This is a genomic window from Longimicrobium sp. (assembly GCF_036399255.1).
In the GTDB taxonomy this organism is placed as follows: Bacteria; Gemmatimonadota; Gemmatimonadetes; order Longimicrobiales; family Longimicrobiaceae; genus Longimicrobium.
On sequence record NZ_DASWNM010000105.1, the window covers coordinates 1 to 57,671 of the forward strand.

The following is a 57,671-nucleotide window of genomic DNA, read 5'->3' on the forward strand; positions in this document are numbered from 1 at the left end:
CGAGCGTCCGCTGCAGAACGGGCAGGGATCGCTGCTTTCGATTCGCGTTCGAGCCAACTCCACCTCCAGGCAGGAGAGCACCCAATTGCGCCTACCCGAAAGATAATTCGCCAGCGTCACTGAGCAAGGGAGCTGCTACCCACAGAGGCCACAGAGGAGAAAAATCCCCGTGTCCCCCGTGCCCTCGGTGTCATGCCTTTTTCCGGTCGTGAACAGGCGCCTCTCCATCGCTCCTCTTGACAGCGAGGGGAAGGAGACGCATTCTTCCTCTCGACGGCTACAGTAGACAGCTACAGAAGCTCTCTTTCCGGATTCATCGGTGACCGCACGCAATCAGACGGACGCCCTGCGGGGCTCGCTGGACCTGCTGGTGCTGAAGACGCTCTCGCTGGAATCCATGCACGGCTGGGGGATCAGCCAGCGCATTCAGCAGATCTCGGAGGGCGCGCTGGAGGTGAACCAGGGGTCGCTGTACCCCGCCCTGCAGCGGCTGGAAAAGGAGGGGCTGATCACCAGCGACTGGGGGATCAGCGAGAACAACCGCCGTGCGCGCTACTACGCGCTGGCCCCCACCGGCCGCCGCGCCCTGGGCACCGAGGTGGAAAGCTGGCGCCGCTTCGTCGCCGCCATGGACCTGGTCCTCCTGGCTCCCTGACACGGCGGCGCTCCGCGCACCATGCTGGATGAAAACAGGGTTGTCATTCCGAGGCCCGGCCACACCGCACTCGGACGATCACGCCGCGGGTTGCAGGGCCGAGGAATCTACCGTCCGCTCGCGCGAGGCCGGACGCGGCAGCCCGCGCCATCGCTGAGGCGGCGCAAGAGCCAGACGGGGCCAGTTTGGGGCGTCAGTAAGCGCCGCTGAGTGCTTTCCTTTCGCCCGCGAGCGCGGCGCCGGCCGAAGAATCTCTATCTGGGCGGCAGGGTCTTGCGGCCACGCGGGGTTCCCGGGCGATGCCCGGGTAGAGGGCTCCGCGCGAGGGGAGGGAGATTCTTCGGTCGCGCCAACCGGCTCCACGGCTTTCCCGAAAGCCCGGGGTGGGCGCTCCGCTCAGAATGACAGGTGTTTTCCAGGATTTTGTTTAAACCAGGCCTGACCAAACCTGTCATTCTGAGGGAGGCGCCGCGCAGTGCTCTGCCCTTACCCAGGAGCATGGCGCCGACCGAAGAATCTTTATCCGAAGCGGCAGGATCTTTCGGCCACGCGGGTTTCCCGGGCGATGCCCGGGAGAGGGCTCCGCGCGAGGGGAGGGAGATTCTTCGGTCGCGCCAACGGGCTTCGCGGCTCTCCCGAGAGCCCGGGGTGGGCGCTCTCTCAGAATGACAGGTTTTTCCTCGGATTCAGTACAACGGCTCTCCTTCTCCGGATCGGCTGCCCGTTCACCCGTTCACCCGTTCACCCGTTCACCCGTTCACCTTCATGATGCACGCAATACGCGCCCGCCTGCGCCTCCTCTCCCGCGGCGACGCCGAAGCGCGGATGGACGAGGAGCTTCGCTTCCATCTGGAGATGGAGACGGAGAAGAACCTGCGCGCGGGGATGAACCCCGCCGAGGCACGGCGCCAGGCGGTGCTCGCGTTCGGCGGCGTGGAGGGGCACAAGGAAGCGTTGCGCGACGGGCGGACGCTGGCGTGGGCCGGCGGGCTGTCGCTGGACCTCAAGCTGGGCTTTCGCATGCTGCGAAAGTACCCGGGGCTCACGCTGGTGGGCGGGCTGGCCATCGCGTTCGCCATCTGCGTGGGCGCGGGGACGTTCGAGTTCGTGAGCCAGGTGGTGCATCCCACCCTGCCCCTCCCTGACGGCGGGCGCATCGTGGGCATCCGCCACTGGGACGCCCAAGCCGCCGAGCCCGCGCGCCCCTCGCCGCGGGACCTGGACGCGTGGCGCGACGGGGTGCGGACGATCGAGGACGTGGGCGCGTTCCGCGGCTTTCCGCGCAACCTGAGCGCCCCCGGCGTGCAGATGGAGCCCGTGGTGCTGGCGGAGATGAGCGCGTCGGGGTTCCGGGTGGCGCGCGTGCCGCCGCTGCTGGGCCGTACGCTGGTGGACGAGGACGAGCGGCCCGGCGCCACGCCCGTCGTCGTGCTGGGCCACGACCTGTGGCGGCGGCGCTTCGGGGGCGATCCGCGGATCGTGGGGCGCGAGGTGCGCCTGGGTTCCACGGTGCACACGGTGGTGGGCGTGATGCCGCGCGACTTCGGGTTTCCCATCGCGCACGAGATCTGGGCGCCGCTGCCACGGAGCGCGCTGGCGTCCGAATCGGCGGAGGGACCCGGCCTGCGCGTCTTCGGCCGGCTGGCGCCCGGGGCCACGATGGACGAGGCGCAGGCGGAGCTGGCCGCGCTGGGGCGGCGCGCGGCGGCGGACCTGCCGCGGACGCACGCGAACCTGCAGCCCCAGGTGCTGCCGTACGCCACCTCCATCATCGACATGTCGTCGGGCGGGGAAGCGGCGGGGCTGCGGGCCATGAACCTGTTCCTGGTGGCGCTGCTGGTGCTGGTGTGCGGCAACGTGGCGCTGCTGATGTTTGCGCGGGCCGTGTCGCGCGAAGGGGAGATCGTGGTGCGCAACACGCTGGGCGCCAGCCGCGGGCGCATCATCGCGCAATTGTTCGTGGAGGCGCTGGTGCTGGCGGGCGTGGCCGCGGCCGCGGGGCTCGCGGCCACGGACCTGGGGCTGCGCTGGGCGCTCCCCGGCATCGAGGCGGGCGTGACGGAGCTTCCCGGGCTGCCGTTCTGGATCGGCGACCGCGTATCCCCCGCGACGGTGGTGTACGCCGGCGTGCTGACGGTGCTGGCGGCACTGGTGGCGGGCGTGCTTCCCGCGCTGAAGGTGACCCGCGCGCTGGGGACGCGGCTGCGGCGGGCCAGCGCGGGCGGCGGCGGATACCGCTTCGGCGGGGTGTGGACGGCGGTCATCATCGCCCAGGTCGCCGTCACCGTTGTCTTTCCCGCGGCCGCGTTCGTGGCGCAGCGTGAGGCGGAGCGCGGCCAGTCCGCCGACGTGGGCTTCGCCACGGCGCGGTACCTGACCGTGCGGCTGGAGGCGGACCCCGCGCAGGCCGCGGCCGATTCGTCGGGCGCGGCGGCGCGCGCGCGGGCGACGGCGGCGGAGCTGGAGCGGCGGGTGGAGGCCGAGCCCGCCGTGGTGGGCGCCACCTTCGCCGGACACCTGCCGCGGATGGACCATCCGTACCGCGTGATCGAGCTGGACGAAGGCGCCGCGGCGCCGGTGGATCCCGCGCTCGGCGCGCGCTACGCCAGCTACACCTCCGTCGCGCCCGACTACTTCTCCGTCGTGGGCGTGCCGGTGCTGCGGGGCCGCGGCTTCGAGGCCGGCGACCTGGCGCCGGGGGCGCGGACGGTGGTGGTGAACCAGTCGTTCGTGCGGCGCGTGCTGGGCGGTGGCGATCCCATCGGCCGGCGGGTGCGCTACGTCCCCCGCGCGCGGCGGGGCGAGGCCGCGCCCGCCGAGCCGGAGCCATGGCACCAGATCGTGGGCGTGGTGCCGGACCTGGGGATGGACGTGGACCCCGAGGGGTTGTACCACCCCGTGGCGCCCGGCGGCGAGTCGCCGCTGTACATGGCGGTGCACGTGCGGGGCGCGCCGGAGTCGTTCGCCCCCCGCCTGCGCGCCCTGGCCGCCGAGGTCGATCCCACCCTGCAGCTGCACCAGCTGGTGCCCCTGGACCGGGTGGGCGAGGACCGCTTCATGGAGCTGTGGTTCTGGCTCATCGTGCTGGTGAGCTCGGTGGCGCTGCTCCTTTCGCTGGCCGGCATCTACGCGGTCATGGCGTTCACCGTCTCTCTGCGCACGCGGGAGATCGGCATTCGCGTGGCGCTGGGGGCGGATGCGCGGCGGCTGGTGGTGGCCATCTTCCGCCGCCCGCTGGCGCAGGTGGGCTTCGGCATCGCCGCCGGCACCGCCGTCGTCGCCGCCATGCCCTGGATCATGGGGATGGCGCCGCTCTCCGCCCGCGGCATTGTGCTGGTCGCCGGCTACGCGGCGCTGATGACCGCCGTCTGCCTGCTCGCGTGCATCGTCCCTACCCGCCGCGCGTTGCGCGTGGAGCCGATGGAGGCGCTGCGGGCGGAGTGAGGTGCGTGAGTGCGTGAGTGCGTGAGTGCGTGAGTGCGTGAGTGCGTGAGTGCGGGAGTGCGGGAGTGCGGGAGTGCGGGAGTGCGGGAGTGCGGGAGTGCGGGAGTGCGGGAGTGCGGGAGTGCGGGAGTGCGGGAGTGCGGGAGTGCGGGAGTGCGGGAGTGCGAGAGTGCCCGTCGGCGCTGATCGTCCCGGCTCCAGCGGAGTTCGCACGTTGGATAGAAACGCCTGTCATTCCGAGGCCCGGCCACGCTGCGCCTGGACGAGTGCCCCGCAGGTTGCAGGGCTGAGGAATCTACTGTCGGCCCACTGGAGGCCTGACGCGGCAGCCCGCTCCGTCGCCGCGGTGGCGAAACAGCCAGTCAGGGCCGGTCCGGGGCGTTGCGGCAGGCCACGAGGAAACGGAAAGTAGATTCCTCGGTCGCGCGCCAGCACCAGAGATGGCGGAAAGACCGGGGCGGCGCTCCCTCGGAATGACAGATGGGGTGTGCACTGGGTCCAGCGGCTCTCCGCGCACCCTGTTCGATGACAACAGGGACTGTCATTCCGAGGCCCGGCCGCACTGTGCCCGGACGCTCGCGCAGCAGGCTGCAGGGCCGAGGAATCTACTGTCGGCCCACTGGAGGCCTGACGCGGCAGCCCGCACCATCGCCGCGGTGGCGAAACAGCCAGTCAGGGCCGGTCCGGGGCGCCGCGGCAAGCCACGAGGAAACGGAAAGTAGATTCCTCGGTCGCGCGCCAGCACCAGAGGCAGCGGAGAAACCGGGGCGGCGCTCCCTCGGAATGACAGATTGGGGTGTGCGCAGTGTGGCGCTCCCTCAGTCTCAGGAAGACAGATCCAGCACAAAGGTGCAGTACCACCATTACATACGATCCACCGGAGGCCCGCCGCATTGCGCGGTACGCCCCGCATCCCTTCGAATCCCATCCACTCCCTTACAGGAAACATCAATGAATAGAATGCGATCGGCCCTGCTGGGCACCGCGGCCGCGCTGGTGATAGGTGCCTGCGCCACGCCCGCCGGGTCCGGGCCTGTCCCCAGCACCTCGCCCGCGCCACTCGGCACACCTGACGCGAGCGTGCGCGTGGTGGACTCGCTGATGGCGGCGTACGACCGGCCGGGATCGCCGGGCGCCGCGGTACTGGTGTTTCGCGGAGACCGGCAGCTCTTTTCGCGTGGATACGGACGCGCCAACCTGGAGTACGATGCGCCCATCACCCCGCGCACCGTCTTTCACGTGGCGTCCGTCTCCAAGCAGTTCACCGCCTTCGCCATCGCCACGCTGGCCGCGCAGGGAAAGCTTTCGCTGGATGACGACGTTCGCCAGCACCTTCCCGAGCTTCCGGACCTTGGCCAGCGCATCACCCTTCGCAACCTGCTCAGCCACACCAGCGGGATGCGCGACCAGTGGTCGCTGTGGGTGCTGGCCGGCGGGCTGACCGACGACGTGATCCGGCAGGACGACCTGATGCGCCTCATCACCCGCCAGCGCGAGCTGAACTTTGCCCCGGGCGCGGAGTGGGCGTACAGCAACACCGGCTTCACCCTGCTGGCCGAGGTGGTAAAGCGCGTGACGGGCGAGGACTTTGGCCGGTGGATGAAGGCCAACGTCTTCGATCCGCTGGGGATGAACGACACCCAGGTGTACGACGACCACGAGCGCATCGTCCCCGGGCGCGCCTACTCGTACCGCCCCGCGGGGAACGGCTTCGACAAGGCGGTGCTCAGCTACGCCAACGCCGGCGCCACCAGCCTCTTTACCACCACGGAAGACCTGGTGAAGTGGCTGCGAAACCTGGGCAGCGGCCGCGTGGGCGGCGCGGAGGTCGCCCGGATGATGCGCACGCGCGCCCTGCTGAGCCGCGGCGACACCACGGACTACGGCCTGGGCCTGTTCGTCGCCAGGCACCGCGGCCTGGACGTCATCTATCACGGCGGGGCCGATGCCGGATTCCGCTCCATGGTCAGCTACTATCCGGCGCTGGACGCGGGCGTGGTGGTGCTGGGCAACGTGTCGTCGCTGGATGCGGAGGAGACCGCCGACCGCATCGCGGAATCCTTCTTTGCCGCGGACATGCGTCCCGCGCCGGTGCCGGCGCAGGCGGCGGCGCCGGCCGGGCCGTCGGTGTCGGTGGACTCGGCGGTGCTGGACCGGTACACGGGTGACTGGGAGGCGGAGAACGGGGTGGCGATGCGCTTCGAGCGGGCGGGAGACCGCCTGGTCCTGGTCCAGGCGCGCCGCAGGGAGATGCGGGCCCTTTCCGACTCCACGTTCCACCTGGGCGAGCTGGACGCGGGCGTCACCTTTCACCGCGAGAGCGATGGCAGCGTGCGCCGGGCGACGCTGGTGCAGCGGGGCCGGAGCATGTCCGCGCGCCGGGCGGTTCCGTACGTGCCTTCCGCCGCCGAGATGCAGGCGTACACGGGCCGCTACTACAGCCCGGAGCTGGAGACGTTCTACACCGTCGTCCTGCACGACGGGCGGCTCCTGGCCCGGCACCGCCGCCACGGCGACGTGCCGCTCACGCCCAAGCGCGCCAACGTCTTCAAAGGCGGCGAGAGCTGGATCGACACCGTGGAGTTCCACCGCGCCGCCGACGGCACCGTGACCGCCCTGCGCGTCTCCAACGCCAACGGCCGCCTGCGGAACGTCCGCTTCGACAAGCTGGAGTGACCGACAACAGATTGGCTTCACACAGAGTCAGCAGAGTCAACAGAGGGACTCGCACTCTGACGACTCTGCTGACTCTGTGTGAGGCCATTTCTTTTCCAGAATCCGGCACGGGCTTGGTCCTGCATCCGCCTCCAGCGCCGATTGCGCCAGGTATGAACTCGCGCCGCTCACGGTTTCTGGCTGTTTTCTGGTCATGGGCCGGGTTCCAGACTACCAGTTGCCGCTAGGGGCGGGATCGCACTAGTTTACATATGGCCCAACGAGCGGCGGAAGAATCCCCCGGTTTCCGAGTCGCGGCGCAAGACAGTTCCGCAAAGCCTCACCCCTCCTGGTTTCCTGAAAGCCCCGGTTACGCGTTTCCATGTTCGAACAGACCTTCAGAAACATCGACGACGTCCTGTGGAAGGAAGCGGGATGCTCGTCCGAGCTGGACTATACTGAGCAGACGTCCTGGATGCTCTTTCTCAAGTACCTGGACGACCTGGAACGTGCGCGGGCGATGGAGGCCGAGTTGGTCGGCCGGTCGTACGAGTACATCATCGACGAGCCGCACCGGTGGTCGGCGTGGGCAGCGCCCCGTACGGCGGCCGGCGCTTTCGATCAAGACCGAGCGCTGACGGGTGACGATCTGATCGCCTTTGTGAACAACGACCTGTTTCCGTACCTAGAGGGCTTCTGGCGCCGGGCAACGGGGCCCGACACCATCGAGTACAAGATCGGCGAGATCTTTGGCGAGATCCGGAACAAGTTCCGCAGCGGCTACAGTCTGCGCGACGCGCTAGATCTGGTGGATACTCTCCGCTTCGGCTCGCAGAAGGAAAAGCACGAGCTTTCGCAGCTGTACGAGAGCAAGATCGCGCGAATGGGTAACGCCGGGCGCAACGGCGGCGAGTACTACACACCACGGCCGCTCATCCGCGCCATGATCCAGGTGGTGAAGCCGGTCATCGGCGAGCGTGTGTACGACGGCGCGGTGGGCTCGGCGGGGTTCCTGTGCGAGGCGTACGACTATCTGCGCAAGGGCAATCTGACGACGGGGCAGTTGCACACGCTGCAGAATCGCACGTTCTACGGCCGGGAAAAGAAGTCGCTGGCGTACGTCATCGCGATCATGAACATGATCCTGCATGGCATCGAGACGCCCAACATCGTGCACACCAACACGCTCGCGGAGAACCTTTCCGACATCCAGGAGAAGGATCGCTACGACGTGATCCTGGCCAATCCGCCATTCGGCGGAAAAGAGCGGCCGGAGATCCAGAAGAACTTTCCCATCAGGACCGGCGAGACGGCGTTTCTCTTTCTCCAGCACTTCATCAAGTCGCTCAAGGCTGGCGGGCGCGCAGCCATCGTTATCAAGAACACCTTTCTCTCCAACTCCGACAACGCCTCGCGCGCTCTCCGTGAGGAGCTGCTGACAAGTTGTAATCTGCACACGATCCTTGACTGCCCCAGCGGCACGTTCCAAGGCGCAGGCGTAAAGACGGCCGTGCTGTTCTTTGAGAAGGGCGCGCCCACACGAAAGATCTGGTACTACCAGCTCAATCCGGGCCGGAACATGGGCAAGACAAACGCGCTGAACGACAACGACCTGAAGGAATTCGTTAATTTTCAGGCCTCATACCTAGTGTCTGAGCGATCGTGGACGGTCAGGATGGATGATGTAGATCGGGGGACGTTCGATCTCTCGGTTCGTAATCCAACCATGCCCGAGGAAGCGCCTCTTCGCGATCCACAGGACATTCTCGACGAAATCGCGGCGCTGGATGCGGAGAGCGCCAAGATTCTCGCTGGCATTCGAGAGATGGTATGACAATGACTTGGCCGATGAAGAGAATCGCGGATGTGGTCCAGCCAACTGAATCCATCGATCCTGGGCAAACGCCGAACAAGGAATTCGATTACATCGATGTGTCGAGTACGTCGAACAAGACATACCAAGTTGTTTCAACTCAACGCCTGAAAGGACAAGATGCACCAAGCCGGGCGCGTCGCTTAGTTCGGAGTGACGATGTAATTTTTGCAACCATTCGCCCGACACTCCAGCGTCTGGCATTGATCTCGTCTGATCTGGATCAATCTGTTTGCAGTACTGGATATGTTGTGCTACGCCCAGGCCCTTGCGTGAAACCAAAATACCTTTTTTATGCGTTGCTCCGCAATGAATTCAGACATCAAATGGAGCAGCTACAGAAGGGAGCCAGTTATCCAGCCGTTTTGGACAGTGAGGTGAAATCTCATCTATTTCCTGTGCCGCCAATCCCCGAGCAGAAGCGGATCGTCGCGATCCTTGATGAGGCGTTCGCGGGAATCAACGCGGCGATCATGAACGCCGAAATGAACCTCGACAATGGGCGCGTGCTGTTCGAGAGCTATCGAGATTCGGTGTTTGCTCAGAAAGACGAAGGGTGGACAGAGAAGCAATTTGCCGCGATCGCTTCAATAAAGCACGGATACCCTTTCCAGAGTAGATATTTCGTGGAGGATGGGAAGTATGTGCTGCTGACACCTGGGAATTTTTACGAAACAGGTGGTTACCGGGACCGAGGGAACAAGCAAAAATTTTACAACGGCCCCGTACCTGAAGGTTACGTGCTTCAGAAAGGCGACATGCTCTTAGCAATGACGGAGCAAGCGGCCGGCCTTCTCGGAAGCCCGGCAATTGTGCCTGAAGATCAACTCTTTCTACACAATCAACGGCTCGGGCTTGTCGTACCGCATGAAGAGACGCCGTGGTGCAATAGGTTCTTCTTTCATGCATTCAATACGGCTGCATTCCGGCGAAAGGTCCACGATGATGCTTCGGGAGTCAAGGTCCGACACACGTCCCCGAAGAAACTGGGCGATGTGAAGCTAGCGTTTCCACAGAGCCTCGCCCAACAGATAGCCGTTGCGAACAGGCTCGACGAGTGTGCACGTCAGACCTCCGCGTTGGAAGTACTTGGTCAACATAAGCTTTCCGCTCTCGCTGAGTTGAAACAGTCCATCCTTCAGAAGGCCTTTGCGGGCGAACTGACCGCGAACGAGGTGGAGAGGGAGTTGGCTGCGGCATGAACGAAGCCGAGACGCGCGCCGAACTGATCGACCCCGCCCTCCGCGCCGCCGGCTGGGGTGTCGTGGACGCGAGCCGCATTCGGCGCGAGGTCATCACCGCCGGACGGTTGCTAGGTGGGGGACAGCGTGGCAAGAAGGACATCGCGGACTACGTGCTGATGTACCGCGACCACAAGCTGGCCGTCATCGAGGCCAAGAAGCACGACGCACCCGACACCGAGGGCTTGGGACAGGCCAAGCGGTACGCCGAGATGTTGGGCGCGCGCTTCGCCTTCTCCACCAACGGCGTGGGTATCTACCGCGTCGACATGCACACCGGCGCCGAGGGGTACGTGGATGCCTACCCCACGCCGCAGGAGCTCTGGAACGCCACCTTCATCGAGCAGAACGTCTGGCGCGATCGCTTTGCCGATGTGGCTTTCGAGGACCGCGGCGGCGCGTGGGAGGGGCGCTACTACCAGCACAACGCCATCGATGCCGTGCTGGAGGCCATCGCAGGCGGCGATGAGCGCATTCTGCTCACCATGGCCACGGGCACGGGCAAAACGTTCGTCGCCTTTCAACTCGCCTGGAAGCTCTTCCACAGCCGCTGGAACCTGAGCCGGCAGCCCACGCGCCGCCCGCGCATCCTTTTCCTCGCCGACCGCAACATCCTGGCGGACCAGGCCTACAACGCCTTTTCCGCGTTTCCGGAAGATGCACTGGCGCGCATTACCCCGGGCGAGATCAAGAAGAAGGGCAAGGTGCCGAAGAACGCCAGCGTGTTCTTCACCATCTTCCAGACCTTCATGTCGGGCACCGACGCCGCAGGGAACCCCGCCCCCAGCTTTGGCGAGTACCCGCCCGACTTTTTCGACTTCATCGTCATCGACGAGTGCCACCGGGGCGGCGCCAACGACGAGAGCGAATGGCGCGGCATTCTGGACTACTTTGCGCCCGCCGTGCAGCTGGGCCTTACCGCCACGCCTCGGCGCACCGGCAACGCCGACACCTACGCATACTTCGGCGAGCCCGTCTACATGTACTCGCTCAAGGAAGGCATCAACGACGGCTTCCTGACCCCATTCAAGGTCCGGCAGATCTCCACCACTCTGGACGAATACGTCTACACCTCTGACGACCACCTGGTGGACGGCGAGCTGGAGGAAGGGCGGAGGTACGTGGAGAAGGACTTCAACCGCACTATCGAAATCCGGGAGCGGGAGCGGTACCGCGTTGGCCTGTTCATGAGCGCGATTGACCAGCGGCAGAAGACGCTCGTCTTCTGCGCCACGCAGGAGCACGCGCTGCTCGTGCGCGACTTCGTCAACCAGATGAAGACGAGCACCGACCCCAACTACTGCGTGCGCGTCACGGCCAAGGACGCCGAAGAAGGCGAGCGGCAGCTGCGCATCTTCCAGGACAACGAAAAGACCATCCCCACCATCCTTACCACCTCGAAAAAACTCTCCACCGGGGTAGACGCGCGCAACGTGCGCAACATCGTGCTCATGCGGCCAATCAAGTCCATCATGGAGTTCAAGCAGATCATCGGCCGCGGAACCCGGCTGTTCGAGGGCAAGGACCACTTCACCATCTACGACTTCGTAAGGGCGTACCAGCACTTCAACGATCCCGAGTGGGACGGCGAGCCCGCCGAGCCGCCCGAACCCGGCCCCGTTAGGCCCGAACCGCAGGACCCGGACGTGCCACCGGACGGCCCCCCGGATGACGAGCAGAAGAGGCCAAAGCCAAAGCGTGTCCGCATTCGGCTCGCGGACGGCAAGGAGCGCACGATTCAGCACATGGTTTCGACCTCCTTCTGGGGCCCGGACGGCAAGCCGGTTTCCGCCGCCCAGTTCATCGAGCGGCTGTACGGCGACCTTCCCGACCTGTTCCGCGATGAAGAAGAGCTGCGTCGCATCTGGGGCCGTCCCGATACGCGCCGTGCGCTGATGGATGGCCTGGCCGAGAAGGGATACCGCGAAGAGGAGCTGAGGAACGTCGCCGCCATCATCGACGCGGAGGACAGCGATCTGTACGACGTGCTTGCCTACGTCCGCTTTGCCTCCGTGCCCATCACCCGCAGCGAGCGGGTGGCCACGCACCGGGCGCTGATCTTTTCGCGGTACACGGAGCGGCAGCGCGCCTTTCTGGACTTCGTGCTCGACCAGTACGTCCGCGAAGGCGTGGGAGAGCTCGACAAGACCAAGCTTCCCCAGCTGCTCGTGTTGAGATACCACGGTGTGAACGACGCCGTGGCCGAGTTGGGCCCGATCCCCCAGATCTCGGCGCTCTTCACGGAATTCCAGCCGCACCTCTACGAACCCGCCGTCGCCGCGTAAGAGCGCGAGTGTGGTGCTGCTGGATGCAAGCAGGCTCCGAGGTGACCCTCTGGAGCCTGCTCGTTCTCACGCTCCGCCACCGAGCGTGTGACCGCCGCCGCGCTGCGTGGTGTCGCCCTGCGTTGTCGTGGTGCCGGGGGTGCCTCCGCCGCCTCCCAGCGTGTGCCCGCCTCCGTCGTAAGAGGGACCGGCGGGGGAAAGCGGGGTGGGAGCGTCCCCGCTGCACGCGGCGGCGCCTACAACCAGCGCCAAGCCAGCAACGATTCGCTTTACTTTCACGATTGCCTCCGGAATGAGAGTGGGTTTCAGGTAAGGCCCCAATCTACCCGGCGTTTGTGACATGTCACAACTCGACTGTACGTTCAGCTTGCACCGCGCGCCCGCAGAGCATCGGCGATCCGGCGGCGGAACTCTTCACGCCGGTGCTTGCCTTCGTCCGGCGACACACCGAGCAAGCGCCACGCGCGCTCCGCACAGCTATCGGATACCAGCGAGAGAAGATCGAGCACGTCGCCGTCGTAGCTTCGCGGTCCGCTCACCCCCGCGGCTGCGATCTCCTCCGCCGTCGCATCCTCGAACCCCTTCAGGTCGGGGAGCGAATTCCACGCGAGCCCCTCCGCGCGTGCCTGGTCCGGTGGGAGAACGAGCGCGAACGCGGCAATCCATTCTTCATCCGTGAACGTCTTCTCATCGCGCAAAGGCATCGGAAGAACTCCAGAACGCGTGCGGAAACCGGGCGATGGAGCAGTGCAGGCAGTTGCACATTACGCCGCTCCACCTGCTGCCGCTACGGCCATCACATACTCCGAAGGGAGGAACCCCTATGCGCAGGCTACCGAGGTGTCTGTCCCTGTCAGTTGCCTTCGGTGCGGTAGCCGCCTGTTCGGACGAGATACCCGGTCCGGTTACCACCGAACGCCCACATGGCGCTCTCGCCAGGCATATCGCGGCGTTTGCCTCACACAGAGTCATCAGAGTCAGCAGAGGAGCCTGTACTCTGTTGACTCTGCTGACGCTGTGTGAGGCCAATCTTTTTCAGGGTTTCGCAGACCGCGCCACCTCCGCGAGGTTGTCGCCGGCGTCGTCGTCGATCAGCAGGAGGCGGGGGTCGAGGCCGGCGCGGGCGGGCTCGCGCGGCACGGTGACGACGATGCGCTGCGGGCCGGAGCGGATGCGGTGCATGCGCAGGTACAGCGGCGCGCCGCGCCGGGCATCCGCCCCGGCCGCATAGACACCGATCTCTACGAGGTCGTTCATGGGGACCTCCGTCTCCACGCCCGCGGTGTCGACCACCACCTTGCGCGCCTTTACGTCCAGCGTCACCCGCCAGGTGCCGTCCGCGGCCCGCTCCGCCGACGCCCGCTCCGTCTCCAGCTCCCAGTAGGTGTTCCGCTCGAACAGGTCCGCCAGCAGGTACCGCAGCGAATCCGGCGTGACCACCTGGAACTCGCGGTACAGGTCCAGGCTGGTGGCCAGCGGCGGCGCGCCCGACGCGTGCTTGTGCAGCAGGGCGCGCAGGGCGGCGTTCACCCGTGCCTCGCCCACGTACTCGCGCAGCGCGTACATGGCGAAGGGGCCCTTGCGATAGGCCAGGAACCAGTTGTCCGCCCGCAGCAGCGGGACGTCGGCGCGGGCGCGGGGGGCCAGGTACATCTCGCGCATCATCCCCAGGAACCGCCGCAGGTGCGCGTCGCCGTGCGTCCGCTGCACCACGCCCATGGCGCTGTACCACGCCAGGCTCTCGCTGAGCAGCGCGGCGCCCTCCACGTTGGCGGGGATGAGCTGGTTGCCCCACCACTGGTGCGCCACCTCGTGCCCCACCACGGCAAAGGGAAAGTCGATGTCGCGCGGATCGGCATCGGGATTGAAGAGGGCGAACCCCTCCTGGTACCACATGTTGACGGCCGAGCCGTGCAGGCTGTTCCCCTGCCCCGGACGCTCCACCAGCCGGATCTGCCCGTGCGGATACGGCCCGAACTCCCGCGTAAAGTAGTCCAGCGAGGCGCGTACGCTCCGCACCATCCGCTCCGCGTTCCAGGCGTGGCCGGGATGATGAAAAACCTGGATCTCCACCGGCCGCCCCGCGCCCGCCGGCGGCGTCCACCGGCCCGTGTGCACGGCGTAGGCGGCGGAGTAGACGTTGAACTCGGTGCGGATGGGCGCGTCGGTCACGTAGTGGAAGTAGCGGCGGCCGCCTTCCGTCCAGGTGCGGCGCAGCCGGCCCGGCGCCAGCGCCACCTGCCCCGCGTCCGTGCCCACGACCGCTTCGAAGCGGATCCGCTCCGCGCCGCGCAGGTCGTGGCGCGCCGCCACGTCGTACAGCGAGCGGGCGGCGGGGCGCGGGGGCAGGCCGTGCATCCGCCGCTCTCCCGCGTCGCTCAGCTCGCGCTCCGGCTGGTAGCCGATGGCCGGGAGCCACTTCGCCGTCGTGACGTAGGTGCCGTTCGGCGCCACCGACACGTCCACCCCGCCGTTGCTGAAGCCGTGCGGCGCCGACCGCACCGTAAAGCCCAGCCGCAGCGAGTCCCCCGGCTGCAGCGGCGTGGCCAGCGCGTAGATCCGCACGCCCAGCGCCTCGTCCGCCAGCACGCGCGTGGCCGGGCGATCAAAGTCGAGTGCCTCGGTCCGTACGTCCGCGTCGCTGGAAAGGTGGATGGAACCGATCGCCGCCGCGCCGCGGTTCACCAGGACGTAGGTGCCGCGGATCTCCGCCGACCGGCGCGCGGGATGGAGCTCCACGTTCAGGCGGGCGCCGGCGAGCACCGGCTGCGGCATCTCTGCGTACCGCCCGTAGCGCCGCTCGTAGTCCGCGTCGCGCCGCGCCCAGCCGGCGGCGGTGCGGTACTCGTTCCGCACGTTGGTGTTGTAGAAGACGAAGCCGCCCAGCGTCAGGATCAGCCCCATCGCCGCCGCGGCGGCGCCGAGGGCGGGACGGGTCAGGCGGCGGCGCGCCGTCCGCAGGCGCAGCCGCGCGCCCCCTTCCCTGCCCCGCACCCACAGCAGCCGGGCGGCCACCGCCAGCAGCAGCGCCCACGCCGCCCAGTACAGCTTGAACCACACCCACGGCGCCAGCGCCGGCCCAAAGCCGCGCATGTCCGAGTACGCCAGCCCGGGATCGGAGGCGTAGACCAGCAGGTTGTGCTCGATGCCCAGCGACGGCGCGAACGACTTGAACATGCAGACGGCGAGCACGACCCCGTGCGCCACGTACTTCTGGTTCACCACCACGTGCACCGCCACGGCCAGCAGCGCGACGAGCAGGTAGTCCACCAGCTGCGTCCCGAAGAGGATGCGGGCGTAGACGCCGAGCTCGAAGCGGTAGTAGCCCACGCGCGCCTGCACGACCATCGCCGCCGCCATCATCATCCCCTGCAGCGCCACCAGCACCAGGCAGAGTCCCGTCAGCCGGCCGGCGAGCGAGACCCACTCCGGCACCGGCGCCGCGTCGGCGATCTCGCTCAATCCCGCCTCTCGCTCGCGCCACACCAGCTCGCCCGCGTAGAAGACGGTGAGCAGCGTGGCGATCATCCACAGCAGGTCGCCGGGCGTGCCCAGGTAGCCGCTGATGTGCTCGGTGGTGGGACGCAGCGGCACGCCCAGGTGCTCCATCATCTCCGGCCCGGTGACCACCACCATCAGCACCAGCGCCGCGAACACCAGCCCGCCCCAGCTGGTCACCACCGACCGGAACGATTCCCCCGCCACCGCCAGCACCTGCCGCGCCCGCGTCCCCGCGCCGAACACCCGGGGCATCCGCGACATCCGGGGCACCCGCGGCACCGCGATCGGCGTCCGCCGCGCGGATGCCGCCATCACCCCGGCACCGGGGATGGCTTCGACCGCGTCCGCCCGCGGCGCGCGCTTCCACCAGGCACGCGCCGCGTGGTGCGCAAAGCGGAAGCGCACCCAGGTCAGCGCCAGCGCGGCCAGGGCGATCCCCATCCACAGCAGGCGGTTGGTCAGCAGCGAGCCCTCCAGCCCCACCAGCAGCGCGTTCTTCTCCGCGGGCGTGCGGGACTTCGACATCTCCGCCATCACGGTAAAGGCAAAGGGGTCCAGCAGCTTGGCCAGCTCCCACCGCCCCAGCTTGACCGCCAGGAACATCCAGTCGAACAGCATCCCCGCGAACAGCAGCACGGCGCCCACGTAGCTGGCCATGGCCCGCCGGCTGAGCGCCGCCACCGAGAACAGCAGCGCCGTGGTGATGAAGGCGTTCCCCAGCGCCAGGATGGCGTAGGCGCCCAGGTAGGCGGCGGGCCGGAACGGGCCCATCAGCACCGCCTCCGGGCCGGGGACGTACGCGGCGATCAGCAGGGCGATCGGCACGGCCAGCAGGAGCAGCGCGTTCAGCGCGAGCGCGGCCAGGAACCGCCCGCCCAGGTACGCGGACTTGTCGACCGGCGCCGTGTAGACCAGCGGGTGCATCCGCGTCTGCACGTCGCGCGCGGCCGCGTCGCCGGCCAGGGCGGCGGTCACCAGCAGCCCGAACATGCCGCCGAACAGGGTGAGGACGGTGATGACGAACGGCGCGTTGAAGAAGTAGCCGCCCGTGCGTGCGTTGTCGGCGTACCCTTCCGTCGCCAGCCGCCAGGTGATCCCCAGCAGCGCGGCGAAGTACAGCCAGGTGGATGCGCGGCGCAGCTGGCACCCCGCCTCCAGGCGAAAGATCTCCCAGAGCTTCATCGTGCCCTCCAGCGCGCCGACCGCTCCACGATCTCCACCCGAGCCACCTTGACGTCGCGTTCCTGCAGCGCCTCGCGGTGGCGCACGATCAGCTGGTGATACGGGTCGATGCCGGCGCGCGCGGGCCTGCCGGGCACGGTGACGGTGATGGTCTGCTGCCCCGAGCGGACGCGGTGGTGCGCCAGGTAGAGCGGCGCGCCCAGCGCATCGCCGTCCGCCGATTCGCCGAAGACGCCGACCTGCACCAGGTCGCTCATCGGCACCTCGGTGTCGTTGCCGACGCTGTCGGAGCGCAGCTTGGCGGCGTCCACGTCCAGCGTCACACGATACGCGCCGCCGCCGGCCGGCTCGGCGCGGGCGCCGGTGGCGCGCAGGTCCCACAGCGTGATGGTCGCCAGCAGATCGTGCAGCAGGGATTGCAGCGAGTCCGGCGTCACCGCCCGCAGCTCGCGGTACAGGTCCAGCGTGGTCGCGTAGGGCGGGCCCGCGTTGCCGTGCGCCTGCACCAGCCGCCGCAACGCGGTGTTGATGCGCGCCTCGCCCACGTACTCCTGCAGCGTGTACATGGCCACCGCGCCTTTGCCGTAGTGCAGGTAAGCATGATCCGTGGTCAGCAGCATGGGCACCTCGGGGGCGTCGTTGCGTCCGCGCCCGGAAAGGTAGCTCTCGTGCATGGCCAGCATCATCTCGCGTGCGGGGCCGGCGCCGCGGGTGCGCTTCATCACCATCGCGGCGCTGTACTGCGCCAGCGTCTCGGAGAGCATCTGCGAGCCCTGCACGTCGGCCCCCATCACCTGCTGGCCCCACCACAGGTGCCCCAGCTCGTGCGCGGCCAGCATCAGCGCGGGATCGTCGACCGCCTCCCCGTCGCCGGCCTCCGTCCGCGCCGCCGCCATGGGCGAGCTTTCGGAATAGACGATCATCCCCCCGTACGTGCGTGCGCCGCTGGAGTAGCGGGGGATCTCCACCAGCGCCACCTGGCGATGCGGATAGGGGCCGAACTGCGCCGTGAAGTAGTCCAGCGACGTCCGGGTGATGCGGATGATGCGGTCCACGTTCACCGCGTGGTCCGGGTGATGGAGGACGCGGATCTCCACCTCCCGCCCCGTCCGCGGATCCTTCCACGCCCCCTCCCGCACCGCGTACCGGGACGAGAGGACGCTGAAAAAGTCCAGGACCGGCGCCTCGGTGCGGTAGTGGAAGTAGCGCCGCCCGCCCTCCGTCCAGCTGCGCCGCAGCCTCCCCGGCGCCACGGCGGTCTGCTCCCCGCTGGTGCCGATGGTGGCGTCCAGGTGGATGCGGCCCATGCGGGGGATCCGCCTTGCCCGCGCGTCGTGGATGGACGGGCGGATGTCGGCCGGCGGGAGGCGGTGCTCGCGGCGCGCATCCGCGCTGGAAAGCTCGTCGCCGCGCTGGTAGCCGATGGAGGGCAGAATCCAGCTGCCCAGGTTGGTGAACTCGCCCACCATGACGGTGTTCCCCGAAGGCACCTCCCGGTTGCGGAAGCCGCGCGGCGCCACGGCCAGCTCGAAGTCCATCCGCAGCGAGTCGCCCGGCTGCAGCGGCCGCTCCAGCCTGTGGATGCGGTAGCCGTGCACGTCGTCCTCCACCACGCGGCGGGCCGGGCGGTCGAAGCGGATGCCACGCAGGGTGAGCTGCGGGTCCTGGACGACGGACAGGTGGATGGAGTCGATGGGCACGCCCGTCCGGTTCACCAGCCGGTAGGTGGCGCGCACGGTCGCCGTGTTCCGCTCGGGATACAGCTCCACGCGCATCCCGATCCCCGCCAGCGACGGCTGAGGCGCGTGCTCGAACCGCTTGTAGCGCCGCTCGTAGCCGGCGTTCACCGCGTCCCGCTCCCACGCGGTGCGGTACTCGTTGAGCACGTTGGTGTTGTAGAAGACAAACGCGCCCGTCCCCATCACCAGCAGCACCATCGCCGCGGCGCCGGCGGCCACGCGCCGGGTGACGCGGCGCCGCGCCTGCCGCAGTCGCGCGCCGATCCCGCCCTCCGTGCCGCGCACCCACGCCAGCAGCGCGACGATGCACAGCAGCAGCGCCCACGAGGCCCAGTACAGCTTGAAGCGGACGAACGGGGCCAGGAAGGGGCCAAAGCCGTTCAGGTCGGACCAGGGCAGGCCGGGATCGGAGCCGTAGACCAGCAGGTTGTGCTCGATCCCCAGGCTGCGCGCCTGCAGCGTGCCCACGTACAGCAGCACCGCCACCAGGTGCCCGGCGTACTTCTGGTTGACGACCACGTGCGCCAGCAGCGCCAGCACCGCGAACTGCAGCTGCTCCACCAGTTGCACCCCGAACAGCATCTTCAGGTACAGCCCGGGCTGAAACGCGTACCACCCCTGCATGGCCTGCCCCGTGATCCCCGACGCCATCAGCACCGCGTGCAGCACCACCAGCATCCCCGCCAGCGCGATGAGCTTGCCCGCGAGCGGCACCCAGTCCGGCACCGGCGCGGAGTCGCCCAGCTTCTCGATCCCCGCCTCCCGCTCGCGCCACACCAGCTCGCCCGCGTAGAACACGGTGAGCACGGCGACGATCGTCGGCAGGCCCTGGCTGGTAAGCCCGGTGACCATGGAGCGGGTCAGCGGCCAGAACAGCATCCCGCCAAAGATCCACACGTCGGCGATGCTGATGAGCGCAAAGACGAACAGCCCGACGCTGATCAGCAGAAAGTCGCGGCTCCCCACGACCTGCCGGAACCCGATGCGCGCCGTCTCCATCACCTGCACCCCATGCGTCCGCGCGCCGAACGCCCGCGGCACGCGCGGCACCGCCACGCTGGGTCCCCGGACGATGGCACCCCGCGAAGGCGCGGCCTCGGCCTCGGGCTGACGCGCGGCGCGGCGGCGGGCGGCGGGCGCGGCGTGCATCAGGCGGAAGCGGCGCAGGGCCAGGGCGAGCATCGCCGCCGCCACCGCGATCCAGAGCAGCCGGTTCCACAGCAGCAGCCCCTCCAGCCGCAGCATGGACGTGTTCAGCTCCACGCGCGTCCAGCCGCCCGTCTGCCGCTGCATCGCCACCGCGCCGGTGGGGTCCACCATCGCCCACACCGTCCCACCGCTCCGCTGCCCCACGATCATGGCGAACATGTACGCCACCGTCAGCGCCAGCGCGCCCAGGTAGCCGGGCAGGCTGCGCCGCGTCAGCAGCGCGATGCCAAAGAGCACCGCCCCGTTCACCAGCAGGTTGGGGAGCAGAAACACCAGGTACGGCATCACGTACGCATCCAGCCGCACCGTCCCCAGCTCCTCCGGCTTCATCCCCGCCATCCCCGCGCCCAGCACAAGGCCGACCGGGACCAGGAGGAGCAGGATCGCGTTCACCAGCAGCGAGCCGGCGAAGCGCCCGCCCAGGTACTCGCGCCCGCGCAGCGGCGTGGTGTAGAACAGCGGCTCCATCCGCCAGCGCGGGTCGCGCTGCGCCGCGTCCACGAACAGGCCGGCGGTAACCAGCGTGGCCATGATCCCCACGGCCAGCGTGGAGCCGGCGGCGTTGACGGGCGCGTGGTACCGCGTGATCCCCAGGTCCACGGCGTCGGCGCGCAGCAGCGCCAGCGCGAACACCAGCCCCAGGTAGAACCAGGTGGACGGCTGCCGCAGCCGGTGCCCGGCCTCGAAGCGAAAGATCTCGCGGAACCTCATCCCGCCACCGCCGGCTCGAGAGCCTCGGCCCGCCGCGCGTCCAGCCCCGCCATCGTGCAGAAGTACACGTCCTCCAGGTCCGCCTCCACCGCGTCGAACCCCGCGCCGGGATGTGTCTCGCTGTGCACGTGCACCACCGTGCGCCCCGCCAGAAGTTTGGTCGAGATCACCGCGTGCTCCCGCTCCACCCGCGGCAGCTCGTCGCGCGCGATCACCCGCCGCCAGATGCGCCCCTGCAGCGCGTCCACCGCCCGCAGCGGCTCCGCCTCCAGCAGGATGCGCCCCCGGTCGATGATGGCCATGCGCGTGCACAGCTCGCTCACGTCCTCCACGATGTGCGTGCTGAGGATGACGACGCTGTTCTCCCCCAGCTCGCTGAGCAGGTTGAGGAAGCGCACGCGCTCCGCCGGGTCCAGCCCCGCCGTGGGCTCGTCCACGATCAGCAGCCTGGGATCGCCCAGCAGCGCCACCGCCACGCCGAAGCGCTGGCGCATTCCGCCCGAGTAGCCGCCCAGCTTCTTCTTGCGCACGTCGTACAGGTTGGTCTGGTGCAGCAGCGCGTCCACCACCTCGCGGCGCGCGCGGCGGTCCGTGATCCCCTTGAGCACCGCGAAGTGCTCCAGCAGCCGCTCCGCGCTCACGTTGGGATACACGCCGAACTCCTGCGGCAGGTAGCCCAGCGTTTCGCGCACCCGGTCCTTCTGCCGCACCACGTCGATGTCGCCCAGGTGGATGGTGCCCGCGTCCGGCTCCTGCAGCGTGGCCAGGGTGCGCATCAGCGTGGACTTGCCGGCGCCGTTGGGCCCCAGCAGCCCGAACATCCCCTGGGGAATGGCGAGCGTGACGTCCGTCAGGGCGCGCACGCCGTTGGAATACGACTTGGAGAGACTGCGGATCTGGAGGTCCATGGGGATACCAAAGGGCAAGGGGGTCCATGGCGCCTTTCTGGTGAAAGACGCCCGGAAAACGTTCAGGATTGAAATGCGGATGCGCGTCAGGCGCGCCGGTCTTCACGGTGGCGCGAGGCCGCCGCCCACAGCGCGGCCAGCCCCAGCGCGGTCCACAGAAGCGTGGCCCGCGCCCACTGCCCGGGGTCGGGGAGGCCGCGCCACACCACCACCATCTCCCCGGTGGTGAGGGCGGTTTCGACCTTGAGGGTCTCGGTGCTGGCGATGAGGAACGCCTCCAGCCCGTAGCGCCCGCCCACCAGCATCCCCATCAGGTGCTCGGGCAGCTGCGCCAGCCCGTCCGCGTTGGCCGCGTCGCTGGCCGTGACCATCAGAAAAACGCCGAGCACCACGCCCCCCATCCACCGGAACGGGTGCCGCACTCCCAGGGCCAGCGCGCTGCTGAGCAGGTACGTTCCGGTCGCCGCGGTAAAGGGGACCAGCCACAGCACCGGTTCCGGCCTCCACACGGCGGTGCGGATGGTCCCCGGGTCCAGCCGCGGGCCGGGCTGGGGAAAGGCGGGGATCATCTTGAGCGTCTCCGCACCCAGTACGTTGCCGCCGGAAACCAGCGTCAGCGCCAGCAGCCAGAGGACGAAGATCCCCACACCCGCCATCAGCCACACCCATCCGGCGCCGACCTTGGCGAGCGCGTGCCGGCGGCGGTCCACCGGCAGCGTCCACAGGAAGGCGGCCCCGAAGTGCGCCTCCCCCCGCCACACCACGATCGGAAGCAGAAGGCCCACCAGTCCGGGGATGATCCAGCGCTCGGGGTGAAAGTCGATCACCGTGCGCTCGTGCCCCATCTTCGCGACGGCGAACAGCAACGCCAGCGCCAGCAGTGCCCCCATGGCGGCCGCCGGGCTCCGCAGCACCAGGCCCACGGCGCGGAACTGCTCCCGCAGCACGGCGCGCGGCGGCGCGGCCGGATGAAGCGCCCACTCCGTCATCACTGCACCTCCTCGGGAAGAAAGGCCAGGGCCGCGTCTTCCAGCCCCAGCGTCGTCACCTCGCGCACCTGCGCCCCGGCCGCGGCAAGCCGCTCCGCCACCTCTCGCTCCTCGCCGATCAGCGTCATCCGCACCTCGCGCCCGGCGCTGGAGCGGCGCAGGCCGGCGGCGTCCAGGCCGGGGGGCGGCTCCCATCCCGGCGCGACCTCGGCGTGGTAGCGGCGGACGGTGCGCTGCAGCTGGTCGCGCGCCATCTGCGCCACCAGGCGGCCCTCGCGCAGCACCCCCACGTGGTCCGCCAGGCTCTCCAGCTCGTTCACGTGGTGGGTGGAGACCAGGACCGTCGTCGGCGTGTCGGCCAGGTGCTCGGCCAGCAGGGCCAGCGCGCGCCTGCGCACCACCGGGTCCAGCCCATCGGTGGGCTCGTCCAGCAGCAGCAGGGGCGGACGGTGCGCCATGGCCAGCACCAGTTGCAGCCGCCGCGACTCGCCCTTGGACAGCGTCCCCGCCCCGCGGTCCGGCCGCAGCCCCAGCGCACGGCCCAGGTGCTCCGCGTAGGCGGGGTCCCACGCCGGGTAGTAGGCCGCCGCGTGCTGCAGCAGGCGGCCGCACGTCATCCACCCGTAGCCGTGGCCCTGGTGCTCGGGGACGTAGCCCACCTGCGCCCGGACCAGGGGGCCGGAGCGCGCCGTGTCCATCCCGAACACCTGCGCGGTGCCGGCGTCCGCGCGCTCCAGGTTCATCAGCACCTTGAAGGTGGTGCTCTTTCCCGCGCCGTTGGCGCCCACCAGCACGTACACGGCGCCGTCGGGAACCCGGAAGTCCACGCCGTCCAGCGCCGTCTGGCCCCCGTACCGCTTCGACAGCCCGTGCGTGGCCACCGCAAAGGCGCCGGCCTCCGTCGAAGCCTGGTTCGCGCCGCTCATGCCTCGTCCTCCTGGTTCGCCGCGGCGGCGGGCGCGGAGGGCTCCGCCTCCTCTTCGGCCGCCACCTCGCGGATGATCTCCACCAGCTCCTCCACGTCCAGCCCGTTGCGCCGCGCCTCGAGCAGCGCCCGCCGGGCGACGCCCCGCGCATGGGCCCGGCGGTCGGGCCGGGTGCCGGGCGACACGAACGTCCCCTGCCCTCTTCGGACGTACACGACGCCCTCGCGCTCCAGCTCGCCGTACGCCTGCGACACGGTGCGCGGGTTTACCGCCAGCTCCGACGCCAGCTCGCGCACCGAGGGAAGCGGGTCCTCCGGCCGAAGGCTTCCGGTCACGAGCGCGCGCCGCACCTCGTCCATGATCTGGAGGTACAGGGGCCGCGCGTCGCGAGGATCGAGGTTCACCAGCATCGCGTCTCCGTGTAGCGGTGTTGCACACAGGTACAACACTACATCTGTACCGAGGATCAGGCAAGGGGGATGATCGGGCGGGACGATATGGGGGAGGATCGACCCGAGTCCACAAAGACTTTGGACGTACAGAGGAACAGAGTCAGACAGAGGAACCAAGATGAAATTTCAACTCGCTTTCTCTGTCTGACTCTGTTCCTCTGTACGATTATTCTTTTTTCAGGCTCTAGGATCACACGAATCCTGACACATCCTGTTGCATATCACCTCCCGCCGCGCCATACTCCAGTACCCGAAAGGATCGCCCGACAGGGGCGGCACTTCTCATCCTCCGAACACGGAGAGGTTTCATGCAACGCCGTACAGGTCTACTTGTCGCGGGACTGGTCGCAGCGCTCGCCGGCTCGGCGGGCGCGAGTCCCACGTCCCCCGCCCCGGCGCCGACGCCGGCGACCGTGAATCCCACCATCAGCCTGTACTGCCACATCGACGGCCAGACGTGCGAGGCCACCGCGTCCGGCGGCAGCGGCGAAGGGTACAGCTTCGAATGGTCGGGGCTGTTCAACGAGCAGTACGACGCCGACGGGGTCAGCGGGGGCGACATTGGCTGCTACCCCTACTGGGGATGGCGCACCATCTCCGTGACCGTCACGGACAGCAACAACGGCACGGCCTCGGCCAGCACCAACTTCTTCTGCCCCGCCTGACGCGTTCCGCGCGGACGACACGGATGAAGAGCAGACGCGGAGGCCGGCCTGCTCCGCGCCCAAACCGAAGTGCAGAAGCGGCATGAACGAGAGCGGGGCGCCACCCGAGTGGCGCCCCGCCGCAATTTCGTCCAGGGGCGGTGGCGAAGCTCGCAACCGTTGTACCCAATCTAGCCAGGCACTTCTCGTAAGCCCGGCTTTGCCCTCACAAGATTATCGAAGTTCTTCCCCCCGTTGACTCCGTGACACCACCTCCATCCCTGTCAGCAAACGCCCGCCGTGCTCCTAAAGGGGTCCAGTACACACATACGGCTGGGCGCCATACCACTATTTGACTCATAAGGGACGAAGAGATAGGTTGCCGCTCTTCTGCAACAATCTGCTGGCCGCTCCCGCTGGAACGCTCGCTTTCAGGCGCGTTCAAACTCGCCACTTGATGTACAAACCTCAAACAATCTACCGCGATAATCGAAAGGAAGCAGGAGATGGCAAGACTCGTACGGGCGGGGAGAACCGCACTGGTGGTGATGTTGTCCGTTCTCGCCGCATCCGCGTGCGCAGACGATCACGTTCTTTCACCGGCAAGCGCGCCGATCCCCCCACGCGCGGGGCTCTCGGCGGTGGAAGCAGCGTACGAACTGGTGCCCGGCGCGCCGGTACACACGGAGTGGACCGAGTACACGACCATACCGGATTCGTCGTGGATCCTCGTGGAGATAAGCGGGACCATCAGCTATTCGCGCAACCCGTATTGCTACACGCCGGGAGCGAAGGGGCACTGTGATGGACCACCGACCCCCATTGAGACGGGGGGGCCGTGGGGGCCGCTACAAGAGGGCGCGCTGGCGGGATACACCATTCAGTACGGCAGCCAGCCGGCGCCGAATTCTCCTGGGCACGGGGAGCGGCTTTACAGCCCGACCGGCAATCCCGCGAGCGAAACCGGGCGGCGACTCTTCTATAACGGGGTTGGACCGGGCAGGCTCTGGGCACGCCGTGTGGTGCACCAGACGTACGCAGGCAGCACAACAAGCGGGGTATACTGGCCCGTGTTCATCCACTCCGGCGGGCAAGTGGTGAAGGTAACGGTCGTGCCCACGCCGTTGCGCGTCGATGGGCCTTCGACCGTGCCACCGGGGGAGCCGGGCACGTGGACCGCCAGCATCGTGGGGGATTTCCGGCACCGGGCTGACAACGGCGCTGTGCCGGCAGTACAATGGGAGTTCTTTCCCGGTGACACGTTTGCGACCCACAATCGTTTCGCCCCGCGCGAGACGGTGCGGGAGTCGGTTTGCCGGGCATTGGAATGCACTTACACCCCGTACAAGAGCGGGCGCATGGTCGCATCGACGTACGTGGAGGGACAGTATGTCAATGTCGCAAGCCAGGTATTCCGTCAAGACGTGGCTGGGCTCGAACTTTCTTGCAATCGTTACAACTTGCAACGAGGTCAGAGCCTCGCGTGCACTGCGCAGGCAAAGCCAAGCGGCACTCTCGACAGCATCCGCTGGCAATTTGTCGATACTGCTGGACACGTAATCCGAGATTCGACGGGTTCCGCGTCGTGGGGAGGCACTATGGTAGCAGGGGGGAGAATCAGTGTGACGGCGCGTCTCAACGGCACCTCTGCCACGAAGGATACTGCTGTGGTGGTCCGCCCGCGCCAATGGCCGCGCCCCGCGGTGCGGCCTCATGAAGAACCCGCAACCGATCTACCTGCGCCCAATAGCGTACAGCAACCGCATGACCTCGGGGATGCGCACGTGGATAGCACGGCCAACCCACCGCTTACAACGCGCAAAATCGACTCGGGACCGAACGCGGGTTGGTGGTTCATCCCGGACCACATCCGAGAAATCCCGGTCACGGTCCACATAAACTACGCTGCATTCCAAGCCGGTAGCGCCTGGTACAACCTCCAGACCGGCGGGGCCTGGACCGATCCCACGACCGGAATCACTCACCCGAACGGGTACTGCACCCAGGCCCAGGTGCCGACGCTCCGGCGTCTGACGCGCGAACACGAGGGTTCGCTAAGTTCGTCGCTCACCTCCCACGTAGACGCCATGCGAGTGTATATTTCCAACAACGCCCCGCAAGACTCGATGGAGGCCGTAATTGCATGGGATGCGGACGTGCAGACGTTTTCGTTTGACCGGGCTGTCCGCTCGTGGTACCGCGCCTACATCCGGGGCGGGCTGGTTGGCTTCAGTGCTCCGCACAAACCAACCGGCATCGTAGATCCCGCTCCGTTTCCTTGCGCCGCTCGACCGTGGCGCTGACCCCTCGGAATAGGCATACCTCTGATGAAGAGACTACTGTTCGTGGGGGCGGTGCTCGTACCGCTCTCGGTGAACGCGCAAGCGAATCCCGATAGCATCGAACACCGCAACGACTGCCGCCTTGCCGTCCAGGTGGTAACGACCGGCAGACCGGCCGTGAAGACGGATTGGGCCATTCGCCAGATGCGCACTTGTCCGGAGGCTGCGACGGAACTGGCGACAGCGCTTCGCGCCGCGCGCACGCGCCACGACACCGTCGCACTAAACAGGCTCACTGAGCCTGCTGATTGGCTCAGGGATGGGAGCATCTTCTCTGCAGCTATGGATGTGCTGCGCGACCGCACTGCGAGCCCTGTGGCTCGCGTCTACGCTACACGCGTATTGATGTGGGCCTACGTTCCGGGTGAGGAAATCCGGTATGGGCATCTGGTGGACGTGGATGGGGACGGCGACTGGACCTGCGGGGGGTTGGGACCGAGTCTGCATGGTGAGTTGGTGCGAGCAGCGCCACTCCCCGCAGGTTGGGTGGGACAGGGACAGACGCTGGGACGCTCAATAGCCCTCGCGCCTGACGAACCTGCACCAGTTCGTCAGGCCGCAACATGCCTTGCGATGGTTATCCCGTTCCCACACGTGGGGAATCTCCCGTAAGCAAAGCCGGCGCCGGGGCGGACTGGAAGGCCTCGCTAACGGCGAGCGAGCGGGGGCTTGTCCCCCCTCAGCCCGCGATCCCGAAATTTTGCGGGGACTTTCAGTTTTTGGCGCGCGCACAAGAGCACGCCCCGCACGCCAGGTGCGGGTTGGTTGGTGCGAGTGATAACAGCCCCGCCGGGTGAGGTTGGCCCGGCGGGGCTGTCGTGGTCCTACACTGTCCGTTTTCCTTCGGCCCGCTGGCGCGGTAAACCTGCGCTTATCTCGTCAGTGGGTGGGATAGGTTCGGCGGCAAAGCAGGGCATTCGGCCTCTGGAATCCGGCCGGCTCTTTCGGAACATCAGGTTTTGCAGGGGTTTTCGGCTTCCGCGCGGATTCCTCCGCTGACTCCTTGTGAGCCCATTCTTCTTCAGGATCCGGTATTACGGGTCCAGACCGTCGCACTCGCAGGTGAAGTCACAGCTGTTCAGACACGAGTTGGCGCAGGTGCCCTGGCAGGTGTAGGCGCAGCTGTCCGGACACGTCGCGTCGCACGAGCCTCCACACGAGAACGGGCACGTGCCGTTGAGCGAGTAGTGTCCCTGGACGGTGCCGCGGCGGTCCGCCTGCGTAAACGACGTTTCGAACGACTCCACGCGCAGCTCGTCGAACTTCAGCGTCAGCTTCTTCATGAGGGCGTCTCCTAAAGGCCGTGTGCTCGGATGCGTCAGCCTCGGTGTGCCGCACCTCGCGCGAAGTCATGGTACACCATGGAGCGACGCGATCCAAGGGTGGAGTGGCCAGGGGGAAGATTCTCGTCCAGGGCTCCGGGGCCCGGAGCCGCGGGAGCGCCTTTTGCCCGCGGGTTCGTCCGCCCGGCCAGACCGGGGCTGCATCCCTGGGGTGCGGGCGACAAACCAGCCAATTGCGGGGAGACGACAGATGCTGAGGCGCAGAGGCAGTGCGGTGTGGAACGGGACGGGTGCCGAGGGGTCGGGGACGGTGAGCACCTTCAGCGGGGCGCTGAAGGACCAGCCGTATTCCACGGCCATGCGGTTCGGGAGCGAGGACGGCCGGGCGGGCACCAACCCCGAAGAGCTGATCGCGGCGGCGCACGCAGCGTGCTTCAACATGGCGCTCAGCTTTCAGCTCACCGGCGCCGGCTTTCCCCCGGACGAGCTGAGCACCCAGGCCGTCCTGACGATGGAGAGCGAGGGCGTGCACTGGACGATCACGGCCATCCGCCTGGAGCTCCGCGGCAAGGTTCCGGACATCTCGGCGGAGCAGTTCCAGGAGCTGGCCGCGGCGGCAAAGGCCAGCTGCCCGGTTTCCAAGGTGCTGAACGCCGAGATCACCCTCGACGCCCAGCTCGCGTCCTGACGCCCCACAACTGATTTGCCTCACACAGAGTCAGCAGAGGCAGCAGAGGACAAGCCCCCTGCCGGCCCTGCTGGCTTCTGGTGTGATCCCAGATCCTGGAAAAGGATGATCGTACAGAGGAACAGGGTCAGACAGAGAAAGCGAGCTGAAACATCCTGGTTCCTCTGTCTGACTCTGTTCCTCCGTACTCGTGAAGGTGTTGTTTTCCCGGATTCGGTGTGAGACAACCTTGTCGCGCGGCGGGTGGACGGCGACGTTGATTGCGGGCTCCGCCTCTGGAGCCGGATCATCACGCACCTTTCCAGGGAAGAAGCCTCGTGCAGCGTGGCGAGCGGTTGCTTGTGTTCGGCGGGGCGCTCACGGGGGCGGCGTCACTGCTGCACGTGGGGATCATTCTCGGCGGCCCGGACTGGTACCGGTTCTTCGGCGCGGGCGAACGCATGGCGTGGCTCGCGGCGCGTGGGTCCCCCTACCCCGCGGTCATCACCGCCGGCATCGCCATCGTCCTCGGGATATGGGCGCTGTATGCGTTCTCCGGCGCGGAGGTGATTCGGCGCCTGCCCTTTTTGCGCGCGGTGCTCGTGGCGATCGCGGCGATCTACCTGGCCCGCGGGATTCTCGGCATCCCCCTGGTTCTGATGGTGGATGACCCGTACGCGAACCAGTTGCGGGCGAAGATGACGTTCATGGTCGTCAGCTCGGCGGTCTGCATCGTCCTGGGCCTCTGCTACGCGTTCGGCGCCGCGTCCGCAAAAAGACGGGGCCTCACACGGAGTCAACGGAGTCAACGGAGTTAACGGAGTTAACGGAGTTTTCTCGTGCCGTTTCCTCTGCTCCAACGATCCGGAGCCAGGTTCACGCAAGCGGACGGCATGGCGCGCTGGTCGACGAGGCACGAGCCGGCGTGAGGAGTCGGGAACGCGAGAGGGATGGAATGCGGCAGGGTGCCATCCGCGTTTTTTGATGGGGATGGATGCGCATTGCCGGAAGCTCTCGGCAGCACACGAGAGCAAGCGGTCCGCACCACCTGATGCGCGATCTTGAGAACCGTCCGAGCACTCCACAACCGAGGCGACGAGCGCGATCGCGGACGGAAACCGGTACGTCAGGACGCGTCGCCGTCCAGCTCGCGGGTCATCTCGATCATCGTGCGGCGGAAGCCGGCGCGGGCGAACAGGCGCTGCGCGTTCTCGTTGCGCTCCGCCGTGGAGAGCACGACGCGGGGGGCGCCGCGAGCCCGCAGCTCCGCCACCGTCGCCTCCAGCAGCATCCGCCCCACGCCCCGCGCGCGATGGGCGGGATCGACCACGACGTCGTACAGCACGCCCGCCGGCCCGCGCAGCGCCATGTAGTCCGTCCCCTCCACGCCCGCGTAGGTGTAGCCGAGCACCTCGCCCTCCTGCTCGGCGACCAGGACGACGACGTTCGGCTCCTGCAGCTGCCCGCCCAGGAACGACGCGTACAATTGCTCCGTCCGCGGCACGGGCGCGATGAAGCGCTGCGGATCGAAGCCGTGGTGCACGCGGACGAGCAGCGCGCCCAGCCGGCCCAGCGCCGGGAGATCCGCGGGCGTCGCGGGGCGGACGGCGAGGCCGGGAACGTCCGGGGGCTGCGTGGAAGCTCCGGTGTGTGCCCCGGTCATTGCTGCGCGTCCGCGGCGGACCGGGGCAGGCGGAGCGTGAAGGTGCTTCCCTCGCCGGGGGTGCTCTCCACGTCCAGCTCCGCGCCCATGCCGCGCGCAAGGTCGCGGCTGATGGCCAGCCCCAGCCCCGTCCCGTCCGCCGTGCGCGTAAGGTCCGCGCGCACCTGTACGAAGGGCTCGAAGATGGTTTGCAGCTTCTCCGGCGGAATGCCCATGCCGGTGTCGCGGACGGTCAGGTGGACGAGGTCTCCGTGCGCCTCGCACGCGAGGTCGATGAGGCCGCCCCGGTCGGTGAACTTTACGGCGTTGCTCACCAGGTTGATCAGGATCTGGCGCAGCTTCTCGCCGTCCGCACGGGCCGCCAGGCCGGGCGGGCACCCGCCGACCGCCAGGTGGAGCCCCTTGGCACGCACCTGCGGCTCCACCAGCCCCTCCACGCCGGCCAGAAGGTCGCGCACGCGCACGTCGCCCACGTCGAAGTGCACGCTGCCGCTTTCCAGCTTGGCGTAGTTCAGCACCTCGTTGATCAGCCCCAGCAGGTGCTGCTGGCTGAGCTGAATGCGGCCGAGCGCATGGCACTGCGCCGGGGTCACCGGGCCGTGGATCCCCATCTCCAGCAGCTCGGCGTAGCCGCTGATGGCGTTGAGCGGCGTCCGCAGCTCGTGCGACATCACCGCCAGGAACTCGCTCTTGGTCCGGTTGGCGGCCTCGGCGGTTTCCTTGGCCTCGCGCAGCGCCCCCTCGAACTCCTTCTGGTCCGTGATGTCGCGTACCACGCCCACCAGCCGGACCGGCGCACCCGACGCGCCGGTGACGGTCTCGCCGCGCCCGGTGATCCAGCGCACCGCCCCGTCCGTGCGGCGGATGCGGCAGGTGAAGTCCCACGGCTCCGACGCGCGGAGCGACGCGGCAAAGCTCCCCTCCACCTGCTCCCGGTCTTCCGCGAGCACGTGCTCCAGGAACGTCCGGTAGCTCCACTCCGGGAGCGCCGTGCCGTAGCCGAAGAGCTGGTCGTGCCGGGGGTCGCGCCACACCTTGCCCGTCCGCAGGTCCAGCTCCCACACGCCCAGCTCCGCCACCGAGACGGCGAACCGGAGCTTGGCTTCGCTCTCGTGCAGCGCCCCCCGCGCCGCGTCGGCCTCCGCCCGCGCGGCCTCGCTCTGCGCCAGCGCCTCCTCCACCTCGCGCCGGGCGCGGACCTGATCGGTCACGTCGAGCGAGTAGTTCAGCACCCCCACCACCCTTCCCTGGCCGTCGCGCACCGGCTGGTAGCGCAGGTCGAACCAGGTGTCCTCCACGCCCGTGCCCCGGCGGTCGTAGCGGACGTGCGTTTCGTACGCCACCCACGGCTCTCCCGTGGCGTACACCTGGTCGAACCGGTCCAGGATGCCGTGGCCCGCAAGCTCGGGAAAGGCCTCGCGCGGCGTGGTTCCCGTCACGTCCCGGCCGCCGCTGATCCGCCGGAACGCGTCGTTCACGATGGCGAAGCGGTGGTCGGGGCCCATGTGCAGCGCCACCGGCGCCGGCATCTCCAGGATGATGGACCGCAGCCGCTCGCGCTCCGCCGCCAGCGCGGCCTCGGTGCGCTTGCGCGGGGTGATGTCGATGTACTGCTCCACGCGTCCGCCGGCTGCGGGCCCCGTGGGGATGGGATGGCTCCAGTGGTGCAGCCATCGCTCCTGGCGCCCCTCTCCCGGCAGCACGTGGCAGTCGAACGCCTGCTCGTAGCTGTTCGTCTCGTACGCGCCCAGGACGCGGCGGGCAAAATCCTCCGGGTCCGCGAAGATGTGCTGAATGCGCTCGCGCACCAGCTGCCGCTTGTCCCGGCCCAGAACCTCGCCGGGCGCCATCCCGAAAAAGCGGCTGGCGCTTTCGTTGACCCACGCCACGCGCAGCTCGCGGTTGAGAATGAAGAACGCCGTCGGCGAGGCCCGGAGAACGTCCTCCATGGGAGCCGCAATGCGCCACGCATCTTCGGGAGGGGATGGGGGCGTGTCTCCAGACGGCGAATCGTTCACGGCGTCCTGCGGACCTCGGGGGTGGAGCGACGATGACCGTCGGCGGGCGACGCGCACCATCATCGATGGGAGGCCCGGGCCGGTGCACACACTGTACCGGCCACGCGCCACGGCTTGCCGCGGGCGCCGCGGGCTAGCGGCTCTCGCCCCGCGCCTCCACGCGGTAGCGCAGCCACAGCACGTCGTCGGCGCGGCGCTCCACCGCCTCCAGCGCCAGCCGGTAGCGGGGCGCGTCGTCCTCGTCGAAGTCGAAGACTGCGGGCGTCCCCATCCGCCCGTCCACCACCGGCGCGACCAGCACGCTCACCTCGTCGACCAGCCCCGTGCGCAGCATTCCGCCGTTGATCCGCCCGCCGCCCTCCAGCATCAGCGTGCGCACGCCGAACCGGTCGTGGATCTTCTCCAGAGCCAGCGAAAGATCGACGTCGCGCGCGCCGGCCAGCAGGTACGACACGCCGCGCCCGCGCAGGAACGCCAGGTACTCGTCCGACACGCGCTCCGAGAGGACGGCGACCACGTGGTCGCCGTCGATGTCGCTGGTGTCCCACGCCAGGCGCCCGCTGGAATCCACCGCAAAGGCGAACGACTCGTGCTCGCCCGGCGCGCGAAAGTCCTCGCGCGGCGCGCCGTGGTGCTCGCGCGCGATCTCGTCGTCGCCGCGCAGACCCTGCGCAAAGTGCTCCTCCATGGTCACGCGGCCGCAAATCCACGCGTCGGGCGCGTAGCCCTCGTGCACCACCTCGTACTGCCGCCGCCCCTCGTCCGAGAGCGGCCACCCGTCGGTCAGGATGCGCCCGTCGAGCGACGAGATCATGTGGCAGATGACGCGCGGGCGGCGCGATGGGGGCGCGCTCATCGGTCCACCGTCGCCATCTGCCTGGCTCCGTAGCGGGGTCCGCTGATCTTTTCCGGCGCCAGCGCCTCGTCCAGCGCGGCCATCTCCTCGCCCGTCAGGCGGACGTCCGCCGCGGCGACGTTCTCCTCCAGGTACCTCCGCCGCTTGGTGCCGGGAATGGGGACGATGTCCGGGCCCTTGTGCAGCAGCCAGGCTAGCGCGATCTGCCCCGGCGCCACGCCCCTGCTCGCGGCCAGGTCGCGCACGGCGGACGCGGCCCGCACGTTGGCGTCGAAGTTCTGGCCCTGGTAGCGCGGGTCGCCGCGGCGAAAGTCGCCCTCCGGATACTCCTCGGCGCGCTTCACGTCGCCCGTGAGGAAGCCGCGGCCCAGCGGCGCGAACGGCACCAGGCCAATCCCCAGCTCGCGCAGCAGCGGGATGATGCGCGGCTCCAGGTTGCGCTCCCACAGCGAATACTCGCTCTGCAGCGCGGAGATGGGGTGCACGGCGTGCGCGCGGCGGATCGTCTGCTCGCCCGCCTCGGACAGCCCCAGGAAGCGCACCTTTCCCTCGCGCACCAGGTCAGCCATCGCTCCGATCACGTCCTCGATGGGCACCTGCGGATCCACGCGGTGCTGGTACAGGAGGTCGATGCGGTCCGTCCGCAGCCGGCGCAGCGAGCCCTCGACGGCCTCGCGGACGTGCTCCGGCCGGCTGTCGAGGCCGTTCATCGCCCCGTTCTCGATCCGGAAGCCGAACTTGGTGGCGATGACCACGCGGTCGCGCCCGCCCGGCAGCGTCTGGAGGGCGCGGGCCAGCAGCTCCTCGTTGGCGTACGGCCCGTAGACCTCCGCCGTGTCCAGAAAGGTGCAGCCGAGATCGACTGCGCGGTGGATGGTGGCGATGGATTCGCGCTCGTCGCGCTCCTCCGCCGTGCCGTACGCCTGGCTCATCCCCATCAGCCCCAGGCCGATGGCGGAGACCGTGAGGCCCTCCGTGCCGAGGGTGCGTGTATCCAGCATGTCCAGTGTCCGTGGTAAAGGAAATCCCGTGTGGATCAGCGGGCGCCCGGCCCGGCCCCGTACTGCTCGTCGGCGACGTGCTCCATCCAGTCGACCGCCTTGCCGTCCAGCGCCTCCTGGATGGCGATGTGGGTCATGGCCGTGGTGGCGGTGGCGCCGTGCCAGTGCTTTTCGCCGGGCGGGAACCAGACCACGTCGCCCGGGCGGATCTCCTCGACCGGCCCGCCCTCGCGCTGCGCCCAGCCGCAGCCGGCGGTGACGATCAGCGTCTGGCCCAGCGGATGGGTGTGCCACGCGGTGCGCGCGCCCGGCTCGAAGGTGACGGCGTTGCCGGCCGCCCGCGCCGGCGCGCTGGCGCCGAACAGCGGATCGATCCGCACCGTGCCGGTAAACCACTCCGCCGGTCCTTTTGCGGAGGGCTTCGATCCGCTTCGCGTGATGTCCATTCCTCGTGCTCCTTCGTTTCGGGCGGGTATGAGCCCGGTATCCGGGTCGATGCCCGCGTCTGGCGCATGGCGCATGGCGAAGGCCGCGGCCCGCGCACCCTCCTGCTGCTGCTTCGGGACCAGCGGCCAGGTGCAACCAGCCGGCCACCCCGCCAGCATCAGGCACTGCGCCCCACCCAGCCGAGGCGTGTACAGACCGCCGCATCCGTCATGACTCCGGCACATCGTCCGATGCACCCGCCTTGCCGTCATGACGATCATCGCGCCACGCACGCGTCAGAGGGTGTTGCCACCCCCCAGCGTGATTGACTTCCTGAGGGAGGCGCCGCCCCGTAACTCGCGTGTACACTGCACCCTGGCGCCGACCGAAGGACCTCGCCAGCAGAACGACGGGGCGGGTCCCGTGCCCTGATCTGGCCCCTGCGCCACCGAGACGAGGTCCTTCGGTCGCGCGCAATCTGTAGTGTGACTTCTGGTTGGGCGTGATGCGCTCCCTCAGGAAATCACTGCTTCGCTATGGATTTGAGGATTAGCACACCCTCTCAGGAAGAGAACGTAATGGTGGGAACCCGGCCGAAACACCTGACGGTGCTTCACACCTCGATAACCGGTGCTTCACAATCCTCAAGAGGATGATGGACGCACCTGTGCACCGGGTTTGTACCGCTTCTGTCCAATCAGCATCGCTACTGGTATGTTGCGTTCAGGTGGACCGCGCAACCCGGCAATCTGCCGGGCGAGGCCTCCGCCATTTGATGAAAGGCAGGGCTCCATGAGTATCTTCGGCAAAGTGCTCCAGTCGCTCGGGCTGGGCGGCAAGGACAAGGCTCCGGCGCCGCCCGCGAACGCGCCCGCCGCGGGGAACGCACCCGCCGCGGGAAGGGCGCCCACCGGGGGCCCGGCCGCCGCGGTGGCACCGGCGCCGGTGGCGGTGTCCGTCGTGGACGTCGAGGCCCACATGGAGGGTCTCGCGGCCAAGACCGGGCACAAGGTCAACTGGCGCGAGTCCATCGTGGACCTGCTTTCGCTGCTGGGCATCGACAACAGCTATGCCGCCCGCAAGGAGCTGGCTGTGGAGCTGGGCTGCCCGCCCGCGCTCATGGACGACTCGGCGCAGATGAACATGTGGCTGCACAAGACCGTCATGGCCCGCATCGCCGCCAATGGCGGCAAGGTGCCCCAGAACCTCCTGGACTGAAGGCACTCCGACATCCGGGAGAACAGGCACATGAACCCTACGGACATTCTGGCCCAGGCGGGCGGAGCGCAGGCGGTGGCCCGGCAGCTGGGCATCAGCGAGGCCGAGGCGGCCAGCGGCGCCGCCGCGCTGCTCCCCGCCATCCTGGGCGGCTTCAAGAACCAGGCGCAGGCAAACCCCGCCGGCGTGGCGGGGCTGGGCGGCCTGCTGACCCAGCTGGGCGGCGGCGCCCTGCACGACGAGGTGGCGGGGGCGGAGCCCGCCCGGGTGGAGGCGGGCAACAACGTCCTGGGCCAGATCTTTGGGTCCAAGGACGTAAGCCGCACGGTCGCGCAGGACGCCGCGGCACGGTCCGGCCTGTCGCCCGAACTGCTCAAGCGCATGCTGCCGCTCCTGGCCATGCTGGTTACCGGCTACCTGGCCAAACAGCATGGCGGGGGCTCGCCGGGGGCCCAGGGCGGGTTGGGCGGCGTGCTGGGCGGGCTCATCGGCGGGCTGGCGGGCGGTGCAGCCGGGGGCGCGGCCTCCGGGCCAGGCTCCATGCTCGACATGGATGGTGACGGCAACGCCCTGAACGACCTTCTGAAGATGGCGGGCAAGGCGTTTCGCTAGCGCCAGTCGTCAAAAGAAGCATCCCTGCCCGGTTGAAGCCCCGGCCGCCTGTCGCGGCCGGGGCTTCGCGCATGCGGCCCGGTCGGGCGGGCCATTGGCGCCCCGTGGCGTCGCCCCGTAGCTTTCCCCCGCCCTGCCGCACGGCCGGTGCCGGCCGTCCGCTGCCCGCCTTCCAGAAGGCGGATCCGTTTCCTCCGCACACGCACGCACATGCGCAGACTTCACGTCGTTCTCCTGCTGCTTCCGCTGCTCGCCGCCTGCCAGCCGCAGACGTCCCCCGCCGCGGCCCCGTCCACGGCCGCGATGGAGGGCGCGCGCGAAACCACGGAGCAGGAGCGCGCCGCGGTGCTCGCGGCCATCCAGAGCTTCATGGACGCGCTGCGCACCAAGGACACCGCGGCGCTCAGCCAGCACGTGGACTCGCTCACGCGCATCACGCTGCTCCGGCCCACGCGCGAGGGCGGAACGCGCGTGGTGGTGATGACCGGCGCCGAGTTCATCCGCGTCGCCACGCAGCCCAACCAGCCCGGGATCGACGAGCCCATCCGCAACGTCGTGGTCCACGTGAGCGGCGACCTGGCCAGCGTATGGGCCGAGTACCAGGTCCGCCGCGACACCACGGTTACGCACTGCGGCTTCGACGCCTTTCACCTGTCCCGCCGCGACGGACGCTGGAAGTTCCTGAACGTCAGCGACACCTTCCAGACGACGGGGTGCGGCCCCGCCTGGCCCCGCTGACTGCACGTTCGCCGTGAGGCAGGTGCCTGGACGCAACCGGCCAGCATCACCGGCTGAACACATTCCGTTTTTGAAAACAGCGGGGCGCCCCGGCATGGGGCGCCCCGTTTCGTTCGTCGTTCGTGATCGGACCCGAGTCAGCGGGGTAAGCGAAGTGGTAGCCTCAGCCGCATTCTGCGGCGCACGTGTTGGCGGCAGGATCACAGCTCCAGTTGCAGCTCACATCGTGTTTATAGCCCTGGCAGGTGGCATAGTAGGCACAGGTAGCTACATGCCAGGTGAACTCCGGTTCGCAGATCTGCGTACAGTATCCGCTGTCACCACCGCATAGACCAAAGCAGATCGTCATTTCAGTATAGTCGGTAGCGTTGTGGCCCAGCACGGTCCCGCGTACGTCACGTGCTTCGGTCACGGAGAACGACTCAACCGACAGATCCTCGACACTGAGCTTGAGCTTATTTTCGGTCATGAACCTAGGAGTGGAAGAAGGTGAATTGTGACGAGCTGACGCGTGGCTACCAAACGGCTCCAAATACGCGGCAAGGAGAAAGTACGGTTCACCATCGTCTTCTGCAATCTCCCGCCTCCAATCACCTCACCCTGCCTGCGGCGCTACGCGTCACCGATGGTGCCGTCGGCGCGCAGGGCCAGGCCCACCACCGCCCGCCAGTTGGTGCGCAGGTCGCGCGGCGAGGCGTCGAAGGCGGCGTCCACCAGCACGGGCCGCCACCCTCCCCTCGTGTCTGCTGGCTCTGTGTGATACCAAAATGAGAAACAACACTTTCAGGGTACAGAGGAACAGAGTCAGACAGAGGAGCCAAGATGATCGCTTTCTCTGTCTGACTCTGTTCCTCTGTACGATCATTCTTTTCCAGGATCTGGTATGAGACTTAAGTTCTTTCTGCAGTCCGGCCCCGCACCTCGATTCCAGGTGCGGGGCCGGTCCGCGTACGTCAGTAGCAGAGGACGTTGCGGGTGTACGGGCACTCCGGGCAGGTGTACGGCAGGCAGAGGGTGGGGCCCGGTGTCATTCCGCTCTCCTCCATGACCAGGTTCTGGACGGGAAACGACTCCACGCGCAGGTGCTCCGGCGTCAGCTTCAGCCTGTTCATCTTCGTCCCTCCGGTTGCGAGATGGCCGCGATGCCTGGCCGCCCACGCCTGCCGCGGTCCCGGCGGCCTCTGGTCGTAAGTGGTTGCCGCGGCGCGATCTCGCCCTGCATCAATGCGCGTGCCACCGGCTGCATCCCAGAGTGGTTTTCCCTGCTCCCTCTTCCCCAAGCGTATTCCTTGCCGGGCCGCGAGGCTGGTGCGACGTCCGCCCTCGCCCCGTGCGAATCCGGGTTCGCGCGCTGTTCCACGCGACGGCGAGCGCGGAGTGCGTGAGGCGGCGCCCCCGGCACGATCCGCGCAATCCCGGAGACTGCGCGGCGAGCGGCACCGCTCACTGCGCGGCTCCCGGATGCACGTACGGACACAGGAGGCTGATCGGTGAACCCCCCGCTCACGGATGTCGAAGTGCGTATCCTCGGCGCGCTGCTGGAGAAGGAGGTCGCGACGCCGGACTACTATCCGCTTTCGCTGAACGCGCTCTTGGCGGCGTGCAACCAGACGACCAGCCGCGAGCCGATCATGCGGCTGGACGAGGATGCGGTAATCCCGGCGACGGTCGCGCTGCGCCGCCGCGGACTGCTGCGGCAGATCCAGCGGGCGGGCTCGCGGGTGACCAAGTTCGAGCACCGGCTGGACGAAGACCTGAGGCTCGTCCGGCCCGAGCTCGCGGTGCTGGGTGTGCTCATGTTGCGAGGGCCGCAGACGCCGGGCGAGCTGTACGCCCGCACCGAGCGGCTGCACCCGTTCGCGGACCTCGCTGCCCTGGAGGCGATGCTGGAGTCGCTCATCACGCGGGAGCCGGAGCCGCTCGTCGCGCGGCTCCCCCGCCGGCCGGGGCAGAAGGAAGTCCGCTACGCGCACCTGCTGAGCGGCGAGCCGACGCAGGCGGAATCATCCGGGACGACGGAAGAACCAGCCATCCCCACCCGCCGCGCCGGCGTGGGGGACGACCGCGTCGCGGTGCTGGAGCAAACGGTGGAGGCGCTGCGGGCCGAGGTCGCCGCCGTCCGTGCCGAGCTCGACGCGTTCCGCGCGCAGTTCGGGTAAGAGCCTGAAAAGAGAAGGATCGTACAGAGGAACAGAGTAGACAGAGGAAGCAATCGATAGATCACCTCGCTTTCTCTGTCTGACTCTGTTCCTCTGTACCAAAAAAGGTGTTGCTTTCCCGGATTCGCGGCACGACCCTGTGTTTGCCGCGGATGGAGCGGCGGAACGGAAACGGGCTTTCGGGAGGTGGCGCGTGCGGCAGGACGGACGTGGATCCGGCATCGCTCGGCGGGGGCGGAACGGAGGGGCGCCCTCCCGGCCCGCGGAGGACGGCGGCGCGGAGGCGCAGACCGGGTATCCGTTGTGGCTGCTGTCCCTTGCCGCCGTGGGCGCGGCGGCCATCGGCGGGACGGCCATCACCCTCTTTTCGTCGCTGGGCCGCCGGCCACCGGAAACGTGGGCGACCGACGCGCCCGAGGTGGGCTCGCGGGATTTTCTGCTCAGCGTGTCGGGAATGATCAACGCGCCGCTCTCCGAGGGCGGCAGCGCCCGGCTGCTCAAGAACGGCGTCCAGATCTATCCCGCCATCCTGCGCGCGCTGCGGGAGGCCCGCGAGACCATCAACTTCATGGTCTACATCTGGGAGCCGGGCCGGGTGAGCGACGACGTGTTCGACGCGCTGGTGGAGCGCGCCCGCGCCGGCGTGCAGGTGCGCCTGGTGCTGGACGCCGTGGGCGCGATGCGCGCGCCGAAGGAGCGCATCGAGGAGCTGGAGCGGGCGGGGGGAAAGGTGGCGTGGTTCCGCACCTTCAAGTTCGGGCGGATGACGCGCTACTACCGGCGCAACCACCGCCGCGCCATCGTCGTCGACGGACGGGTGGGCTTTACGGGCGGGGCGGCCGTGGCGGACTACTGGATGGGGACGCCGGGCGAGGGCCGGTGGCGCGACAACATGGTGCAGGTGGACGGCTGCCTTGCCGGCAACCTGCAGTCCGCGTTCGCCGAGGTGTGGGCCAGCACCTGCGGCGAGATCCTGATGGGCCCGTCGTTCTTTCCCCCCGAGCCCGGCGGCGGCGACACGGGCGAATCGCTGACGTACCACCTGAACGTGACCTCGTCGCCCGCCAGCGACACCTATCCGCTGCGCCTGCTGTTCTGGAGCTCGTTCCGCTGCGCGCGAAAGCGGCTGTACGTCACCAGCGCCTACTTCGTCCCCGACCGCGACCTCCGCACGGTGCTTTGCCAGGCGGCGCGGGCGGGCGTGGACGTGCGCGTCCTGGTTCCCGACGAGCACAACGACATGCCCCCCGTGCGGCTGGCCGGCAACGCCATGTACAGCGAACTGCTGCAGGCCGGCGTGCGCATCTACGAGTACCAGGGCGCCATGCTCCACGCCAAGACGTTCGTCGTGGACGGCACGTGGAGCGTGGTGGGCTCCGCCAACATGGACATCCGCTCCCGCGAGCTGAACCTGGAGAACGTGCTGGGCATCCTGGACGAGGGATTCGCCCGCGAGATGGAGGAAACGTTCATGGAAGACCTGGAGCACGCCCGCGAGATCACGCTGGAAGACTGGGAGGGGCGGTCCGCGTGGCACCACGTGCGCGAAGCGTTCTGGGGGATGTTCGCGGAACAGTACTGACGCCGGAGTCCAGCAGGCTCTGGAAAAGAATGATCGTACAGAGGAACAGAGTCAGACAGAGAAAGCGAGATGAAACATCATCTTGCTCCTCTGTCTACTCTGTTCCTCTGTACGCTACAGGTGTTGTTTTTCCGGATTCGGGAGCCGCCGCCGCCAGAAGGGGGCGCCGGGCCAGCGCCGCTCCATCCCGTAGTACAGGGCGCGGTGGGCCACGTAGGCATCCCACACCGGGTCCAGCGCGGCCGAGTACTCCGCACCGGCGCGCGCTTCGCCGCCCAGCATCGCCAGCGCCGCCCCGCCCGCCGCCAGGCCGGTGTACAGGGCGTGGAACAGCCCCTGGGAAGAAAGCGGATCGAAGCACATGCTGGCGTCGCCCACCGCCAGCCACCCGTCGCCCCCCGCGGCGCCCGGCCGCGCGCCATGGGCGGCACACGTCCGCACGGGACCCGGCCGCCCCGTGTCCGCGCCGGACAGCTCCGCGGCCAGGGACGGGAGCGCCAGGGCCCGCTCCAGCAGCCGCCGGTGCACGCCCGCCGCGCGAAGCAGGTCGGCGTCGGTGTGAAACGCCAGCAGGCGGCGCCCGCCGGGAAGGGGCGCCGTGTACCACCAGCCGTCCGGCTCGCTTTCCACGTAGGTGACGGCCTGCGCCGGCCGCACCAGTGGAAGGTGCGTCCACACGCAGACCAGCCGGTCCTGCGCGGCGGGGCGCCCCGCCTGCTCCCGCAGCAGCCGCGAGCCGCGGCCGCCCGCGTCGACCAGCAGCGGCGCGGCGACCCGCACCGCGCCGGCCTCCACGGTCCATTCCTCCCCCGCCCTGGCCACGCGGGCCGCGGCGGGCGCCACCAGCCGCGCGCCGCGGCCGGCCGCCTCGGCGCGCAGCCGCGCCTCGAAGCGGCGGCGGTCCAGCCGCACCCCCGGGCCGGCCGGATCGGCCAGGGCGTCCAGCTCGGCCGGCTGGGCCGCGCCCCACACGCTGCGCCGCGCCCACACCGGCTCGTGGCCGTCGGCCATGACCGCCTCGGCGTCCAGCCCCAGCCCGGCCAGGAGCCGCCGCGCCGCGCCCGGCAGCGTTTCACCGATCCGGTCCTCCGGCTCGGCGCGCCGGTCCACCAACACGACCCGCGCCCGCCCCGCCAGCGCGAGCGCCGCCGCCGCGCCGGCCGGGCCCGCGCCGACGACGGCGACGTCCGCCTCGATCACCGTCCGCGCAGCAGCCCGTTGGGAAAGCGGTTCACCTTTTCGATGCCGCTCAGGTCCACGTCCGCCGCCGAGGCGCCGGCCCCCACGCGCACGCCCACGGCGCTGCCCGACGGCCGCCCGGCCCCGCGCGCCGTCGTCATCACCGCCGGGTTCAGCGCCGCGTCGTCGGGATCGCTCGCCTCGTCCGGGTTGATGAGGACGTAGCGGTCTTCGATCTCGATCTGCGCCGGGAACGCCCCGTCGTCGGGCCCGGGGTGCACCTCGACCACGCCCAGGTCGTCGAAGTGGCGGATCATGTTGTTGATCTGCGTCGTGTAGTCCACCGTCCCCAGCGGCTCGATCCAGGCGGCGCGGTTGGCGAACGCCTTGCGGCGCTCGCTCATGGGCCGGCTGGTGTCGACCACGATGTCGTAGTTCTCCTTGGTGAGCACCTGGTTGGGCACCCGCGCCGGCCAGAAGCTGGGCACGTACGGGTCGTAGCTGGGCTGGTAGCCGGACCGGCAGCTGGCCGTGTCGGTCTGCCAGGGCACCGCCATCCACCGCGTGATGCTCCCCGGCTCCTGCGCGGTGAGCGGCCCGTTGGGGATGGTGACGCCGTCGGAGGTGAGCACCGTGCCCAGGGTGGGCGGCACCCAGCCCGGGCGGGCGTGCAGAAAGCGGAACGGCTCGGAGTACATGGTCGACGTACGCACCGGCCAGGTCATCTCGCACCCGGGGTGAAAGGCGTCGGCCAGGCAGAACTCCAGGGCGGCGCGCGTGAGCATGTGTCCCTGCTCGGCCAGCGGCACGTCGTCGAGGGTGCGCGGCGGCGTGCGGGCCGGGTCGTAGTCGGCCTCGAAGCGGCCGGCCGCCCACTGGTCCAGCATGGCCAGCTGGCACTCGGACAGCTCCACGTTCTGGCGGGGCGAATCCACCGGCGGAATGTTCATGGCGTCGCCGTACAGCCAGGGCCAGGGCTTGGGCGAGGCGCCGTCCACGTGGTACCGGCGAAAGCTGTTGGAGACGGTGCGCCGCAGCTCGCGCTCGGCCGGGCCGTTGCTGCCGAGCCGGGCCAGCGCCTCGGGCGAGGTGAGGTCGAAGGTGCCCTCCCAGCCAAAGCCGGCGGCAAAGCCCGCGTTCACCCACTGCAGCCCGGCCAGCCGCTCGAACAGGGGGAGGATGTCATACGTAAAGGACGGCCGCTCCGGCGCCGCCAGCATCCCCGCCTGGATGGCCACGTCGCGCATCAGGTCCCACATCGTCCGCACCGACTTGCGCTGGGGCCCGTAGTTGGGCGGCGCCACCACCACCCAGGCCGGCACCACCTCCAGCGGCTCGCCGTCCAGCGTGACCCGCGCGGTCACCGGTCCGTCCGACACGTCGTCGTGCCACCCCTCGTTGTTGGCGAAGGTGATGGCGTGGCTGCCGTCGTACGAGGCGCTGACGCCGTGCCCGCCCAGCACCACCAGCCGCCCCGCCTCGTCGGTCAGGATCTCGCCCAGGTACACCTTTTTCCCCATGAACTCGCCGTCGTCGAAGCGCTGGGGCCTGGCGCCGGCGCCCGAGACGGTACGCGCCCCGGGGGTGATGGCCAGGCGGGCGCGGTCCTCCACGTTGGGGTTGCGCAGCACCGTGGGGGGCGCGGACGCGGCCTCGGGGATGTCGAGCGCCAGCTCGAAGCCGTACCACGCCGACTTGGTGTTGGCCAGCTGCACGCCCCACTCGATCCTGGCCCCCTTGTCCCCGCCGGTCAGCTCGCGGACGATCTTTCCCAGCGCGTTGACGCCGTAGATGCGGAAGCGCGCCGCCTGCCGCTTGAGCCGCCCCTGTTCGTCGCGGTACGAGCCGGGCGGCAGCGGTTCCGGCTCGTTGACCTCGGGCCCGATGAAGTACTCGTCCGGGCTGTTCCCCACCCGCGCCACGCCGATGGACGGATAGATGACCGCCTTGACGATGCAGTCGTCGGGCGGCGGCACCGACGGGCGGGCCGGCCGGGGGTCGCGCGGGTCCGCCAGCGGCTGTCCGTTGGCCTCGTGGCGCAGCCGGGCGCCGGCGGCGTACACCTCGCGGCGCACCACGGCCACCGACGATTCCGGGGCCGGCGCGTTGACGGCCGGCACCCGCCAGATGTTGAACGACAGCCCCTGCCCGTACTCCGCCTGGCCGCGCGCGCACACGTCCTGGCGGGGAATCACCAGCCGCGCGACGGGAACGAACGGGCTGTCCTTCTCCGGCCACTCCACGGTCGCTTCGTCCAGCGGCATCCGCTTCTTGTTGGTGCGGCGCTGCACGGACAGGGTAAAGCGGTACTCCCGCTCCGCCAGCCGGTTGGCCAGGTCCACGGCCAGGTAGTCCAGCGAGTCATCGGGTACGTTCTCCGGCCGGGTCTCGGGCTCCAGGCGGTACTTCACCACCTCGCGCCCCATGCGGAAGGGAAGGATGCCCCAGTAGGTGGTGGTCAGGCAGCTCCCCTCCACCTTGTCGCTCATCCGGTTCAGGATGTCGTTGGTCCGCGGGTGCGCCGCCAGGTAGCCCGGGTAGTCCTGCTGCACGACGCCCGCGTAGGTGAACTCCACCATCTCCTGCGCGTTGTCCACGAAGAAGACGGGAAAGTTCTGCATGATGAGGTCGGCGGTGTCGCCGTCCTCGTTCAGCGCGTTCATCCCCGGCACCCCGAACAGCTTCAGGCCGATGCCCAGCGTGGAGCCCAGGTCGGGCGACATGGGCGACGTGTCGCTGGAAAAGCGCATCCACGCATCCAGCTGCTCGTACGCAAAGATCCCCACCCGCCACGGTTTGGGCATGGAGTCCAGCCGCTCCAGCCGGCCGTGCGCCACGCCGTGGAGCTTGCGGAAGACGGCGCGCTCCGCGGGCCTCTGCCCCATGCGGATGCGCTTTGCCTGCCCCATCTCGACGAACATCTCGGTCAGGCGGCGGGTGGCGTCTTCCGGCCGGTCGAAACAGGCGGGAATCGGATAATCCTTGTCCTTGTGCATCGATCCTCTCTGGGGGCGGAGATGGTGGAGAAAGGAACTGCGGAGAGCGGAAGGGGAACTTCCGGACAAGCTAGGAATTCGCTTCGCGACGCGCCAGCCCTACCTGCTACAAGCCTGCTACCGCCGGAAAGGGAGCCTGCAAAGTGCGCGCGGCGCGTCGGGAAATCACGAAAAGTCCGTCGCGGCGGATGGCGGGAGAAGAGGCTGGTGAGTGTGCTGGACGGAAGGATCTTTCCGTTCACGCGGTTCCGGGCTCTGCCCGGGAAGGGGCTCCGCGCGAGAGGAGGAAGATTCGTGGATCGGCCAGAGCGTTTGACTTCCTGAGAGTGTGTTTAGGAAGCCCCTGCGCTCGCGCCCGTATGTCATTTCGAAGGAGGCGCCACACCGCACTGTCGGCTCGCACGAACTCCTGCGCGCCGACTGAGAAATCTACTGTCTGCTGCTGGTGCCCCGTCGCAACGCTCCGGCACTGGCCCTGTCCGCCCGTGTCGTAGCCGCAAGCCAAGCACGGGCTACCGCGTCTGCCCTCCAGCAAATCCGACAGTAGATTCCTCGGCCCTGCAACCTCTGGTGTGAAAGCAGGCTACAGCGTGCCCGGGCCTCGGAATGACAGCGCTGGTGGATCTGCCTGGATGTGCAGCGTCCGATTCACCACTTCGTTGTGAGCTTGAGGGTTTAGGGATTCGGCATGAGCCGGAGAAGATTCTCCCGTGGCTGGTTACGACCAGCCGCGACCGGCAGGTGTTTTCCCGGATCGCATCATCCGGAGAAGAAGACTTTTTCCCGCAGCTGGCTGCGGTAGCCGCGGCTGCAGGTCACCTCGGTGCCGTCGTCCAGGATCACCGTGTACTCGGCGCGGGAGGGCGGCTCCACGGCGGCGATGCGCGACAGGTTGACGATCGCGGAGCGGTGAGCCTGGGACGCGGGGTTGTGCAACCGATTCGGCATCCCGTATCTATCCGGGCTGATAAACCGCATTACTGACCGCAACACGACTCGCCCAATTACTTCCATGGCCGTCCCCATTCAGCTTCTCATCGAGAATCAGCCGGCACTCGTGACGATCGCGCCCAGCGCAACGCTGCAGGAGGCCGTAGCGCGGATGATCGAACATGATTTCAGCCAGCTTCCCGTCGTGGAAAACGAGAGGCCGTACGGAACGCCGGCCAGCTTTGTCACCAGCACCTCCATCGCCCGTGCATTGAGCGTGTTCGGAACCACGCTCAGCGAGTTGCGCGTACGTGACGCATTGATTCCGGCACGCACGATGTCGGCGGATGAGGATCTTTTCTCCAAGATGGACGACCTTCTGGATGCCTACGCGGTCCTCGTCCTGAACCAGGATGGCACGCTGGCCGGGATCCTTACCAACTACGACACGACCAGGTACTTCAGGTCCCGCGCAGAGGACATGCTGCTCGTAGAGGACATCGAAGGCACGCTGAAGGACCACATCCGGTTCGCCTACGGAGGCGACGAGCTTGACCCCGACGGACCCCTTCAGGCAGCCGTCGACGGATTGGGCACGCGCGAGGACGGCCTTCGCCGCGCCTGCCAGAAGGCGTTCCGCAGGTTCTGCGGCCAGAACGGGCTCCCTATCAGCGATGCCGTCGTCCACGAGGTGATCGACGCCAACTTCGTCCGGTCGCAGGGAGCGCGGCGATTCGACAAGCTGTCGCTGAACGAATACATCCAGCTTGCCCGCACGGAAGACGCCTGGGGAAAGCTGGAGCCGCTGTTCGGCCTGTCCGACGAGGCGTTCCGACAGATGCTGGAGGGCGTCCGGGATACGCGAAACAAGCTCATGCACTTTCACCCCGACATCGAGAGGGTAGAGCGGGACCGGCTCCGGTTCTGCGCCCAATGGTTCAAGAACCATCCTCCGGCTACGCCCGAGACGGAGGCTTCAGCGGCGGAGGAGACCGGTGCCCATCCGTCCGCGGCCACGGATTCGACGGCTCCACCGGTGCCGGAGACGCCGGGGTACCTCGACGATGCCGGCGCCGGGGCAGACGCCGGGCTGGAGGCGGGAGCCGCCGTCGAAAGCAAGTATGCACCGCTGGCCGGGCATCTCGCGCGACAGCCCCGAACCATCGACCGCCTCACGCTGTCCTTTGCGGAGATCGAGAGGATCATCGGCGCGCCGCTGCCCGCGTCCGCTCGCGAGCACCGGGCGTGGTGGGCCAACGACTCCACCGCGCATGTGCAATCAGGAGAATGGCTGCGCGTAAACTGGCGTGTCGTATCGATCAACATGACGCTGGAGCGGGTGGTGTTCGCGCGAGCGCACGACCGGGAAAAAGCCTACATCGAATTCTTCAGCCAGGTGCAGAACCGGCTGCGTGAGATTCCCGGTTTTCCGGCGCAGGACGCAAATCCACTCGGCCTCAACTGGCTCAACCTGGTACGCTACCCCGAGTACGGGCTCACCCTCGTCGTTTCCTTTGCCCGCGGGGAGCGGATGCGCCTGGAGTGCTACATCGACATCGGTGACGGGGCGGAGAACGACCGCATCTTCGAATCGATGTACCGGCAGCAGGCCGCCATCGAGAGCACCGTCGGCGCGGCGTTGAACTGGGAACGGCTCGAGAAGCGGCGAGCGTGCAGGGTGGCGCTCTACACGCCGGGATCGATCACCGACGAGCCCGAGCACCTCGACTCGCTCGCGGGGTGGGTCGTGGAGAACGCTCCGCGCTTTCACCGAGCGATCCAGCAGGTGATCACGGATCGGCCGGTGGTCGCGCCCTAACCGGAGAAGAAGACCTTTTCCCGCAGCTGGTTGCGGTAGCCGCGGCTGCAGGTGACCTCCGTGCCGTCGTCCAGGATCACCGTGTACTCGGCGCGGGAGAGCGGCTCCACGGCGGCGATGCGCGACAGGTTTACGATCGCGGAGCGGTGGATGCGGATGAAGCGCGCCGGGTCCAGCAGCGTGGACTCCAGGTCGCCGATGGACTGGCGCATCAGCCGGTCGCCCTGCGCCAGGTGCAGCCGCACGTAGCTCCCCTCCGCCTCGATCCAGCGGATGTCCGCCACCCGCACCACCTGGTAGCGCTCACCCGCGCGGATGGCGAAGACCTCGGGGTAGGTGGCGCCGCGGGCGTCCTGGAGAAACGCCTCCAGCGCGTGCAGGCGCACGTCCTCGGCCGGCTCGGCGGCCCGCAGCTGCCTGCGCGCACGCTCCACGGCCGCGAACAGGCGCTCTTCGTCGTACGGCTTGAGCAGGTAGTCCAGGGCGTGCGCCTCGAACGCGCGCAGGGCGTGCTCTTCGTACGCGGTGATGAAGATCACCAGCGGCATCGCATCCGCCCCGATCGCCTGCAGCACGCCGAAGCCGGAGACCTCGGGCATCTGGATGTCGAGGAAGACGACATCGGGTGCGAATTCGCGTATCTGTGCGATGGCCTGCGCGCCGCTGCCGCACTCTCCCAGGATCTCCACGTCCGGCAGCGTTTCCAGCAGGCGCCGCACCTCTGCGCGCGCCGGCGGCTCGTCGTCCACGATCAGCACGCGGATCTTTTCGCTCATCCCCGCTCCGCCAGCGCAACGGGGAGACCGGCGCCCGTCCCCGCCGTCCGGACAGGCTCGGCGGACGCGACGGGGTGCTCGGAGAAAGGGATGCGGACGGAGGCGCGGGCGCCACCGCCGGGCGCCGCGGCCAGCTGGAACGCGTGGTCGGCGCCGTACAGCTGGCGCAGCCGCTGCCGCACGTTGGCCAGCCCCGTGCCGGTGCCGTCCGCGGCGGGGGCGTGCGCGGGGCCCACGCCGTCGTCCGCCACCACCAGTTCCAGCCAGTGCCCCGCGCGGCGGGCGGAAAGGACCACGCGGCCGGTGCCCTCGCGGGGGCGCAGGCCGTGCTTGACGGCGTTCTCCACCAGCGGCTGCACCAGCAGGTGCGGCACCCGCGCGTGCAGCGTGGCGGGCTCCACGTCGTAGTCGATCCGCAGCGCGTCGCCAAAGCGGGCCTGCTCGATCTCCATGTACAGGCGGATGAACTCCACCTCTTCCGCCACCGTGACCTCCTGCAGGCTGGCGCTCTGCAGCACGCGCCGCAGCAGCGCGGACAGGTGCGCCACCACGCGCCGCGCCTCGTCCACGCGCACGTGCATGAGCGACGAAACGGTGTTGAGCGCGTTGAAGAGAAAGTGCGGGTTGAGCTCCGCCTTGAGCGCCTGCAGCTCCGCCCCCGTCCGCGACAGCTCGCTCTCCCACAGCAGCGACCGCAGCCGCAGCTCGGAGATGCGCCGCGCGTGGTACTCGCGCGCGTAGATGAACCCGTGCGCGATCCCCGCCAGCGGCGGATACATGGCCAGGTCGCCCCACTCCCAGTACGCGCTGAAGCCGATCTGCACGCTTCCCCCCTCCAGCACCAGCCGCTGGAACGGGAAGTAGACCACCGCGTTCAGCAGCGCCACCGCCAGCGCGCCCAGCAGGTGCACGGCCAAGCGCCCTCGCCACTCGCCCCGGCGAAAGGGAAAGCGGGTGGAGAGGGCGCGGGCAGCCAGGGCCATGGACGCCCACCAGAGCGTCGCGTACGCGCCCATCCCGGCCACGTACACCCACGCTGGCGCGGTGAGCACCACCGATCCGTCCCCCACGTCCACGTACTCCGTGTAGACGGTGAGCAGCGTGTAGAAGAGGAGAAACGCGCCGTAGGTACCCATCTCCAGCCCCCGTCCCACCGCCGGCTCCCGCGCCTCCGCGGCCGGTGAGCCGGAGCGCGGCCCCGTCGCATCCGTCGCGCGGAAGTCCGGTGCGGGCCGCGGCTCCGGCGGTGGAGGCTCGGATGCGCACCGCAGTTCCACTCGCACGCCGCCGTCGTCCAGCGGCGCGCGGCGGAACGCGTATCCGCCGTGGACGCCGGCCGCCGCCGCCGCATCCATCCCCTCCCCGAACGGCACCCCGGGCGCATCCACGCGCAGCAGCACGTCCGCTCCGTCCGCGGCGGCGGAGATCCGGATGCGCGCCGGGCCGGCCACATCGTCCTGTACGGCCTGGTAGACCATCGTGACCAGCGACAGGTGCGGAACGGGCATCTCCAGCGCCTCGTCGCCGATCTCCCACTCCACCTGCAGCCCCGGACGCCGCAGCGCCTCCACCCGCAGCACCTCGCGGACGAACTCCACCTCCTGCTCCAGACGCACCGTCTCCATCCGCGCGTGCGCCAGCGTCCGCCGCAGCACCGAACTCAGACCCAGCAGCAGCCGCTTGGCCGCCGCCACGTCGCGGGAGAGCAGATCGCCGATGCTTTCCAGCGTGCCGGTGAGAAAGCGGGGGCTCCACTCCATCCGCAGCGCGCGGACCTGCGCGCGCATGCGGTCCGCGGTGCTCTCCGCCATCTCCCCGCGCAGCCGCAGCTCCTCCCGCTCCTGCGCGTGGTGGCGCTCGCCGTACAGCATGCCGTGCGCGAACACGGTGTAGACGCCGAATTCAAAGGTGCGGTGCACGTAGAACATCCATCCGCCCGCGGCCCACGGCCGCGGCAGGCCCGCCAGCCAGGCCAGCGCGTGCAGCCCGGCGAGCACCGCCACGTAAAAGACGGCGTACCGTCCCGGCCGGTGCCAGAGCGGAAATCGGCGGCTGGTGAAGAACGCGGCCAGCGGGTACGTGGCGGCGCCCGCAAGGTGCGGCACTACGCCCCAGGTGGGCAGCCGCACCGCCGGGCCCGGGTCCCCACGCTGGGGGAGCATGGTTAGGCCGAACCCGCCGCGCAGCACCTCCGACACCGCCACCCACAGCACCAGCAGCAGCTGCACCCGCTCGAACGCGCTCAGCCGCACGCGTCCACGCCACCATCCCCGCGAGGGAGACGGCGCGTCGTCGAGCGGAAGTCGCGTGGGCGGGGCGTGGGACATTCGGGCGGATGATCCAGGGGTGCGGCCAGGGGCTGGAAGGCGACGCCCGAAGATTACACCCGGCGCGTGTTTCCGTAAGGGGCGCAGCGGGTTGCGGGGAGCCGTCGGGGCCGATTCAGGCTCGTTTTCCGGCAGATGGAACGCCTCTGGGCAGGAAGCGCGTCCCCGTTCGACCGGCGGATTTCACCGTTCGTCGGCCAGATGTCGCGACCCGGAGCATCGAGACACAGCAAGGTCCCTGGCGCGTGTAGACTTGAGCCATCTAACGAACGCAGCGACGCACCCTGCGGCTGAGGGATGCGTCTTCCTGATATCGCCAGCCGCGCCATCCGACCTCGTGAGGAACCCATGACCCGCTCGACCCTTCGCGCCACCGCTTTCGCCGCACTGCTGCTCACCGCCGCCTGCGCCACCGCTTCAGGCGCGACCCCCGGCGCCACGCCCGCGGCCGCGCCCGCCACGGCGCTGGACCCGGCCGGCACCTACACCTTCAGCTCGGCGTTCCGCGGGCAGACGTTCGAGGGCGTCGTTCGCATCGCCCCCGATGAGCGCGGGGGCTACGCCGGCACGGTGACCACGCCCTTTACCGGCGAGATGCCCGTGCGCTCCGTGGACGTGCAGGGCAGCCGCGTCCGCGTCACCGCGACGGGGCGCGCGGGCGACGCCGTGCTGGAGATGGACGTGCGCGGCAGCGACTTCTCCGGCACCTGGACCTACGGCCCGTCGACGGGGCAGATGACCGGCCGCAGGGCCCCCGCCGCCTGATCCGCCCCGCGATCCTTCTTCTCGATACCGATCCTACGAAGATGCAGGATATCATGATCCCGTCACACCCCAGGGCGCCGCGCGCCCCCCGGGCCTCCGCACCGGCGCGCGCCCTTCTCGCGCTGGCGGCGCTCTGTGCCGCCGCCCTTCCCCGCGCCACCACCGCGCAGGCCGCGCCGGCACCCGCCGCCGCCATCGAGCAGGCGCGCACGCTGGCCCGCGCGCTCGTCAGCGACGACACCCTTCCGGGGCTTTCCGTCGCCGTGGGGATCGACGGGGAGATCGTCTGGGCGGAGGGGTTCGGCTGGGCGGACCTGGCGGCACGCGCGCCGGTGACGCCGGACACCCGCTTTCGCGTGGGGAGCGTGGCCAAGCCCATGACGGCGGCGGTCGCCGCGCTGCTGCACCAGCGCGGCCGGCTGGACCTGGACGCCCCCGTGCGCACGTACGTGCCGGAGCTTCCCGCCGGTCTGCCGCCACTCAGCACGCGCCAGCTGCTCGGCCACATCGCGGGGATCCGCGACTACGCCAATGAATCCGAGATGGCCCGCACCCGGCACTGCGGCGACGTGCGCGAAGGGCTCGACGTGTTCGCGAACGATCCCCTGATCGCGCCGCCCGGCACCCGCTTCGGCTACACCAGCTACGGGTACGTGGTCGCCAGCGCCGCCATCCAGGCCGCGGCCGGCGAGCCCTTCGCCCAGCTCATGCGCCGCGAGATCTTCGCGCCGCTGGGGATGGACCACACCCTTCCCGAAGCCGCCGGCCAGCCGGTGCCGGACCGCGCGACCTTCTACATCCGTGGCCCGGCGCTCACCCCCGCGCCGTACGACGACGACAGCTGCGTGCTGGCGGGAGGCGGCTTTCTATCCACGCCGTCTGACCTGGTGCGGTTCGGCTTCGGCGTGCTGCAGGGCGGGCTGCTCTCGCCCGAGACGGTGCGGATGATGTGGACGCCGCAGCGGCTCGCGTCCGGCGAATCGACCGGGTACGGAATGGGCTGGTTCGTCCGCGCCGTGCAGCTGCGGGCGGAAGGGCCCGCCGTGCCCATGCTGGGCCACGGCGGAAGCTCGTCCGGCGCAAAGACCTCGATGATGGTGTTTCCCGACCAGCGGATGGTGGTGGCGGTGACCACCAACGTCAGCCGCGCGGACGTAGCCACGCTGGCGGCGCGGCTGGCCATGGTGTTCCACGCCGCCGCCGCGCCCTGAATCCGCCGCTCCCCATCCCCCGCTTTCTTCCCTGCTTCCCTGATCTGGAGTTCTCGTGCACACCCTGCCCTTTCCCGCTCTCCGCCGTGCCGCCCGCGCGGCCGCCGCGCTCTTCGTCCTGCTGGGCGCCGCGCCATCCGCCGCGGCCCAGCCGGGGCACGGCGCGGCGGAGGGCGTCGCGCGCACCGCCGCGGACGGCGAGCCCCTGGCGCTGCTGCTCGTCCGCCTGCTCCCCGCCGCCGCGCCCGGCGCCGCCCCGCGCGACGCGGTCACGGACGCACAGGGCCGCTTTCGCTTCGATTCCGTCCCCGCCGGCGAGTACCGCCTGCAGGTGGAGCAGATTGGATACGAGCGGACGCAGTCGCCCCTGCTGCGCGTACGGACGGGGGAAACCCTGTTTCACGAGATCCGCAGCGCCGCGCGCCCCGTGCTGCTGGAAGCCGTCACCGTCGTGGGCGGCCAGTGCCTGACGGCCGACCGGCTGGCGGAGGACCCGGAGCTGGCCGTGCTCTGGAACGAGGCCCGCAAGGGCGTGCAGACGCGGCGCGCGTTCGACCTGCAGTACCGGTACACGCGGGTCATGCGGCAGGACGTCGCCACCCGCTGGCGCATCCGGGGCACCACGCGCCGCACCGAGGTAGACACCATGGTCAGCGAGCCGGACTCCGTGGCGCTCCGCGAGCAGCGCCGGCACGCACGGCACCGGGAGGTGGGCTACATGGAGGGCGAGCGGGTGCACGTGCCGTACGAAACCGAGCTGCTGGACGACGCGTTCCTCCGCGACTACTGCCTGGAGCCCTCGTTCGAAGAGGCCGAAGGCGCGTACGTGCTCCGCTTTCGCCCCGTGCGGCCGCGGCGTGACGGCGTCGACGTCCGCGGCGCCATCCACGTGGACGCGGAGAGCTTCGCCATCCGGCGGCTGGAGTTCGACTACCTTCGCGGCGGCCGCCCCTTCGCCACCGCGCACCTGGAGTACGACGACCTGCGGGTGGGCGGGAGCACGCTGCGCCTCCCCGTGCGCGGCGGCGCGGCGCTGCGCACCACGGGCGTCGGGCGGATGGCCGCTCTTGGCGCCACGGCCACGCTCGCCTACGAGTACGGCGGCTTCGAGCGGGTCAGGTAACTGAGGATGGAGTACAGAGGAGCAGAGATGCAAAGAGAGATACAGAGGAACCCGTGTTGCGGCCTCTGTATCTCTCTTTTGAACCTCTGCTCCTCTGTACTCCATCCTCTGTTGCGGAGCCGGCCCAGCCACGAGGCTACTGCAGCGGCACGAACGCGAGGCCGTTGTTCGGGTTCATCGGAATCACCAGCTGGTTCGCCCCTGCGTCGTAGCACATCGACGCCGCGCTCGGGATGTTGCGGGCGATGAGCTCCGCGGGCGCACCCGGACGGATTCGCGAAACGCCTCCCTGCATGACGCTGCTCACGTACTTGGTCCCATCCGGCATGATCACCAGCCCATCGCTCCCCGGCTGCGCCGCGTTCTCCGTCCGCACCAGTTGGCCGGCGGGCGAGAACGTCAGCACCTCGGCGTTGCCCACGTTGACGACGACTATGTTGCCCTGCGGATCGAGAGCGATACCGTTGGGCTGGCGGAGCGGCGCATCCTGCGCGAAGACCGACGCCGTGCCGTCCGGCGCGATCTTCCACACCCGCCACGTCGCCGGGTTCGGATTGTCGCCAAAATCGCCCGTCTGCGTGGCGTAGACCGCGCCGTCGTCCGCGACCTCGATGTCGTTCAGCCACGGGGCGCCCTCCACGCGCATCTCGCCCGCCGGCGCCCCGGTGCGCAGGTCGAAGCGGCGGATGACGGCGACGCTGGGCTCGTCCGCGCGGGTGCCGCCGTCGCGGTCGGCCACGTACAGCATGCCGCCCGCGACATCGCTGCCGTACGGCTCGTTCAGCACCAGCGGCGGCGCCATCCCCGACCGCTGGGCCGGGCCCTGCACCCCGATCCACCGGGCCGTGTGCACCGACCCGTCGTGGTTGATGAACGACACCCAGGCGTCGTTGGCCTGCACGCTCTGCGGAACGCCGCGGTTGGGCACCACGATGACGCCGCGCTCGGCGTCGTACGAGCAGCTCTCCGCGGAGTAGATGGCGCCGTAGACCTTTACGTTCGGCGAGATCGCCTCGAACTCCCGGCCGGGCGTGGCGGTGGCCGGCACACCGAGCGGATTCCCCACCGAATACGGCCGTGGTGCGTCCGGCTGCTGCGCAGCCAGCGGGGTGGCAAGGAAGCTGATGGCCAGACCCGCGGTGCGGCCGAGGGACCCTGCTCGTAGCATCTGCGCTCTCCTGGATGTCGTCATTGCAGTTCGTGCCGTTCAGCGGGAAGCGGGACGATCCCCGCGGCGCAGCAGCAACGTGCAGCAAGTCGCCCCTGGACGCCAGCGCGCCGGTGGCCGGTGAGGCTTCCTCGCCAGCCACCCGTGACGTGTCCACGTTCTGATGACATGTCTCATATCACGCCTTCTTCCTGGAAAAAGGTTGGCGTACAGAGGAACAGAGTCAAACAGAGGAATTGCGCCGAAAGTGAATCTCCTCCTCTGTCTGACTCTGTTCCTCTGTACCTTTCGCTGTTTGTCCGTTCCGGATCCGGGATCACGCCTCGGGGATCGCGATGCCGTAGTCCTTCGGCCGGGTTCGGCGGCGGAGTTCCAAGGGCAGCGGAAACGGCATCGTTGCACCCCGGCAACCCGAAGCCTAGCTTGCGCCGCAGCCCGCGTCGGATGCGGGCACTCTCCCGGTTTCCCCACGCAGGCGCCCCTCCCCCGCGTTTCCATGAGCGCTTCACGCGGCCTGACCGCCACCTGCTGGGGCACCCGCGGCTCCATTCCCGCGCCGGGCCCACAAACCGTGCGCTACGGCGGCAACACCAGCTGCCTGGACGTGCAGGCGGGCGGCCGCCGGTACCTGTTCGACGCCGGCACGGGGATCCGCGAGCTCGGCCAGCGGCTGGCGCCGGAGGGGCCGATGGAGGCGGAGCTGTTCCTCACCCATTTCCACTGGGACCACGTGCAGGGCTTTCCCTTCTGCCGTCCGCTCTATCATCCGGAGACTCGCGTCCGCGTACACGGTCCGCCGCAGGACGGCGCCAGCGTGGCCAGCGTGATGGCGGGGATCATGGCGCCCGCGTACTTCCCCGTGCCACTCCAGGCGCTCTCTCCGGGGCTACAGTTCGTGGACGCGGATGCCCGGCCGTGGAGCGACGGAACGGCGGAGGTGACTTCGCTGCGCGTCAGCCACCCCGGCTTTACCCGCGGATACCGGATGAATGCCGGCGGCGCCGCGCTGGCGTACGTGCCGGACAACGAGCTGGGCGACACGGACGGCACGCAGTACCGGCGGATGGTCGACTTCGTGGGGGGCGTGGACCTGCTGGTGCACGACGCCATGTACCTGGACGACGAGTACGCGGGCGTGCGCGGCTGGGGGCACAGCCGCGTGAGCGATGCCGTGCGGCTGGCCGAGGACGCGGGGGCGCGGCGGCTCCTGCTCTTTCACCACGCGCCCGAGCGGTCGGACGACGCGCTGGACGCCGTCGTGGAGGATGTCCGGCGCGGGCTGGCGGAGCGCGGGTCGGCGTTGCGGGTGGATGCGGCCACCGAGGGCGTGGCGATCGGCCTGGGTGGAGGTGGCGCATGAGCACCGCCCTTCCCCGCTCCGGCGCGGCTGGGCCGCTCCCGCCGCGCGTGGCCCGGCCGCCGCGTCCGCTGCTGATCCACTCCCCCGCGTGGACCCCGCCCGCGCAGCTCTCCAGCGCGCTGCAGACGCGGCCCGTCGATTCCATCGCGGACGTCATGCCCCCCACCGCACCCACCGTGCTGGTGCTGGACCGGCTGCTCGCGGCGGGGGCGGAGGGCCTGGAAGCCGCGCTGCGGGCACTGCCGGACGCCGTGATCGTGGTTCCCGCGGACGAGGAGGCGGATGCGCTGGCGCGCGGGAGCGAGCGCGTGCTGTCGATGCTGCCGCGGGGTGAGGAGGCGGCCGCGCGGGCCATCCGCGGCGCGCTGCGCCTCTCCGCCGCGCGGCTGGCGCAGGCGCGGCTGGAGCGCGAGCTGTCGGGCGCGCGCAGGCAGCTGCGCGAGCTGGCCAGCGTGGGGATGGCGCTGATGACGGAGCGCGATCCCGACCGCCTGCTGCGCACCATCCTTTCCAAGGCGCGCCAGCTTACCGGCAGCGACGCGGGAAGCCTGTACCTGGTGGAGGAGGACGAGCACGGCGAGGCGCGCCTGTGCTTTGCGCTGTCGCAGAACGATTCCATCGACGCGCCGTTCCAGGCGTACACCCTGCCGCTGGACACCACCAGCGTGGCGGGATACGCCGCCGTCACGGGCGAGACGCTGCGGGTGGCGGACGCGTACGACCTGCCGGCGGACGCGCCGTACCGGCTGAACCGCAGCTTCGACGAGCAGTTCGGCTACCGCACCTGCTCCATGCTCGTCGTGCCGATGGTGGACCACCCCGGCACCGTCGTGGGCGTGCTGCAGCTCATCAACCACAAGCGCGACCCGTCGGCCCGTATCGACGGGCCGGACGCCGCGCGGCGCTGGGTGGTGCCGTATCGCCCGCGCGAGCTGGAGCTGGTACAGGCGCTGGCCGGGCAGGCGGCCGTCTCCATCGAGAACTCGCGGTTGTACCGGCAGGTGGAGAACCTGTTCGAGTGCTTCGTGCGGGCCGCCG

The 57,671-nt window shown here is 69.1% G+C and carries 41 protein-coding genes (1 of these 41 running past the window's edge); 20 read left to right on the top strand and 21 right to left on the bottom strand.

Features of this window, described 5'->3' with window-relative positions:
- Positions 1-319: 319 nt before the first annotated feature.
- The 6 genes from VGC13_RS19415 (at position 320) to hsdR (ending at position 12,153) form a co-directional block, all read left to right on the top strand.
- Positions 320-655, top strand: a complete 336-nt coding sequence (locus VGC13_RS19415; RefSeq protein ID WP_331126941.1) for a PadR family transcriptional regulator — start codon at positions 320-322, stop codon at positions 653-655.
- A 768-nt stretch (positions 656-1,423) separates the two neighbouring features.
- Positions 1,424-4,099 carry an ABC transporter permease gene (locus VGC13_RS19420; RefSeq protein WP_331126942.1) on the top strand — a complete coding sequence of 892 codons (2,676 nt, stop codon included), beginning with the start codon at positions 1,424-1,426 and terminating at the stop codon, positions 4,097-4,099.
- A gap of 951 nt (positions 4,100-5,050) precedes the next feature.
- A complete protein-coding gene (locus VGC13_RS19425) occupies positions 5,051-6,775 on the top strand; it encodes a serine hydrolase domain-containing protein (RefSeq protein ID WP_331126943.1) in 1,725 nt (574 codons plus the stop codon).
- Positions 6,776-7,136: 361 nt separating this feature from the next.
- On the top strand, positions 7,137-8,588 hold the full coding sequence (locus tag VGC13_RS19430; RefSeq protein WP_331126944.1) for an N-6 DNA methylase: 1,452 nt from the start codon (positions 7,137-7,139) through the stop codon (positions 8,586-8,588).
- Positions 8,589-8,602: 14 nt separating this feature from the next.
- Positions 8,603-9,829 (top strand): restriction endonuclease subunit S, encoded by a 1,227-nt coding sequence (locus VGC13_RS19435; RefSeq protein ID WP_331126945.1) that lies wholly within the window; start codon positions 8,603-8,605, stop codon positions 9,827-9,829.
- The gene (gene hsdR / locus VGC13_RS19440) at positions 9,826-12,153 is read left to right on the top strand and encodes an EcoAI/FtnUII family type I restriction enzme subunit R (RefSeq protein ID WP_331126946.1); all 2,328 of its coding nucleotides are present in this window, start codon (positions 9,826-9,828) and stop codon (positions 12,151-12,153) included. The genes VGC13_RS19435 and hsdR overlap by 4 nt, the downstream gene beginning before the upstream one ends.
- A 362-nt stretch (positions 12,154-12,515) precedes the next feature.
- On the opposite strand, the gene VGC13_RS19445 is transcribed toward hsdR, so the two are convergent.
- The 7 genes from VGC13_RS19445 to VGC13_RS19475 form a co-directional block, all read right to left on the bottom strand.
- Positions 12,516-12,857: a hypothetical protein gene (locus VGC13_RS19445; RefSeq protein ID WP_331126947.1), complete on the bottom strand. Its 342-nt coding sequence runs from the start codon at positions 12,855-12,857 to the stop codon at positions 12,516-12,518.
- Positions 12,858-13,188: 331 nt separating this feature from the next.
- Complete coding sequence (locus VGC13_RS19450) at positions 13,189-16,836, bottom strand: ABC transporter permease/M1 family aminopeptidase (protein WP_331126948.1); 3,648 nt, start codon at positions 16,834-16,836, stop codon at positions 13,189-13,191.
- The gene (locus VGC13_RS19455; RefSeq protein ID WP_331126949.1) at positions 16,833-20,495 is read right to left on the bottom strand and encodes a M1 family aminopeptidase; all 3,663 of its coding nucleotides are present in this window, start codon (positions 20,493-20,495) and stop codon (positions 16,833-16,835) included. The genes VGC13_RS19450 and VGC13_RS19455 overlap by 4 nt, the downstream gene beginning before the upstream one ends.
- A complete protein-coding gene (locus VGC13_RS19460) occupies positions 20,492-21,403 on the bottom strand; it encodes an ABC transporter ATP-binding protein (RefSeq protein WP_331126950.1) in 912 nt (303 codons plus the stop codon). The genes VGC13_RS19455 and VGC13_RS19460 overlap by 4 nt, the downstream gene beginning before the upstream one ends.
- Positions 21,404-21,489: 86 nt before the next feature.
- Positions 21,490-22,392 (bottom strand): hypothetical protein, encoded by a 903-nt coding sequence (locus VGC13_RS19465; RefSeq protein ID WP_331126951.1) that lies wholly within the window; start codon positions 22,390-22,392, stop codon positions 21,490-21,492.
- Positions 22,392-23,318 (bottom strand): ABC transporter ATP-binding protein, encoded by a 927-nt coding sequence (locus VGC13_RS19470; protein ID WP_331126952.1) that lies wholly within the window; start codon positions 23,316-23,318, stop codon positions 22,392-22,394. The genes VGC13_RS19465 and VGC13_RS19470 overlap by 1 nt, the downstream gene beginning before the upstream one ends.
- Positions 23,315-23,722, bottom strand: coding sequence for a GntR family transcriptional regulator (locus VGC13_RS19475; RefSeq protein WP_331126953.1), 408 nt, complete (start codon positions 23,720-23,722; stop codon positions 23,315-23,317). The genes VGC13_RS19470 and VGC13_RS19475 overlap by 4 nt, the downstream gene beginning before the upstream one ends.
- Positions 23,723-24,183: 461 nt before the next feature.
- Here VGC13_RS19475 and VGC13_RS19480 point away from each other — a divergent pair, with 461 nt between their 5' ends.
- Entirely contained in the window at positions 24,184-24,435 is a 252-nt protein-coding gene (locus VGC13_RS19480; protein ID WP_331126954.1) for a hypothetical protein, read from the top strand.
- A gap of 3,355 nt (positions 24,436-27,790) precedes the next feature.
- Here the strand turns inward: VGC13_RS19480 and VGC13_RS19485 are convergent.
- Positions 27,791-28,039: a pinensin family lanthipeptide gene (locus tag VGC13_RS19485; RefSeq protein WP_331126955.1), complete on the bottom strand. Its 249-nt coding sequence runs from the start codon at positions 28,037-28,039 to the stop codon at positions 27,791-27,793.
- Between the two features lie 250 nt (positions 28,040-28,289).
- Here VGC13_RS19485 and VGC13_RS19490 point away from each other — a divergent pair, with 250 nt between their 5' ends.
- Complete coding sequence (locus tag VGC13_RS19490) at positions 28,290-28,727, top strand: OsmC family protein (RefSeq protein ID WP_331126956.1); 438 nt, start codon at positions 28,290-28,292, stop codon at positions 28,725-28,727.
- Between the two features lie 317 nt (positions 28,728-29,044).
- Positions 29,045-29,524: a hypothetical protein gene (locus VGC13_RS19495; RefSeq protein WP_331126957.1), complete on the top strand. Its 480-nt coding sequence runs from the start codon at positions 29,045-29,047 to the stop codon at positions 29,522-29,524.
- A gap of 308 nt (positions 29,525-29,832) precedes the next feature.
- Here the strand turns inward: VGC13_RS19495 and VGC13_RS19500 are convergent, their stop codons facing one another.
- From VGC13_RS19500 to VGC13_RS19520, 5 genes are all read right to left on the bottom strand, one after another.
- Positions 29,833-30,369 (bottom strand): GNAT family N-acetyltransferase, encoded by a 537-nt coding sequence (locus VGC13_RS19500; protein WP_331126958.1) that lies wholly within the window; start codon positions 30,367-30,369, stop codon positions 29,833-29,835.
- Entirely contained in the window at positions 30,366-32,318 is a 1,953-nt protein-coding gene (locus VGC13_RS19505) for a PAS domain-containing sensor histidine kinase (protein ID WP_331126959.1), read from the bottom strand. The genes VGC13_RS19500 and VGC13_RS19505 overlap by 4 nt, the downstream gene beginning before the upstream one ends.
- Positions 32,319-32,520: 202 nt before the next feature.
- Positions 32,521-33,243 (bottom strand): dihydrofolate reductase family protein, encoded by a 723-nt coding sequence (locus VGC13_RS19510; protein WP_331126960.1) that lies wholly within the window; start codon positions 33,241-33,243, stop codon positions 32,521-32,523.
- Positions 33,240-34,244, bottom strand: a complete 1,005-nt coding sequence (locus VGC13_RS19515; protein WP_331126961.1) for an aldo/keto reductase — start codon at positions 34,242-34,244, stop codon at positions 33,240-33,242. The genes VGC13_RS19510 and VGC13_RS19515 overlap by 4 nt, the downstream gene beginning before the upstream one ends.
- 35 nt (positions 34,245-34,279) lie before the next feature.
- Positions 34,280-34,690 (bottom strand): (R)-mandelonitrile lyase, encoded by a 411-nt coding sequence (locus VGC13_RS19520; protein WP_331126962.1) that lies wholly within the window; start codon positions 34,688-34,690, stop codon positions 34,280-34,282.
- 772 nt (positions 34,691-35,462) lie between these two features.
- Between VGC13_RS19520 and VGC13_RS19525 the strand changes: the two genes are divergently transcribed.
- The 3 genes from VGC13_RS19525 (at position 35,463) to VGC13_RS19535 (ending at position 37,238) form a co-directional block, all read left to right on the top strand.
- Positions 35,463-35,888, top strand: a complete 426-nt coding sequence (locus VGC13_RS19525; protein WP_331126963.1) for a DUF3597 domain-containing protein — start codon at positions 35,463-35,465, stop codon at positions 35,886-35,888.
- 30 nt (positions 35,889-35,918) lie between these two features.
- The gene (locus VGC13_RS19530; protein ID WP_331126964.1) at positions 35,919-36,500 is read left to right on the top strand and encodes a DUF937 domain-containing protein; all 582 of its coding nucleotides are present in this window, start codon (positions 35,919-35,921) and stop codon (positions 36,498-36,500) included.
- A 210-nt stretch (positions 36,501-36,710) separates the two neighbouring features.
- Entirely contained in the window at positions 36,711-37,238 is a 528-nt protein-coding gene (locus VGC13_RS19535; RefSeq protein ID WP_331126965.1) for a nuclear transport factor 2 family protein, read from the top strand.
- 163 nt (positions 37,239-37,401) lie between these two features.
- Here the strand turns inward: VGC13_RS19535 and VGC13_RS19540 are convergent, their stop codons facing one another.
- On the bottom strand, positions 37,402-37,707 hold the full coding sequence (locus VGC13_RS19540) for a hypothetical protein (RefSeq protein WP_331126966.1): 306 nt from the start codon (positions 37,705-37,707) through the stop codon (positions 37,402-37,404).
- A 484-nt stretch (positions 37,708-38,191) separates the two neighbouring features.
- Entirely contained in the window at positions 38,192-38,350 is a 159-nt protein-coding gene (locus tag VGC13_RS19545) for a hypothetical protein (RefSeq protein WP_331126967.1), read from the bottom strand.
- Between the two features lie 378 nt (positions 38,351-38,728).
- Here VGC13_RS19545 and VGC13_RS19550 point away from each other — a divergent pair, with 378 nt between their 5' ends.
- Together VGC13_RS19550 and VGC13_RS19555 are read left to right on the top strand one after the other, a co-directional pair.
- On the top strand, positions 38,729-39,397 hold the full coding sequence (locus VGC13_RS19550) for a YceH family protein (RefSeq protein WP_331126968.1): 669 nt from the start codon (positions 38,729-38,731) through the stop codon (positions 39,395-39,397).
- A 301-nt stretch (positions 39,398-39,698) separates the two neighbouring features.
- Positions 39,699-40,979 (top strand): phospholipase D-like domain-containing protein, encoded by a 1,281-nt coding sequence (locus VGC13_RS19555; RefSeq protein WP_331126969.1) that lies wholly within the window; start codon positions 39,699-39,701, stop codon positions 40,977-40,979.
- Between the two features lie 114 nt (positions 40,980-41,093).
- On the opposite strand, the gene VGC13_RS19560 is transcribed toward VGC13_RS19555, so the two are convergent.
- The 3 genes from VGC13_RS19560 to VGC13_RS19570 form a co-directional block, all read right to left on the bottom strand.
- Positions 41,094-42,179: a tryptophan 7-halogenase gene (locus VGC13_RS19560; protein ID WP_331126970.1), complete on the bottom strand. Its 1,086-nt coding sequence runs from the start codon at positions 42,177-42,179 to the stop codon at positions 41,094-41,096.
- A complete protein-coding gene (locus VGC13_RS19565) occupies positions 42,176-45,154 on the bottom strand; it encodes a LodA/GoxA family CTQ-dependent oxidase (RefSeq protein WP_331126971.1) in 2,979 nt (992 codons plus the stop codon). The genes VGC13_RS19560 and VGC13_RS19565 overlap by 4 nt, the downstream gene beginning before the upstream one ends.
- Before the next feature lie 759 nt (positions 45,155-45,913).
- A complete protein-coding gene (locus VGC13_RS19570) occupies positions 45,914-46,102 on the bottom strand; it encodes a LytTR family DNA-binding domain-containing protein (RefSeq protein WP_331126972.1) in 189 nt (62 codons plus the stop codon).
- Between the two features lie 64 nt (positions 46,103-46,166).
- Between VGC13_RS19570 and VGC13_RS19575 the strand changes: the two genes are divergently transcribed.
- A complete protein-coding gene (locus VGC13_RS19575; RefSeq protein WP_331126973.1) occupies positions 46,167-47,903 on the top strand; it encodes a DUF4268 domain-containing protein in 1,737 nt (578 codons plus the stop codon).
- On the opposite strand, the gene VGC13_RS19580 is transcribed toward VGC13_RS19575, so the two are convergent.
- Entirely contained in the window at positions 47,900-48,679 is a 780-nt protein-coding gene (locus tag VGC13_RS19580) for a LytTR family DNA-binding domain-containing protein (protein ID WP_331126974.1), read from the bottom strand. The two genes, VGC13_RS19575 and VGC13_RS19580, sit on opposite strands and share 4 nt — an antisense overlap.
- Positions 48,676-51,006, bottom strand: coding sequence for a histidine kinase (locus VGC13_RS19585; RefSeq protein ID WP_331126975.1), 2,331 nt, complete (start codon positions 51,004-51,006; stop codon positions 48,676-48,678). Before VGC13_RS19585 ends, VGC13_RS19580 begins: the two co-directional genes overlap by 4 nt.
- A gap of 348 nt (positions 51,007-51,354) precedes the next feature.
- Between VGC13_RS19585 and VGC13_RS19590 the strand changes: the two genes are divergently transcribed.
- Genes VGC13_RS19590 through VGC13_RS19600 form a run of 3 tightly spaced genes read left to right on the top strand, consistent with a single transcriptional unit; the run spans position 51,355 to position 54,105 of the window.
- The gene (locus VGC13_RS19590; RefSeq protein ID WP_331126976.1) at positions 51,355-51,771 is read left to right on the top strand and encodes a hypothetical protein; all 417 of its coding nucleotides are present in this window, start codon (positions 51,355-51,357) and stop codon (positions 51,769-51,771) included.
- Between the two features lie 53 nt (positions 51,772-51,824).
- Positions 51,825-52,982: a serine hydrolase domain-containing protein gene (locus tag VGC13_RS19595; RefSeq protein WP_331126977.1), complete on the top strand. Its 1,158-nt coding sequence runs from the start codon at positions 51,825-51,827 to the stop codon at positions 52,980-52,982.
- A 55-nt stretch (positions 52,983-53,037) separates the two neighbouring features.
- On the top strand, positions 53,038-54,105 hold the full coding sequence (locus tag VGC13_RS19600; RefSeq protein ID WP_331126978.1) for a carboxypeptidase regulatory-like domain-containing protein: 1,068 nt from the start codon (positions 53,038-53,040) through the stop codon (positions 54,103-54,105).
- 136 nt (positions 54,106-54,241) lie between these two features.
- Here the strand turns inward: VGC13_RS19600 and VGC13_RS19605 are convergent, their stop codons facing one another.
- Positions 54,242-55,273 carry an SMP-30/gluconolactonase/LRE family protein gene (locus tag VGC13_RS19605; RefSeq protein WP_331126979.1) on the bottom strand — a complete coding sequence of 344 codons (1,032 nt, stop codon included), beginning with the start codon at positions 55,271-55,273 and terminating at the stop codon, positions 54,242-54,244.
- Positions 55,274-55,769: 496 nt separating this feature from the next.
- On the opposite strand from VGC13_RS19605, the gene VGC13_RS19610 reads away from it, so the two are divergent.
- Both VGC13_RS19610 and VGC13_RS19615 read left to right on the top strand, forming a co-directional pair.
- On the top strand, positions 55,770-56,633 hold the full coding sequence (locus VGC13_RS19610) for an MBL fold metallo-hydrolase (protein WP_331126980.1): 864 nt from the start codon (positions 55,770-55,772) through the stop codon (positions 56,631-56,633).
- A protein-coding gene (locus tag VGC13_RS19615; protein WP_331126981.1) for an HD domain-containing phosphohydrolase crosses the window boundary here: on the top strand, positions 56,630-57,671 show its 5' portion. 926 nt of this gene lie beyond the right edge of the window; the window shows 1,042 of its 1,968 coding nt (coding positions 1-1,042); it begins with the start codon at positions 56,630-56,632; its stop codon lies beyond the right edge, outside the window. Before VGC13_RS19610 ends, VGC13_RS19615 begins: the two co-directional genes overlap by 4 nt.

Bases quoted from the DNA above. Each gene is read 5' to 3' on its own strand.
- VGC13_RS19420 (WP_331126942.1), top strand. From the start codon at position 1,424: ATGCACGCAATACGCGCCCGCCTGCGCCTCCTCTCCCGCGGCGACGCC.
- VGC13_RS19465 (WP_331126951.1), bottom strand. From the start codon at position 22,392: ATGACGGAGTGGGCGCTTCATCCGGCCGCGCCGCCGCGCGCCGTGCTG.
- VGC13_RS19530 (WP_331126964.1), top strand. From the start codon at position 35,919: ATGAACCCTACGGACATTCTGGCCCAGGCGGGCGGAGCGCAGGCGGTG.
- VGC13_RS19595 (WP_331126977.1), top strand. From the start codon at position 51,825: ATGATCCCGTCACACCCCAGGGCGCCGCGCGCCCCCCGGGCCTCCGCA.
- hsdR (WP_331126946.1), top strand. From the start codon at position 9,826: ATGAACGAAGCCGAGACGCGCGCCGAACTGATCGACCCCGCCCTCCGC.
- VGC13_RS19435 (WP_331126945.1), top strand. From the start codon at position 8,603: ATGAAGAGAATCGCGGATGTGGTCCAGCCAACTGAATCCATCGATCCT.
- VGC13_RS19470 (WP_331126952.1), bottom strand. From the start codon at position 23,318: ATGAGCGGCGCGAACCAGGCTTCGACGGAGGCCGGCGCCTTTGCGGTG.
- VGC13_RS19455 (WP_331126949.1), bottom strand. From the start codon at position 20,495: ATGAGGTTCCGCGAGATCTTTCGCTTCGAGGCCGGGCACCGGCTGCGG.
- VGC13_RS19445 (WP_331126947.1), bottom strand. From the start codon at position 12,857: ATGCCTTTGCGCGATGAGAAGACGTTCACGGATGAAGAATGGATTGCC.
- VGC13_RS19460 (WP_331126950.1), bottom strand. From the start codon at position 21,403: ATGGACCTCCAGATCCGCAGTCTCTCCAAGTCGTATTCCAACGGCGTG.
- VGC13_RS19500 (WP_331126958.1), bottom strand. From the start codon at position 30,369: ATGACCGGGGCACACACCGGAGCTTCCACGCAGCCCCCGGACGTTCCC.
- VGC13_RS19510 (WP_331126960.1), bottom strand. From the start codon at position 33,243: ATGAGCGCGCCCCCATCGCGCCGCCCGCGCGTCATCTGCCACATGATC.
- VGC13_RS19450 (WP_331126948.1), bottom strand. From the start codon at position 16,836: ATGAAGCTCTGGGAGATCTTTCGCCTGGAGGCGGGGTGCCAGCTGCGC.
- VGC13_RS19430 (WP_331126944.1), top strand. From the start codon at position 7,137: ATGTTCGAACAGACCTTCAGAAACATCGACGACGTCCTGTGGAAGGAA.
- VGC13_RS19570 (WP_331126972.1), bottom strand. From the start codon at position 46,102: ATGCCGAATCGGTTGCACAACCCCGCGTCCCAGGCTCACCGCTCCGCG.
- VGC13_RS19520 (WP_331126962.1), bottom strand. From the start codon at position 34,690: ATGGACATCACGCGAAGCGGATCGAAGCCCTCCGCAAAAGGACCGGCG.
- VGC13_RS19540 (WP_331126966.1), bottom strand. From the start codon at position 37,707: ATGACCGAAAATAAGCTCAAGCTCAGTGTCGAGGATCTGTCGGTTGAG.
- VGC13_RS19425 (WP_331126943.1), top strand. From the start codon at position 5,051: ATGAATAGAATGCGATCGGCCCTGCTGGGCACCGCGGCCGCGCTGGTG.
- VGC13_RS19545 (WP_331126967.1), bottom strand. From the start codon at position 38,350: ATGAACAGGCTGAAGCTGACGCCGGAGCACCTGCGCGTGGAGTCGTTT.
- VGC13_RS19485 (WP_331126955.1), bottom strand. From the start codon at position 28,039: ATGAAGAAGCTGACGCTGAAGTTCGACGAGCTGCGCGTGGAGTCGTTC.
- VGC13_RS19505 (WP_331126959.1), bottom strand. From the start codon at position 32,318: ATGGAGGACGTTCTCCGGGCCTCGCCGACGGCGTTCTTCATTCTCAAC.
- VGC13_RS19575 (WP_331126973.1), top strand. From the start codon at position 46,167: ATGGCCGTCCCCATTCAGCTTCTCATCGAGAATCAGCCGGCACTCGTG.
- VGC13_RS19590 (WP_331126976.1), top strand. From the start codon at position 51,355: ATGACCCGCTCGACCCTTCGCGCCACCGCTTTCGCCGCACTGCTGCTC.
- VGC13_RS19580 (WP_331126974.1), bottom strand. From the start codon at position 48,679: ATGAGCGAAAAGATCCGCGTGCTGATCGTGGACGACGAGCCGCCGGCG.
- VGC13_RS19525 (WP_331126963.1), top strand. From the start codon at position 35,463: ATGAGTATCTTCGGCAAAGTGCTCCAGTCGCTCGGGCTGGGCGGCAAG.
- VGC13_RS19490 (WP_331126956.1), top strand. From the start codon at position 28,290: ATGCTGAGGCGCAGAGGCAGTGCGGTGTGGAACGGGACGGGTGCCGAG.
- VGC13_RS19565 (WP_331126971.1), bottom strand. From the start codon at position 45,154: ATGCACAAGGACAAGGATTATCCGATTCCCGCCTGTTTCGACCGGCCG.
- VGC13_RS19585 (WP_331126975.1), bottom strand. From the start codon at position 51,006: ATGTCCCACGCCCCGCCCACGCGACTTCCGCTCGACGACGCGCCGTCT.
- VGC13_RS19610 (WP_331126980.1), top strand. From the start codon at position 55,770: ATGAGCGCTTCACGCGGCCTGACCGCCACCTGCTGGGGCACCCGCGGC.
- VGC13_RS19605 (WP_331126979.1), bottom strand. From the start codon at position 55,273: ATGCTACGAGCAGGGTCCCTCGGCCGCACCGCGGGTCTGGCCATCAGC.
- VGC13_RS19535 (WP_331126965.1), top strand. From the start codon at position 36,711: ATGCGCAGACTTCACGTCGTTCTCCTGCTGCTTCCGCTGCTCGCCGCC.
- VGC13_RS19515 (WP_331126961.1), bottom strand. From the start codon at position 34,244: ATGCTGGATACACGCACCCTCGGCACGGAGGGCCTCACGGTCTCCGCC.